This is a genomic window from Staphylococcus sp. Z5-21 (assembly GCF_056529615.1).
Window position 1 is genome coordinate 2306291 of sequence record NZ_CP096462.1, and the last position, 57671, is coordinate 2363961.

Annotated in this window: 42 protein-coding genes, 9 tRNA genes, 7 rRNA genes and 1 other annotated feature (1 of these 59 cut by a window edge); of the genes, 4 read left to right on the forward strand and 54 right to left on the reverse strand. The window is 38.0% G+C overall.

Annotation, left to right across the window (positions count from 1 at the left end):
* Nucleotides 1-563 carry the 5' portion of a GNAT family N-acetyltransferase gene (locus M1D64_RS11565; RefSeq protein ID WP_069821688.1) on the reverse strand. The gene continues 4 nt to the left of window position 1, outside the view, so the window shows 563 of its 567 coding nt (coding positions 1-563); it begins with the start codon at nucleotides 561-563; its stop codon lies off the left edge, out of view.
* Between the two features lie 270 nt (nucleotides 564-833).
* Here M1D64_RS11565 and M1D64_RS11570 point away from each other — a divergent pair, with 270 nt between their 5' ends.
* Entirely contained in the window at nucleotides 834-1286 is a 453-nt protein-coding gene (locus M1D64_RS11570; RefSeq protein ID WP_002484149.1) for a hypothetical protein, read from the forward strand.
* A gap of 73 nt (nucleotides 1287-1359) precedes the next feature.
* On the opposite strand, the gene M1D64_RS11575 is transcribed toward M1D64_RS11570, so the two are convergent.
* Both M1D64_RS11575 and M1D64_RS11580 read right to left on the reverse strand, forming a co-directional pair.
* The gene (locus tag M1D64_RS11575; RefSeq protein ID WP_002484150.1) at nucleotides 1360-1848 is read right to left on the reverse strand and encodes a kinase; all 489 of its coding nucleotides are present in this window, start codon (nucleotides 1846-1848) and stop codon (nucleotides 1360-1362) included.
* A gap of 127 nt (nucleotides 1849-1975) precedes the next feature.
* Entirely contained in the window at nucleotides 1976-3166 is a 1191-nt protein-coding gene (locus tag M1D64_RS11580; protein WP_075339834.1) for a glycine C-acetyltransferase, read from the reverse strand.
* Between the two features lie 192 nt (nucleotides 3167-3358).
* Here M1D64_RS11580 and M1D64_RS11585 point away from each other — a divergent pair, with 192 nt between their 5' ends.
* The gene (locus M1D64_RS11585) at nucleotides 3359-4537 is read left to right on the forward strand and encodes a M20 family metallopeptidase (protein WP_480977569.1); all 1179 of its coding nucleotides are present in this window, start codon (nucleotides 3359-3361) and stop codon (nucleotides 4535-4537) included.
* 383 nt (nucleotides 4538-4920) lie between these two features.
* On the opposite strand, the gene tuf is transcribed toward M1D64_RS11585, so the two are convergent.
* From tuf to M1D64_RS11725, 28 genes are all read right to left on the reverse strand, one after another.
* The gene (tuf, locus tag M1D64_RS11590; protein WP_002484153.1) at nucleotides 4921-6108 is read right to left on the reverse strand and encodes an elongation factor Tu; all 1188 of its coding nucleotides are present in this window, start codon (nucleotides 6106-6108) and stop codon (nucleotides 4921-4923) included.
* A 218-nt stretch (nucleotides 6109-6326) separates the two neighbouring features.
* The gene (gene fusA / locus M1D64_RS11595; protein WP_002484154.1) at nucleotides 6327-8417 is read right to left on the reverse strand and encodes an elongation factor G; all 2091 of its coding nucleotides are present in this window, start codon (nucleotides 8415-8417) and stop codon (nucleotides 6327-6329) included.
* Nucleotides 8418-8536: 119 nt separating this feature from the next.
* On the reverse strand, nucleotides 8537-9007 hold the full coding sequence (gene rpsG / locus M1D64_RS11600) for a 30S ribosomal protein S7 (protein WP_002484155.1): 471 nt from the start codon (nucleotides 9005-9007) through the stop codon (nucleotides 8537-8539).
* Between the two features lie 70 nt (nucleotides 9008-9077).
* Nucleotides 9078-9491 (reverse strand): 30S ribosomal protein S12, encoded by a 414-nt coding sequence (gene rpsL / locus M1D64_RS11605; RefSeq protein WP_002484156.1) that lies wholly within the window; start codon nucleotides 9489-9491, stop codon nucleotides 9078-9080.
* Nucleotides 9492-9585: 94 nt separating this feature from the next.
* Nucleotides 9586-9840 (reverse strand): ribosomal L7Ae/L30e/S12e/Gadd45 family protein, encoded by a 255-nt coding sequence (locus M1D64_RS11610; protein ID WP_129335061.1) that lies wholly within the window; start codon nucleotides 9838-9840, stop codon nucleotides 9586-9588.
* Nucleotides 9841-9997: 157 nt separating this feature from the next.
* The gene (gene rpoC / locus M1D64_RS11615) at nucleotides 9998-13594 is read right to left on the reverse strand and encodes a DNA-directed RNA polymerase subunit beta' (RefSeq protein ID WP_002484158.1); all 3597 of its coding nucleotides are present in this window, start codon (nucleotides 13592-13594) and stop codon (nucleotides 9998-10000) included.
* Nucleotides 13595-13760: 166 nt separating this feature from the next.
* Complete coding sequence (gene rpoB / locus M1D64_RS11620; RefSeq protein ID WP_002484159.1) at nucleotides 13761-17312, reverse strand: DNA-directed RNA polymerase subunit beta; 3552 nt, start codon at nucleotides 17310-17312, stop codon at nucleotides 13761-13763.
* 198 nt (nucleotides 17313-17510) lie between these two features.
* Nucleotides 17511-18119: a class I SAM-dependent methyltransferase gene (locus M1D64_RS11625; RefSeq protein WP_011303840.1), complete on the reverse strand. Its 609-nt coding sequence runs from the start codon at nucleotides 18117-18119 to the stop codon at nucleotides 17511-17513.
* A 225-nt stretch (nucleotides 18120-18344) separates the two neighbouring features.
* Nucleotides 18345-18713, reverse strand: coding sequence for a 50S ribosomal protein L7/L12 (rplL, locus tag M1D64_RS11630; protein WP_002484162.1), 369 nt, complete (start codon nucleotides 18711-18713; stop codon nucleotides 18345-18347).
* A gap of 41 nt (nucleotides 18714-18754) precedes the next feature.
* Entirely contained in the window at nucleotides 18755-19264 is a 510-nt protein-coding gene (rplJ, locus tag M1D64_RS11635) for a 50S ribosomal protein L10 (RefSeq protein WP_002484163.1), read from the reverse strand.
* Nucleotides 19265-19342: 78 nt separating this feature from the next.
* Nucleotides 19343-19490 (reverse strand) — a sequence feature (ribosomal protein L10 leader region).
* A gap of 83 nt (nucleotides 19491-19573) precedes the next feature.
* Nucleotides 19574-20269, reverse strand: a complete 696-nt coding sequence (gene rplA / locus M1D64_RS11640) for a 50S ribosomal protein L1 (RefSeq protein WP_002484164.1) — start codon at nucleotides 20267-20269, stop codon at nucleotides 19574-19576.
* A 231-nt stretch (nucleotides 20270-20500) separates the two neighbouring features.
* Nucleotides 20501-20923: a 50S ribosomal protein L11 gene (gene rplK / locus M1D64_RS11645; protein ID WP_002484165.1), complete on the reverse strand. Its 423-nt coding sequence runs from the start codon at nucleotides 20921-20923 to the stop codon at nucleotides 20501-20503.
* 454 nt (nucleotides 20924-21377) lie between these two features.
* Nucleotides 21378-21926: a transcription termination/antitermination protein NusG gene (gene nusG / locus M1D64_RS11650; RefSeq protein ID WP_011303841.1), complete on the reverse strand. Its 549-nt coding sequence runs from the start codon at nucleotides 21924-21926 to the stop codon at nucleotides 21378-21380.
* 14 nt (nucleotides 21927-21940) lie between these two features.
* Complete coding sequence (gene secE, locus M1D64_RS11655; protein WP_002484168.1) at nucleotides 21941-22120, reverse strand: preprotein translocase subunit SecE; 180 nt, start codon at nucleotides 22118-22120, stop codon at nucleotides 21941-21943.
* Nucleotides 22121-22248: 128 nt separating this feature from the next.
* Entirely contained in the window at nucleotides 22249-22392 is a 144-nt protein-coding gene (gene rpmG, locus M1D64_RS11660; protein ID WP_037539105.1) for a 50S ribosomal protein L33, read from the reverse strand.
* Between the two features lie 130 nt (nucleotides 22393-22522).
* The gene (locus M1D64_RS11665; protein ID WP_002484169.1) at nucleotides 22523-23098 is read right to left on the reverse strand and encodes an RNA polymerase sigma factor; all 576 of its coding nucleotides are present in this window, start codon (nucleotides 23096-23098) and stop codon (nucleotides 22523-22525) included.
* 74 nt (nucleotides 23099-23172) lie between these two features.
* The gene (locus tag M1D64_RS11670; RefSeq protein WP_011303845.1) at nucleotides 23173-23694 is read right to left on the reverse strand and encodes an NYN domain-containing protein; all 522 of its coding nucleotides are present in this window, start codon (nucleotides 23692-23694) and stop codon (nucleotides 23173-23175) included.
* Nucleotides 23691-24440, reverse strand: coding sequence for a 23S rRNA (guanosine(2251)-2'-O)-methyltransferase RlmB (rlmB, locus tag M1D64_RS11675; protein ID WP_002484171.1), 750 nt, complete (start codon nucleotides 24438-24440; stop codon nucleotides 23691-23693). The genes M1D64_RS11670 and rlmB overlap by 4 nt, the downstream gene beginning before the upstream one ends.
* A 7-nt stretch (nucleotides 24441-24447) precedes the next feature.
* Nucleotides 24448-24834: a Mini-ribonuclease 3 gene (locus M1D64_RS11680; RefSeq protein ID WP_011303846.1), complete on the reverse strand. Its 387-nt coding sequence runs from the start codon at nucleotides 24832-24834 to the stop codon at nucleotides 24448-24450.
* A gap of 1 nt (nucleotide 24835) precedes the next feature.
* Nucleotides 24836-26236, reverse strand: a complete 1401-nt coding sequence (gene cysS, locus M1D64_RS11685; RefSeq protein WP_002484173.1) for a cysteine--tRNA ligase — start codon at nucleotides 26234-26236, stop codon at nucleotides 24836-24838.
* Nucleotides 26220-26861: a serine O-acetyltransferase gene (gene cysE, locus M1D64_RS11690; RefSeq protein ID WP_041079568.1), complete on the reverse strand. Its 642-nt coding sequence runs from the start codon at nucleotides 26859-26861 to the stop codon at nucleotides 26220-26222. The genes cysS and cysE overlap by 17 nt, the downstream gene beginning before the upstream one ends.
* Nucleotides 26862-27207: 346 nt before the next feature.
* Nucleotides 27208-28662 carry a glutamate--tRNA ligase gene (gene gltX / locus M1D64_RS11695; RefSeq protein WP_002484175.1) on the reverse strand — a complete coding sequence of 485 codons (1455 nt, stop codon included), beginning with the start codon at nucleotides 28660-28662 and terminating at the stop codon, nucleotides 27208-27210.
* A 417-nt stretch (nucleotides 28663-29079) separates the two neighbouring features.
* Nucleotides 29080-30138: a PIN/TRAM domain-containing protein gene (locus M1D64_RS11700; protein ID WP_069821684.1), complete on the reverse strand. Its 1059-nt coding sequence runs from the start codon at nucleotides 30136-30138 to the stop codon at nucleotides 29080-29082.
* Between the two features lie 61 nt (nucleotides 30139-30199).
* Nucleotides 30200-31570, reverse strand: a complete 1371-nt coding sequence (gene radA / locus M1D64_RS11705; protein ID WP_480977488.1) for a DNA repair protein RadA — start codon at nucleotides 31568-31570, stop codon at nucleotides 30200-30202.
* A 348-nt stretch (nucleotides 31571-31918) separates the two neighbouring features.
* Nucleotides 31919-34381, reverse strand: a complete 2463-nt coding sequence (locus tag M1D64_RS11710; protein ID WP_002484178.1) for an ATP-dependent Clp protease ATP-binding subunit — start codon at nucleotides 34379-34381, stop codon at nucleotides 31919-31921.
* Nucleotides 34382-34392: 11 nt separating this feature from the next.
* Entirely contained in the window at nucleotides 34393-35403 is a 1011-nt protein-coding gene (locus M1D64_RS11715; protein ID WP_002484179.1) for a protein arginine kinase, read from the reverse strand.
* Complete coding sequence (locus M1D64_RS11720) at nucleotides 35396-35947, reverse strand: UvrB/UvrC motif-containing protein (RefSeq protein WP_011303853.1); 552 nt, start codon at nucleotides 35945-35947, stop codon at nucleotides 35396-35398. The genes M1D64_RS11715 and M1D64_RS11720 overlap by 8 nt, the downstream gene beginning before the upstream one ends.
* A 16-nt stretch (nucleotides 35948-35963) precedes the next feature.
* Nucleotides 35964-36425 (reverse strand): CtsR family transcriptional regulator, encoded by a 462-nt coding sequence (locus M1D64_RS11725; protein ID WP_002484181.1) that lies wholly within the window; start codon nucleotides 36423-36425, stop codon nucleotides 35964-35966.
* A 156-nt stretch (nucleotides 36426-36581) separates the two neighbouring features.
* Here M1D64_RS11725 and M1D64_RS11730 point away from each other — a divergent pair, with 156 nt between their 5' ends.
* Nucleotides 36582-37796: a NupC/NupG family nucleoside CNT transporter gene (locus tag M1D64_RS11730; protein WP_037539112.1), complete on the forward strand. Its 1215-nt coding sequence runs from the start codon at nucleotides 36582-36584 to the stop codon at nucleotides 37794-37796.
* 62 nt (nucleotides 37797-37858) lie between these two features.
* On the opposite strand, the gene pdxT is transcribed toward M1D64_RS11730, so the two are convergent.
* Both pdxT and pdxS read right to left on the reverse strand, forming a co-directional pair.
* Nucleotides 37859-38434: a pyridoxal 5'-phosphate synthase glutaminase subunit PdxT gene (gene pdxT / locus M1D64_RS11735; RefSeq protein ID WP_011303856.1), complete on the reverse strand. Its 576-nt coding sequence runs from the start codon at nucleotides 38432-38434 to the stop codon at nucleotides 37859-37861.
* 1 nt (nucleotide 38435) lies between these two features.
* Complete coding sequence (pdxS, locus tag M1D64_RS11740; RefSeq protein ID WP_011303857.1) at nucleotides 38436-39323, reverse strand: pyridoxal 5'-phosphate synthase lyase subunit PdxS; 888 nt, start codon at nucleotides 39321-39323, stop codon at nucleotides 38436-38438.
* A 100-nt stretch (nucleotides 39324-39423) separates the two neighbouring features.
* Here pdxS and pdxR point away from each other — a divergent pair, with 100 nt between their 5' ends.
* Complete coding sequence (gene pdxR, locus M1D64_RS11745; protein WP_041079567.1) at nucleotides 39424-40803, forward strand: MocR-like pyridoxine biosynthesis transcription factor PdxR; 1380 nt, start codon at nucleotides 39424-39426, stop codon at nucleotides 40801-40803.
* Nucleotides 40804-41076: 273 nt separating this feature from the next.
* Here pdxR and rrf (M1D64_RS11750) read toward each other — a convergent pair.
* The 21 genes from rrf (M1D64_RS11750) to cysK form a co-directional block, all read right to left on the reverse strand.
* Nucleotides 41077-41191: ribosomal RNA gene (rrf, locus tag M1D64_RS11750) — 5S ribosomal RNA — on the reverse strand.
* A 78-nt stretch (nucleotides 41192-41269) separates the two neighbouring features.
* Nucleotides 41270-44192 (reverse strand): 23S ribosomal RNA (locus M1D64_RS11755).
* 188 nt (nucleotides 44193-44380) lie between these two features.
* A tRNA-Ile gene (locus M1D64_RS11760) sits at nucleotides 44381-44457 on the reverse strand.
* A 99-nt stretch (nucleotides 44458-44556) separates the two neighbouring features.
* Nucleotides 44557-46109: ribosomal RNA gene (locus tag M1D64_RS11765) — 16S ribosomal RNA — on the reverse strand.
* A gap of 245 nt (nucleotides 46110-46354) precedes the next feature.
* Nucleotides 46355-46469, reverse strand: a 5S ribosomal RNA gene (gene rrf, locus M1D64_RS11770).
* A gap of 78 nt (nucleotides 46470-46547) precedes the next feature.
* Nucleotides 46548-49471: ribosomal RNA gene (locus M1D64_RS11775) — 23S ribosomal RNA — on the reverse strand.
* Between the two features lie 284 nt (nucleotides 49472-49755).
* Nucleotides 49756-51308, reverse strand: a 16S ribosomal RNA gene (locus tag M1D64_RS11780).
* Between the two features lie 150 nt (nucleotides 51309-51458).
* Nucleotides 51459-51534: transfer RNA gene (locus tag M1D64_RS11785), tRNA-Ala, on the reverse strand.
* 19 nt (nucleotides 51535-51553) lie between these two features.
* Nucleotides 51554-51627: transfer RNA gene (locus M1D64_RS11790), tRNA-Pro, on the reverse strand.
* A 27-nt stretch (nucleotides 51628-51654) separates the two neighbouring features.
* Nucleotides 51655-51731: transfer RNA gene (locus tag M1D64_RS11795), tRNA-Arg, on the reverse strand.
* A gap of 13 nt (nucleotides 51732-51744) precedes the next feature.
* Nucleotides 51745-51833 (reverse strand) — tRNA-Leu (locus M1D64_RS11800).
* Between the two features lie 8 nt (nucleotides 51834-51841).
* A tRNA-Gly gene (locus M1D64_RS11805) sits at nucleotides 51842-51916 on the reverse strand.
* Between the two features lie 14 nt (nucleotides 51917-51930).
* A tRNA-Lys gene (locus M1D64_RS11810) sits at nucleotides 51931-52003 on the reverse strand.
* Nucleotides 52004-52009: 6 nt separating this feature from the next.
* Nucleotides 52010-52085 (reverse strand) — tRNA-Thr (locus tag M1D64_RS11815).
* A gap of 13 nt (nucleotides 52086-52098) precedes the next feature.
* Nucleotides 52099-52174: transfer RNA gene (locus tag M1D64_RS11820), tRNA-Val, on the reverse strand.
* Between the two features lie 24 nt (nucleotides 52175-52198).
* Nucleotides 52199-52313, reverse strand: a 5S ribosomal RNA gene (gene rrf, locus M1D64_RS11825).
* Together the 16S, 23S and 5S rRNA genes with 9 tRNA genes alongside form the textbook arrangement of a ribosomal RNA operon.
* A 488-nt stretch (nucleotides 52314-52801) precedes the next feature.
* Complete coding sequence (gene lysS, locus M1D64_RS11830; RefSeq protein ID WP_002484186.1) at nucleotides 52802-54289, reverse strand: lysine--tRNA ligase; 1488 nt, start codon at nucleotides 54287-54289, stop codon at nucleotides 52802-52804.
* A gap of 522 nt (nucleotides 54290-54811) precedes the next feature.
* Nucleotides 54812-55291 carry a 2-amino-4-hydroxy-6-hydroxymethyldihydropteridine diphosphokinase gene (gene folK, locus M1D64_RS11835; protein ID WP_002484187.1) on the reverse strand — a complete coding sequence of 160 codons (480 nt, stop codon included), beginning with the start codon at nucleotides 55289-55291 and terminating at the stop codon, nucleotides 54812-54814.
* Nucleotides 55288-55656, reverse strand: coding sequence for a dihydroneopterin aldolase (gene folB / locus M1D64_RS11840; protein ID WP_011303861.1), 369 nt, complete (start codon nucleotides 55654-55656; stop codon nucleotides 55288-55290). The genes folK and folB overlap by 4 nt, the downstream gene beginning before the upstream one ends.
* Nucleotides 55634-56437, reverse strand: coding sequence for a dihydropteroate synthase (folP, locus tag M1D64_RS11845; RefSeq protein ID WP_011303862.1), 804 nt, complete (start codon nucleotides 56435-56437; stop codon nucleotides 55634-55636). The genes folB and folP overlap by 23 nt, the downstream gene beginning before the upstream one ends.
* Before the next feature lie 221 nt (nucleotides 56438-56658).
* Nucleotides 56659-57591 carry a cysteine synthase A gene (gene cysK, locus M1D64_RS11850; RefSeq protein ID WP_002484190.1) on the reverse strand — a complete coding sequence of 311 codons (933 nt, stop codon included), beginning with the start codon at nucleotides 57589-57591 and terminating at the stop codon, nucleotides 56659-56661.
* Between the last annotated feature and the right edge of the window lie 80 nt (nucleotides 57592-57671).

Below are 57671 nucleotides of genomic sequence, written 5' to 3' on the forward strand. Positions count from 1 at the left end.
AAATGATTATCATGTGTGTTGATATAATACACATAATGATCTGTCCATTGTTCATTTTCAAAAATAAAACCTTTGCGCACACATTCGAATTGAAAGCCTAACTTTTCAATCAATTGGATAGATGGATTATTATCCAAATTAATATGTGCTTCAATTCTATGAAAATGTAATGTGTCGCGTGTTTGTTTTACTAATTCAGTTAAAGCTTCGTAAGCAAATCCTTGATGCCAATATTGATTATGAATAAAGTAGCCAATTTCTGCCCATTGGAATTGATCTCTACTTAAGTTCTTAATATTGAGCATACCTATATGTTGATGTGCTTTATCAAAAATACCAAATATATATAAATCATCCGCTTCAATCGCTTGTTGCTGTCTAGTCACCATTGCCGCGAACCAAGGTTCTGTAGCATCTGACATATCTACTTGACCTTTGTCATGCCTATATTGTGATGGCTTTCTATTTACAAACCCACTTAACCATGATTCGTAATCATTTTCTTCCAACGGTCTAATGATAAGACGTTGTGTACTGAAATGCAACCCCAAATTTTTATGCATTTAAAATCCCCTTATCATGTTCACTCGCACACTTTATCTATTACATAATGAATAGCTTTGTGTTTTATTGTTATCACAACATCACTGATGTATGCAATAACATGCTTATACCTATTTAATACCTTTTTATGATGCTTTAAAACTTTATTTAACGGGTATACATATAAATGTAAGCGTTACTAATAAAATACGAGTATATTATACAATACCAACTATTAAATAAATCAAATATAAGCCAACAGAGATTTTGTATCTTAGGAGGTGTTTTTTATGAATAACAATAATACTTCAAAAATTTTCTTTACCTTTTTCGGTATCTTATCATGGTTATCCACCGTCATTCTATTTATTTTACCGACGCTATCACCTTATCAAGACTATATTAAAACACAAGGTGGTATGTCGACCGGTTGGGTTGTGGTGTTACTCGCATTTATTACACTATTTTATATCGCCATCTTGATTATGGATATTTATAGTCCCTTAACGACACAAGTCATACAATTTGTATTGTTAACTGTCGTAATCGTTTGTGCCATACCGTCCATTACTGCTTTTGTGCTTGCATCATTTGTCGTAGATATAAGTATTATTGAAATCTTTATACCTATTGTACTTATTATTTTAGCAAGTATGTTACACATCTTATGGTTTGCTATACCATTTATGCAAAATAAAGAAAATCGTGAAGCTGCGCAAAAGTCTAAAAATCCTTTCAAATAATAATAACTACTAGTCTGTGAATATGTATTGATACCGTATCACAGGCTAGTTTAATTATGTTCAAATTTTTATATTAAATGATATCTTCTAGAATCTTCCTTATTATTTCATTTTCAGACATTTCTTGGTATAGATACGTTTCTTGGTTTACCTTTAATATGTCATTTTCAACAAACCAACGCATCATTGCTTCTTCACCAAAATCTGTTTCATCTTTCAAATGGTGTCTTCTTACTGTTTCATGAAATGGTAGTTTGAAATAATAAGCGTATGCGTCTACGTTAATTTGATTCATTAAGCGCTCAATCATTGAACCGTATTTAGCACTATTTAAAATACCTTCTAAAATAACATAATCGCAATGTGCGATGCCATAATTCACAATGTCTTCTATAAGTTGAATGGCTAAATTATTAGGTTGGTCAGGTACATTCAACATATTGCGACGTATGTCATCTTGCCCTACTAACATCACACCTGTGCCTAATGTATGTTGCAATTTCTGTGCGATCGTCGTCTTTCCACTGCCAGAGTTACCTCTAATGATGATTAACTTTGTCATATTTATCACACTCCATACAATAATGTGTTGTCATTATATAGTAAAAACGCTTGGAGACATATCATCTCCAAACGTTTTAAACTTAATTTTGTACTATATTCACTCTGCTATACATGAACGGTTATATTTATTTAATTGTACCTAGTTCTTTACCAACTTTTTCAAATGCTGCTAATGCTTGATCTAACATTTCTTTCGTATGTGCAGCTGTAGGCATATTACGCACTCGACCTGTACCTTTAGGAACAGTTGGGAATACGATGGATTTTACATATACGCCTTCTTCTTTCAAACGACGACTAAAGGCTTGTGTTTCTTTTTCATCACCAATAATAACAGGTGTGATTGGAGATTCTGAATTACCTATATCAAAGCCTAATTTTTTCAAACCATCTTTAAGATAATTGCCATTTTCCCAAAGTTTATCATGTAATTCTGTAGAAGCCATTAGTTTTTTAACTGCTTCTGTGATGGCTTTCGTATCTCCAGGTGCTAAAGAAGTTGAGAATAAGAAAGGTCTTGATTGTGCTTTTAACCAGTCGATTAATGATTGCGTACCTGCTACATAACCGCCAACGACACCAATCGCTTTTGATAATGTACCAATTTGGAAATCAATCTTGTCTTGTAAGCCAAAATGTTTAACCGTACCAGCACCTTTACCCATGACACCAGAACCATGTGCATCATCAACATATGTGATTAAGCCAAATTCTTCAGCAATTTCTACGATTTCTGGTAGTTTAGCAACATCACCATCCATACTGAAAACACCATCAGTAATGTACATTACTTTATTGTATTGTTCTGATTCAACGGCTTCTTTTGCTTTAGCGCGTAAATCTTCCATATCTGAATGGTTTACACGAATAATCTTCGCTTTAGATAAACGACAACCATCAATAATAGATGCATGATTTAATTCATCAGAAAGAATTGCATCATTTTTATTCATAACTGCTGAAATGGCAGCCATATTACAGTTGAATCCAGATTGATATGCAATTGCTGCTTCAGTACCTTTAAATTCAGCAAGTGTTTTCTCTAATTCATCATGTACATCTAACGTCCCATTGATTGAACGCACAGCACCGGCTCCTACACCATGTGTATCAATTGCATCTTTTGCTGCTTGTTTCAAATCTTCGTTTGTTGCTAGTCCTAAATAATTGTTTGAAGATAAGTTAACATAATTTTTCCCATTGATAGTAATTTCAGGTCCATTGGCGCCTTCAATTGTATCTATCTCATTATATAAACCATTATCTTTTAAATATTGAATATTTTCATCTAAAAAGCCATGTAGTGATTGAACCACTGCAAGTCCCCCTTTGAGTTATCTTAGTTTTCAAGTTAATCATAACCTATTTTTTAAATTGTGGAAAGTAGAATAATGATATATTAGAAAGCGTTTTCTACAATTTAATAGCATTGTTAATTATTTGTACCTACAGTTGCTACAAGTAAAATGATATAATGGATGAAAATGCTGAAGGAAGAAGGGTTGAAGTTGTTTGATTGGTTTCAACTAGCACAACAAAAAGAAAGTAGGATGGCGCAAGTACGTCGTTATCTACACCAATATCCTGAATTATCATTTGAAGAACATCACACACATGACTTTATCATGAATCAATTAAGTCAATTATCTTGCGAGATACGTACACCAGTTGGTAGAAATGGTATTGTTGCAACATTCAAAGGACAGGGTGATGGCCCTACAGTTGCCTTACGTGCCGACTTCGATGCCTTACCAATAGATGAATTAACAGACGTATCATATAAATCTAAAAATCCAGGTGCCATGCATGCATGTGGCCATGACGGTCATACAGCAATCTTACTTGGTGTGGCAGAAATTATTGAGAATCATTTATCCTCACTAAATGGCGATGTTGTATTAATCTTTCAATATGGTGAAGAAATTATGCCAGGCGGCTCACAAGAAATGATTGATGATGGTTGTCTCAGCAACGTAGACAAAATTTATGGTAATCATTTATGGACAGGTTATCCAACAGGTATGATTTATTCACGTCCTGGTGCTATGATGGCATCTCCCGATGAATTTAATATCACCATTCAAGGTAAAGGCGGCCATGGTGCTAAACCTCATGAAACGATTGATCCAGTAGTTATTATGGCAGAATTCATTATGAGTGCTCAGAAGATTGTCTCACGAACAATTGATCCAGTTAAACAAGCTGTAATAAGCTTTGGTATGGTTCAAGCAGGTTCAGCCGACAATATTATTCCTGACTCTGCTTTCTGTAAAGGCACCGTTCGTACCTTTGATACAGAAGTCCAAAGTCATATTATCACTAAAATGGACAAATTATTGCAAGGTCTTGCTCTAGCAAATGATATTACTTATACATTGGATTATGTTAAAGGCTACCTACCTGTACACAATCATCCAAATAATTATGAAATTGTTAAACAAGCTGCAAATGAGATGAATTTACGTTTCTATGAATCTGAGTTAATGATGATTGGTGAAGATTTCTCACACTATTTAAAAGTTCGCCCTGGCGCATTCTTTTTAACTGGTTGTGGTAATCCAGAAAAAGAAACTACACACCCACATCATAGCCCGAACTTCAATATTGATGAAAAGGCAATGAAATATGCAGCATGCGAATTCCTAAAAATCCTTGAACTCGAAAACGTAATTGTTAAAGCACCTTAGTCATTGCATGACTTAGGTGCTTTTATGCATGAGCTTTAGCTCAAGTAAACCTTACTAGCCTTAGTCATTGCATGACTTTATAGTCTTACTTTTCAGCTGTACTGAATTAGTAAGACTTATGCATTCGCATAAGCGAATGTATTCCATTATATAAAGATAAATCAAAACAGGCGATGTCACTATTAAGTGACGTCGCCTGTTTTTACATTAACTACCAACTAATGCATTAAGACCCTTAATTCTGAAACTGAATTGATTTTGTTTACATTAGCTAGCAGCTAATGCACTAAGACCCCCTAATTCAGAAACTGAATAAGGGGGTCTATGAAAAAAGAGACTCCCTAAGGAGCCTCTTAAAAATCTATCAAAGATAGAAAATTATATTATTCGTTGATTACAGTAACAACGCCTGATCCAACAGTACGTCCACCTTCACGGATAGAGAAACGAGTACCGTCTTCAATAGCGATTGGAGAAATTAATTCAACATCCATTTCAACGTTATCACCAGGCATAACCATTTCAGTACCTTCTGGTAAGTTAACAACACCAGTTACGTCAGTAGTACGGAAATAGAATTGTGGACGGTAGTTAGTGAAGAATGGTGTATGACGACCACCTTCATCTTTAGATAAAACGTAAACATCCGCTTTGAATTTTGTATGTGGTGTAATAGTACCAGGAGCAGCTAAAACTTGACCACGTTGTACGTCATCACGTGAAACACCACGTAATAATGCACCAATGTTGTCACCAGCTTCAGCGTAGTCTAATAATTTACGGAACATTTCTACACCAGTAACAGTTGTTTTGCTTGATTCTTCTTGCATACCGATGATTTCGATTTCTTCACCGACTTTGATTTGACCACGTTCAACACGGCCTGTAGCAACAGTACCACGACCAGTGATTGAGAATACGTCCTCAACTGGCATCATGAATGGTTTGTCAGAATCACGTTCTGGTGTTGGAATGAAGTCATCAACAGCTTGCATTAAGTCTAAGATTTTTTGCTCATAGTCAGCGTCGCCTTCTAAAGCTTTTAATGCAGAACCAGAGATTACAGGTACATCGTCACCTGGGAAGTCATATTCGCTTAATAAGTCACGAACTTCCATTTCTACTAATTCTAATAATTCTTCATCGTCAACCATGTCAACTTTGTTTAAGAATACAACTAATGCTGGAACACCAACGTTACGTGATAAAAGAATGTGTTCACGAGTTTGTGGCATTGGGCCATCAGCAGCAGATACTACTAAGATAGCTCCGTCCATTTGTGCAGCACCAGTGATCATGTTTTTAACATAGTCAGCGTGACCTGGGCAGTCAACGTGAGCATAGTGACGTTTGTCAGTAGTATACTCGATGTGTGAAGTATTGATTGTAATACCACGTTCTTTTTCTTCTGGAGCGTTGTCAATCATGTCATATGATTGTGCTACAGAGTCACCATTTTTTGCTAATACAGTTGCGATAGCAGCTGTTAAAGTAGTTTTACCATGGTCAACGTGACCAATAGTACCAATATTGGCATGTTCTTTTGAGCGGTCAAATTTTTCTTTAGCCATTATAAAATCTCTCCTATTCGTTAGAAAATAAATTTTTAAAATTATCTCTCATGACAGTTTCTCACCATCATGAGAAGATTGTTTTATTTTTTGGTATAAAGGACCATACAGTACCTTTATAACGCATTTTTCCCAAAAAATCAATTAATAAAACTACAAGCCACATAATTAAGCTTTACATGTATTGTACAGACAGTTGTCCCACAAAACAAGTTTAATTATTCAGCTTTATTACCACTGTTTTTCTTGATAATGTCTTCAGCAATTGATTTTGGAACTTCAGCATAGTGATCAAAGTACATAGTGTAAGTACCACGACCTTGAGTGTTTGAACGTAATGATGTTGCATAACCGAACATTTCTGAAAGTGGTACATAAGCATTTACAACTTGTGCATTACCACGAGGTTCCATACCATCAACACGTCCACGACGAGATGTTACGTCACCCATGATGTCACCCATGTACTCTTCAGGCATTTCGATTGTTACTTTCATCATTGGTTCTAAGATAACTGGATCACATTTTTTAGCAGCTTCTTTAAGTGCTAATGATGCAGCGACTTTGAAGGCCATTTCTGATGAATCGACATCATGGTATGAACCATCAAATAATCTAGCTTTAATATCGATTAAAGGATATCCAGCTAATACACCGTTTTCCATTGAATCTTTAAGACCTGCTTCAACTGATGGAATGTATTCACGTGGAATTACACCACCAACGATAGCGTTTTCGAATTCGAAACCGGCACCTGTTTCATTAGGTGAGAATTCAATTTTAACGTCACCATATTGACCACGACCACCTGATTGACGAGCGAATTTACCTTGAACTTCAGCTGATGATTTAAATGTTTCACGGTATGAAACCATTGGCGCACCAACGTTACATTCAACGTTAAATTCTTTCTTCATACGGTCTACTAAGATATCTAAGTGAAGCTCACCCATACCACCAATGATAACTTGTCCAGTTTCATCGTCTGTGTGTGCATGGAATGTAGGATCTTCTTCTTGTAACTTAACTAAAGCAGTAGTCATTTTGTCTTGGTCCGCTTTAGATTTTGGTTCAACTGATAAGTGAATAACAGGCTCTGGGAAATCCATAGATTCCAAGATGATGTCATTTTTCTCACCACATAAAGTATCACCAGTACCAGTATCTTTAAGGCCTACCGCAGCAGCGATATCTCCTGAATATACTGTGTTTAACTCTTGACGAGAGTTAGCGTGCATTTGTAGTAAACGACCTACACGTTCACGTTTGTTCTTCGTAGAGTTTTTAACATATGAACCTGATGATAATGTACCTGAATAAACACGGAAGAATGTTAATTTACCAACATAAGGGTCAGTCATTACTTTGAACGCTAAAGCAGCGAACTCAGCATTGTCATCAGCTTTTGCGATAACTTCTTCATCTGGATTATCAGCACGGTGACCAATAATTGGTTTAACATCTAATGGTGAAGGTAAATAATCAATTACTGCATTAAGCATCAATTGAACACCTTTGTTTTTGAATGCTGTACCAACAAGAACTGGGTAGAATTCTACATCAGTAGTTGCTTTACGGATAGCAGCTTTCAATTCAGGGATTGAAATTTCTTCATCACCAAGATATTTTTCCATTAATTCGTCGTCAGTTTCAGCAACTGCTTCAACTAATGCTGCACGAGCTTCTTCAGCTCTTTCTTTATGATCTTCAGGAATTTCAATTTCTTCAATTTCAGTTCCTAAGTCATTTGTGTATTTGAAACATGTCATTTCAACTAAGTCGATGATTGCTTCAAATTCATCTTCAGCACCGATAGGTAACTGAATTGGTTGCGCGTTAGCTTGTAAACGGTCATGAATTGTGCTTACTGAGTATTCAAAGTTAGCACCTAATTTGTCCATTTTGTTAACGAAAACAATACGAGGTACACCATAAGTTGTTGCCTGACGCCAAACTGTTTCAGTTTGAGGTTCAACACCTGATTGTGCATCTAATACTGTTACTGCGCCATCAAGTACACGTAATGAACGTTCAACTTCAACAGTGAAGTCTACGTGTCCAGGTGTATCGATGATGTTTACACGGTGGTTATCCCATTCTGCTGTCGTTGCAGCTGATGTGATAGTGATACCGCGGTCTTGCTCTTGTTCCATCCAGTCCATTTGTGAAGCACCTTCGTGTGTTTCACCAATTTTATGGATACGTCCAGTATAGTAAAGAATACGTTCAGTCGTAGTTGTTTTACCAGCATCGATGTGAGCCATGATACCGATATTACGAGTTCTATCTAAACTAAAATCTCTAGCCATGTATTTTTCTCCTTCCAGTATAACTGCGAATAAATACTTTAAATATGGCGATGCCCTAAACACGCACCGGTGATAGTAAACTATCTTTGTGGAACATGCTCAGGGAAAAAGCTACTATCCTACCAACGATAGTGAGCGAATGCTTTGTTAGCTTCAGCCATTTTATGTGTGTCTTCACGTTTCTTAACTGCTCCACCAGTGTTGTTAGCAGCATCTAAGATTTCGTTAGCTAAACGTTCTTCCATAGTTTTTTCACCACGAAGACGCGAATAGTTAACTAACCAACGAAGACCTAATGTAGTACGACGCTCTGGACGAACTTCTACTGGTACTTGATAGTTAGAACCACCTACACGGCGAGCTTTAACTTCTAATACTGGCATGATGTTATCGATAGCTTCTTCGAAAACTTCAACTGCTTCACGACCACTACGTTCTTTAACTAAGTCGAATGCAGAATAAAGAATTCTTTGTGCTGTTCCACGTTTACCATCTAACATAATTTTGTTGATCAATTTTGTAACTAATTTAGAGTTGTGAATTGGATCTGGTAATACGTCTCTTTTTGGTACTGATCCTTTACGAGGCATAATGTAAATCCTCCCTTCCTATTATAGTATAATTTTAAATTTTATAGCGAAAATTTACGCAATCTTAAACTTATTTTTTAGGTTTTTTAGTTCCGTATAATGAACGGCCTTGTCTACGTCCATCAACACCTGAAGTATCAAGTGCACCACGTACGATATGGTAACGTACACCAGGTAAGTCTTTTACACGTCCACCACGTACAAGTACAACACTGTGTTCTTGTAAGTTATGTCCGATACCAGGGATATACGCATTGATTTCAATGTTGTTAGACAAACGAACACGCGCATATTTACGTAACGCTGAGTTAGGTTTTTTAGGTGTCATAGTACCGACACGAGTACAAACCCCACGTTTTTGTGGTGAATTTAAATCAGTAAATTTTTTCTTTTTACTGTTAAAATTTCTGTTTAATGCTGGTGAATCAGATTTTTTTGATTTACTTTGTCTTGGTTTGCGTACCAATTGATTAATAGTTGGCATGATTAGTTCCTCCTTTCCTCATTTATAATCCCACACATCCAGGTGGTTCATTTTAAGGGTAAATAAAATTTAGTAAGAATCATTCTTACTAATCTCATTTTAATAATGCAACAATAGCTACATTAACGTTTATACCTACATATTTCCCTAAAGCTTGTTTGCTTTCGAAAAATGAAAGAGGTATGTGATTGTGATTGATTTGGCTCAACACGCGAGTCATAAGATGAACTTCTACGTCTTCAGCGATAATCAATGATGTAACTTGATCTTTATTCAAAGCTTTGAGCGTTTGTTTAAGACCAATAACAAAATGTTGTTTGTTAAAGCGTGCAACTTTTTCATTAGACATATAAATATCCTCCAAAGTTCTGCTTGCATCAACCTTAATAATAATAACATTTTCATTACTGCTGAGTCAACTTTAAATCCAATAATTTTGCAAAAATAATTAAAAAACAAAGTGATCGAAAATCGCATTCCGACCACCTTGTTTATTTAACTCAAAATTATATTTCAGTAGTTTGCACTTCTTCTACAATTTCAGTTTCTGGTGCAGCTTTATCGTATTCAACATCTCTATAACGTCTCATACCTGTACCAGCTGGAATTAATTTACCGATAATAACATTCTCTTTAAGACCGAGTAAGTTATCACGTTTACCTTTAATTGCAGCATCAGTAAGTACACGTGTTGTTTCTTGGAATGAAGCCGCTGATAAGAAGCTTTCAGTTTCAAGAGACGCTTTCGTAATACCTAGTAATACTGGTTTAGCTGTTGCAGGACGTTTACGTTCTTTAAATGCTTCACGGTTGGCATCAGTAAAGTTATGAATATCTACTAATGAACCTGGAAGTAACTTAGTATCTCCAGCTTCAATGATACGTACTTTACGTAACATTTGTCTAACCATAACCTCAACGTGTTTATCATCGATTTCAACACCTTGCATACGGTAAACTTTTTGAACTTCTTTTAGTAAATAACTTTCTGTTGCATTTAAACCTGATACAGATAAATAGTTCTTAGGCTCAATTGAACCTTCTGTTAGAACTTCACCACGTTCAACACTTTGTCCAACTTCTACTTTCAATCTTGAAGTACCAGAAGCTAGATAAGATTTCGTTTCATTAGCGCCTTTAATTACAATTTCTTGTTGGCGATCTTTCGCTAATTTGATGTCATCAACAACACCTTCGATTTCAGTAATCACGGCTTGACCTTTAGGATTACGTGCTTCGAAGATCTCTTGGATACGAGGAAGACCTTGTGTGATATCGCTACCTGCTACACCACCTGTATGGAATGTACGCATTGTAAGCTGTGTACCTGGTTCACCAATTGATTGGGCAGCAATTGTACCAACTGCTTCACCAACTTCAACTTTTTCACCAGTTGCAAGGTTTTTACCGTAACATTTTTCACATACACCATGACGTGTGTTACATGTAAATGCTGAACGGATATACATTTCCTCAATACCAGCATCAGTAATTTTCTTAGCGATTTCTGCAGTTACTAATTCGTCAGGATTAACAATTACTTCATTTGTTTCTGGATGACGAATTGTTTCTTTAGAATAACGACCTTCAATACGTTCGATGAATGGTTCAATCATTTCAGTACCTTCTTTGATATCTGAAACAAGTAAACCACGGTCAGTACCACAATCTTCCTCACGTACAATAACATCTTGAGCAACGTCAACAAGTCGACGAGTAAGATAACCAGAATCGGCTGTTTTAAGTGCTGTATCGGCAAGACCTTTACGCGCACCGTGAGTAGAGATGAAGTATTCTAACACTGTTAAACCTTCACGGAATGAAGACGTGATTGGCAATTCGATAATTTCACCAGAAGGCGCAGCCATAAGTCCACGCATACCTGCTAACTGTGTAAAGTTAGACGCGTTACCACGGGCACCAGAGTCACTCATCATAAAGATAGGGTTTGTTTCTTCTAGTGAGCCCATCAATTCGTTTTGAATTTGATCTTTGGCATCTGTCCAAATTTCGATTACTGCGTTGTAACGTTCAAAATCAGTGATTAAACCACGATTAAATTGTTTCGTTACTTTTTCAACGAGTTTTTCATGTTCATCTAAGATATCTTGTTTGTCTGGTAGTACCACAATATCAGATACACCAACAGTGATACCTGCTTTAGATGAGAACTTGAATCCTAAGTCTTTCATTCTATCTAACATCATTGACGTATCAGTGATGCTGAAACGGTTGAACACTTCTGCAATAACATTTCCTAGGAAATTCTTATTGAAAGGTTTGATTAACGGTTGTTCATCAAAGTAAGCTTTCAAGCCTTCTTCACCAATTTCAGTTGGTGCAATGAAATATTTCTCAGGTGTTTTATTTTCCAAGTTCGTTTGTGTTGGTTCATTGATATATGCAAATGAATCAGGAATGATTTCATTAAATATTACTTTACCAACAGACGTTAGTAAGATTTTTTTGTTTTGTTCTTCAGTGAAAGTAGGATTATTGAATGATGCTGCGTGTACACCAATTCTTGTATGCAAGTGAACGTAGCCATTTGCATAAGCTTTTAGTACTTCGTTCGTATCATTATAAATCGTACCTGTATTCACTGCTTCTTTACGCTCTAATGTAAGGTAATAGTTACCTAATACCATATCTTGTGATGGTGTAACAACTGGTTTACCATCTTTAGGGTTCAAGATGTTTTGCGCTGCTAACATTAACATACGCGCTTCAGCTTGAGCTTCTTTAGATAATGGTACGTGAACAGCCATTTGGTCACCATCAAAGTCGGCATTATAAGCTGTTGTAGCAAGTGGATGTAGACGGATCGCACGACCTTCAACAAGTGTAGGTTCAAATGCTTGGATACCTAATCTGTGAAGTGTAGGTGCACGGTTTAAAAGAACTGGGTGTTCTTTAATAACATCTTCTAATACATCCCATACTTCATCATCCATGCGCTCAATTTTACTTTTCGCGTTTTTGATGTTTGTCGCAATTTCACGTTGAACTAATTCTTTCATAATGAAAGGTTTGAACAATTCAAGTGCCATTTCTTTAGGTAGTCCACATTGATACATTTTCAAGCTAGGTCCAACTGCAATAACTGAACGACCTGAATAGTCAACACGTTTACCTAATAAGTTTTGACGGAAACGACCTTGTTTACCTTTTAACATGTGTGAAAGTGATTTTAATGGACGGTTACCTGGACCAGTTACTGGACGGCCACGACGACCATTATCAATAAGTGCGTCAACAGCCTCTTGTAACATACGTTTTTCATTTTGTACGATGATGCCAGGAGCACCTAAGTCTAATAAACGTTTCAAACGGTTGTTACGGTTGATAACACGGCGGTATAAATCATTTAAATCACTTGTCGCAAAACGTCCACCATCTAATTGAACCATTGGTCTGATTTCTGGTGGGATAATTGGAAGTACGTCTAAGATCATCCATGCTGGGTTGTTACCAGAATGTCTGAATGATTCAACAACTTCTAAACGTTTAATTGCACGAGTAAGTCTTTGACCAGTAGCTGATTCTAACTCATCACGTAAGTGCTTGAGTTCAGCATCTAAATCAATTTCTTCAAGTAATTCTTTGATACCTTCAGCACCCATTTTAGCTGTGAATTTACCAGGGAATTTATCATAGTATTCTCTGAATTCAGCTTCAGATAATAATGTCTTTTTCTCTAATCCAGTTGGTCCTGGATTAACAACAACGTATGAAGCAAAGTAAATAACTTCTTCTAACGCTCTTGGTGACATGTCTAATAATAGACCCATACGGCTTGGAATACCTTTGAAATACCAAATGTGTGATACAGGTGCAGCTAATTCAATGTGCCCCATTCTTTCACGGCGCACTTTAGATTTAGTTACTTCTACGCCACATCTATCACAAACCATACCTTTGTAACGTACGCGTTTGTATTTACCACAACTACATTCCCAGTCTTTTGTAGGTCCAAATATTCTTTCACAGAATAGACCATCTTTTTCTGGTTTTAAAGTACGATAGTTTATTGTTTCTGGCTTTTTAACCTCACCAAAAGACCATGAACGGATTTTTTCAGGTGAAGCAAGTCCTATTTTCATATAATGGAAATTATTTACATCAATCAAGGAGCCTACCTCCTTCAATTTAGATTAGCTGTGCAAATTGATTGATTGCTCTATATCAATAATGAAATGCCCGCTTAGAGTGTGCACTAATTAAGCACACAGCTCTTCACGGCATATTCATTTATAAACTTAAATGCAATTAGTCTGTAACTTCTTTTTGTGATTGTGGAGCATCTTTTTGTTGAAGATCCACTTTACGTTCAACGACATCTTCTTCTTCATTATCTTGCATGTCAATTTCATTGTCATGCTCGTCCATAATTTTAACATCTAGTCCTAAACTTTGTAATTCTTTCATCAATACTCGGAATGATTCAGGAACACCTGGTTTAGTAATATTTTCACCTTTAACAATAGATTCATATGTTTTCACACGACCTACTGTATCATCGGATTTGTAAGTTAAAATTTCTTGAAGTGTATATGCAGCACCGTAAGCTTCAAGTGCCCATACTTCCATTTCACCGAAACGTTGCCCACCAAATTGTGCTTTACCACCAAGTGGTTGTTGCGTTACAAGTGAATATGGTCCAGTTGAACGTGCGTGTAGTTTGTCATCAACCATGTGTGCAAGTTTCAGCATGTACATAACGCCGACTGAAATTCTGTTATCGAATGGTTCACCCGTACGTCCATCGTATAATACTGTCTTACCATCACGAGCCATACCAGCTTCTTCAATTGTTGACCAAACATCTTCATCACTCGCACCATCAAATACTGGTGATGCAACGTGAATACCTAAGTTTTTAGCAGCCATACCTAAGTGTAGCTCTAATACTTGTCCGATATTCATACGTGAAGGAACACCAAGTGGGTTCAACATGATATCGATTGGTGTGCCGTCTGGAAGATATGGCATATCTTCTTCAGGAACAAGTTTAGAAATAACACCTTTGTTACCATGACGACCACACATTTTATCTCCTACGTGAATTTTACGTTTTTGAACGATATAAACACGCACTAATTGGTTAACACCTGGAGATAATGTATCGTCTCCTTCTTCACGGTTAAAGACTTTAACATCTAGAACAATACCACCTGCACCATGAGGTACGCGTAACGATGTATCGCGAACTTCACGTGCTTTTTCACCAAAGATAGCGTGTAGCAAACGTTCTTCTGCAGTTAATTCTGTTACACCTTTAGGCGTTACTTTACCTACTAAAATGTCACCATCATTAACTTCAGCGCCGACGTATACAATACCACGGTCATCTAAGTTTTTAAGTGCACTGTCAGAAACGTTAGGAATATCGCGAGTGATTTCTTCAGGTCCTAGTTTCGTATCACGCGCCTCTGATTCATACTCTTCAATATGAATAGACGTATATACGTCATCTTTAACTAGGCGTTCACTCATAATAACAGCATCCTCATAGTTGTAACCGTCCCAAGTCATGAAACCAACAACTACGTTTCTACCTAATGCCATTTCACCAAGTTCCATTGAAGGACCATCGGCTAAAATTTCACCTTTAGTTACTACGTCACCAGAAGCAACGATAGGTCTTTGGTTATAACAAGTACCCGTATTTGAACGTTTGAATTTAGCTAATGGATAGCGATCTAATTCGCCTTCGTATTCTTGACCGTCTTCTTCGATAAGTTGACGAACAAGAATTTCATTAGATTCAACGTGCTCAACGCGACCTTTACGTTTTGCAACAATTGCTGCACCAGAGTCACGTGCTGCCACGTGCTCCATACCTGTACCTACAAATGGTGATTCTGGATTCATCAATGGCACTGCTTGACGTTGCATGTTCGCACCCATCAATGCACGGTTAGAGTCATCGTTTTCTAAGAAAGGAATACATGCTGTCGCTGCAGAAACAACTTGTTTAGGTGAGACATCCATATAATCCATTTTTTCTTTGGCCATAACTGTATTATTACCACGGAAACGACAAACAACTTCGTCTGCTGTGAAACGGCCATTTTCGTCTAATGTTGAGTTTGCTTGTGCTACAACATAGCTATCTTCTTCATCAGCTGTTAAATAGTCAATTTGATCCGTGATTGAATTCGTTTCAAGATCCACTTTACGGTAAGGTGTTTCAATAAAGCCGAATTCATTTACACGCGCATAACTAGATAACGAGTTAATAAGTCCGATGTTTGGACCCTCTGGCGTTTCAATTGGACACATACGGCCATAGTGAGAATAGTGAACGTCACGTACTTCCATTTGAGCACGTTCACGCGTTAAACCACCAGGTCCTAGAGCTGATAAACGACGTTTATGCGTTAACTCAGCTAACGGATTCGCTTGGTCCATGAATTGTGATAATTGTGAACTACCAAAGAATTCTTTGATAGATGCAATCACTGGACGAATATTGATTAATTGTTGTGGCGTTACAGAATCAGTGTCTTGGATAGACATTCTTTCACGTACAACACGTTCCATTCTTGATAAACCAATACGGAATTGGTTTTGTAACAATTCACCTACTGAACGTAGACGACGGTTACCAAGGTGGTCAATATCATCTGTGAAGCCAATACCACTTAATAAGTTAAAGAAGTAAGACATTGATGCAATAATATCTGCTGGTGTAATACATTTCACTTCTGAATCAGGGAATGCATTACCAATCACTGTCGTTGTACGTCCTTCTTCATCGTTAGGAACATAAACTTTAATAGATTGAATTTCAACAGGTTCATCAATCACTGTACCTTCTAACTCAAAGACTTCACTGTTAGCATTTGCTTCCAGTACATCCATGATTTCATCGAGATTACGACGATCAAGCACAGTACCTTCTTCAGCAACAATTTCACCTGTTTCAGTATTAACAATAGGTTCTGCTAATTTTTGATTAAACAAGCGGTGTTTTAAATGAAGTTTTTTGTTTGCTTTGTAACGACCTACGCTTGCTAAGTCATAACGTTTCGGATCGAAGAAACGAGAATATAAAAGACTCTTAGCATTTTCTACTGTAGGTGGTTCACCAGGGCGTAAACGCTCATAGATTTCTAATAGCGCTTGATCTGTTGTTTCTGTACCATCTTTTTCTAAAGTATTACGTAAGTACTCATTGTCACCTAAAAGATCAACGATTTCTTGATCTGTAGAGAAACCTAAAGCACGTAATAATACTGTTAATGGTAATTTTCTAGTTCTATCAATACGTACGTAAACAACATCTTTTGCATCTGTTTCATATTCTAACCAAGCACCACGGTTTGGAATAATTGTAGCATCGAAGTTGATACGACCATTTTTATCTAGTTTTTCATTGAAGTATACGGATGGTGAACGAACTAATTGTGAAACGATAACACGTTCAGCACCGTTAATTACGAATGTACCTGTATCTGTCATTAATGGGAAATCACCCATAAACACTTCTTGTTCTTTTACTTCGCCAGTTTCCTTGATAATCAAACGCACTTTAACACGTAGAGGTGCAGAATACGTTGTATCACGGTTTTTAGATTCTTCTAAATCATATTTCGGTTCTCCAAGTCTGTAATCTACAAACTCTAAAGATAGATTGCCTGTGAAATCTTCAATCGGAGAAATGTCTCTAAACATTTCTAATAAACCTTCTTCTAAGAACCAATCGTAAGACTTAGTTTGAATCTCAATTAAATTCGGTAATTCTAATACCTCTGAAATTCTCGCATAGTTTCTACGTTTACGATGTCTTCCATATTGGACAAATTGACCTGCCAAACAGATTCACCCCTCAAAAATTGCGTGTTTACTTTTACTAAATCACCCAATATAATTAGACAAAAAGAAAACGGTAGCATACTCATGACACCATTTTCTATTTCACTTTATATACATTGTTAATTTATACGTAAAAGTACACACTTATTGAACATAATTTTTTACATTCTATTACTATATCAGAATACAGCTATTTAATCAACCTTTTACACTTCTTAAAATGTAGTAGCCTTTGCTCTTTTCTAATACTTCCACGTTATCGAATGTTTCTTGCATTTTTTTCTTTGCTGACGGCATACCTTGCTTTTTCTGAATTACTACATACAAGGCGCCACCTTGTTTCAATTTATTAAAAGCATCTTCTAAAATACTGTGAACGACTTGCTTCCCTGCTCTAATCGGCGGATTAGTCAGTACAAAATCATAAGTGTTATCTTCTACTTGTGATAAACCATTACTTTCAATAATCTCAGCATTGTCTATACGGTTTCTTTTTTTATTTTTTCTTGATAATGATAGTGCTCTTTGGTTAATATCAACCATTGTCACTTCGTGATGTGGGGAAACTTTTGCAATCATTAAACCGATAGGGCCATAGCCACAACCAACGTCTATAATTTTCTTCGTGGGACCAGGGGGATATGCTTTCAAAAATGTTGTCACTAATAAATCAGAGCCGAAGTCTATTTTCCCTTTAGAAAATACACCTGAATCTGTTATTAGTTCTAAATCATGGTTATCGTAGGAGTACGTAAAAAGCAACTCATCACTTTCTACTTCAGGATTTTCATCATAGTAATGATTCATGACTACACCTCTTTAATCTAATTCTTCTTAGATTAATACTATACCCGTTTGATTGGATATTGATCAAATAAGATAAAACCCCGTTATATGGATAACGGGGTTTTCATTTCTCAAAGATATCAGCCTATCTATAGCGCACTCAATCCCAACGTACCGAAGTAGTTGCTGCATTAAGCAACGCAGATAAGCCTCAATATATAATTATGAATTGTTAGCAAGCTAGAATTATTTTAATTCTACTGTAGCGCCAACTTCTTCTAATGCTTCTTTAAGTTTTTCAGCTTCTTCTTTAGGTAAAGCTTCTTTGATTACTTTAGGAGCTCCGTCAACTAATTCTTTAGCATCTTTTAATCCTAAGCCAGTAGCTTCTTTAACAGCTTTAACGACTTTGATTTTAGATGATCCAGCTGAAGTTAATTCAACATCGAAATCAGTTTTTTCAGCTTCAGCGTCTCCGCCTGCTGCTGCGCCTGCTGCTGCTACTGGAGCTGCTGCAGTTACACCAAATTCTTCTTCAATTGCTTTTACTAAGTCATTTAATTCTAAAACTGACATTTCTTTAATTGCTTCAATGATTTGTTCTTGATTAGCCATTTTTAATATTCCTCCATTAATTTTAATTAGTTTATGCGCAATTATTCAGCGCTTTCTTCTTTTGATTCTTTGTCTTCTCCAACAGCTTTAACTGCATAAGCGAAGTTGCGTACTGGAGCTTGTAATACTGATAAAAGCATAGAAACAAGACCGTCGTGTGATGGTAATGTACCAACAGTGTTAACTTCTTCAGCAGAAATAACATTGCCTTCCATAACACCTGTTTTAATTTCTAATGCTTGATGTTCTTTTGCAAATCCTGCGATAACTTTTGCTGGAGCAACAACATCTTCTGTTGAAGTAGCAACTGCAGTAGGACCTACTAAGAATTCATCTAAACCGTCAATACCAGCTTGTTGAGCTGCACGACGAACCATAGTGTTTTTCAATACTTTGTATTCAACACCAGCTTCACGTAATTGTGAACGTAATTCAGTTACTTCAGCAACGCTTAGACCACGATAGTCAACGATAACTGTAGATACTGAGTTTTTAAGTTGTTCAGCAATAATATCAACTTCTTGTTTTTTTGCATCGATGATTGCAGACATTTAGACACCTCCATAGATTTTAGTTTGGTGCTTTTAATTTTGAAGTTCTGTTGATTGACGTTCGTCAGTTCCTCAGATTATCCAATAAAAAAAGCACTTTCTACCCACGGCAAAAAGTGCTTGAAAGATCTAAAATCTTCACGTTCAAGTCAATTTTAGCCTCGGTAGGATCAAATTTTAAGTTATTACTAACTCCTACTGTCTTAGGTAAAATAATACATTAACCAATATAACTAAATTAATGTACAATGTCAATATTTTTTTAAAGACTGAAAGTAAACCTTTCAGCCTTTTTCATTTATTTATAGATTATAGTTTGAAGCTTGAAGTATCAACTTTAACTCCAGGACCCATTGTTGTAGTTACAGCAACAGATTTGAAGTACGTACCTTTAGCTGAAGCAGGTTTTGCTTTAGTTAATACGTCTTGTAAAGTTTTGAAGTTTTCAACAAGTTTGTCAGTATCAAATGATGTTTTACCAATTGATGCATGAACAATACCTGATTTCTCAGCACGGTATTCTACTTTACCAGCTTTGATTTCTTCAACAGCTTTTTTAACGTCCATAGTTACTGTTCCAGTTTTAGGGTTAGGCATTAAACCTTTAGGTCCTAATACGCGACCAAGTTTACCAACTTCGCCCATCATGTCTGGTGTAGCTACTACTACGTCAAAGTCAAACCAACCTTGTTGGATTTTTTCTACATATTCGCCTTCGCCAACGAAATCAGCACCTGCTGCTTCAGCTTCTGCTGCTTTGTCTCCTTTTGCGAACACCAATACACGTTGTGATTTACCAGTACCATTTGGAAGCACTACTGCTCCACGGATTTGTTGATCATTTTTACGAGTATCAATACCTAAACGGAATGCTACTTCAACTGATGCATCAAAGTTAGCGATGTTTGTTTCTTTAGCTAGTTCAACAGCTTCTTCAACATTATAGTGTTTTAAGCGATCGATTTTGCTAGCTGCTTCTTGATATCTTTTGCTTTTTTTAGCCATTTCATGTTCCTCCTTTAGTGGTTTTAGCGGAATTTCCTCCCACATTTACTTGCTTTCACAAGTTAAGAGCAGATAACAGTGAGGTCAAAATTGTATTTTATCTTAGGAATTAACATTCCTTAATAAATGACATTTCTCCTCATATTACGACAATATTGAACGCTGTCATCATGTTTGTCATTTCTGTCATCTGCTTCTATCGTCAATCTATGTTTTCATTACTAATTTATATTATTGAACTGTGATACCCATACTACGAGCAGTACCTTCGATAATACGCATAGCTGCTTCTTCGTCTGCAGCATTTAAATCTTGCATTTTTTGGTTTGCAATTTCACGTACTTGATCTTTAGTTACTGTAGCAACTTTTGTTTTGTTAGGTTCGCCTGAACCTTTTTCAACGCCTGCTGCTTTTTTAAGTAGTACTGGCGCCGGTGGAGTTTTTGTAATAAATGTAAATGAACGGTCTTCATAAACACTGATTTCTACCGGAATAATTAAACCTGCGTCTTCTTGTGTACGTGCGTTGAATTCCTTACAGAATCCCATAATATTCACACCTGCTTGACCTAATGCTGGACCAACTGGTGGTGCTGGATTTGCTTTACCTGCAGGAATTTGTAATTTAACAACTTTTTCTACTTTTTTAGCCACGATGTGCACCTCCTTGATATCGTGATGTGGTCACAGGACTCAGTTTTGTCCTCCCACTCTTCTACATTTCGTGACGAAATGAACGCTCTATGAGCGCGACCACAGTATTATAACATTAACCCATTACATAAAGCAATGGTAATTTGTAAAATTTTGGGAACGGAACATAAATCTAATATCACTACAATAAAGCCCGTATCCCACATGAGCAAGATGACTAGTGTTAACAAGCTCTAATTTCAAAGGCTTTTTAATCTAGCCAACAACCGCCTCCCAAACTATTAGCAAAGACCAAAAATGCTATAGCTTTTAGCTTCTGTTAATACGTGAGGCCAAACTCATTTTTTCTTCTAAATTAATTCTGTAATCAGCTGTACATAATGTATATAAAGTCATACTTCTAACTTTTGCAAGTTATGTATGACCTCTACCAGTAGCAACGTCCTGATATGCCTTACAGTTTTTCAACTTGATCAAATTCTACTTCTACTGGCGTTTCCCTACCAAACATGTCTACAAGAACAGTAAGTTTGAATTTATCCGCTTCAATTTCTTGAACTTCACCAACTTGATTTGCAAATGGACCTGATTTAATTCTTACTTGTTCACCTAAGTCAATTTGAACATCGATTGTTTTTTCTTTCATGCCCATTTGTTTAAGGATGAAGCGTGCTTCTTCAGGAAGTAATGGATTTGGTTTTGATCCAGCACCAGCTGAACCAACAAATCCTGTTACACCAGGTGTATTTCTTACGATATACCACGATTCGTCAGTCATTACTAACTCGACTAGCACGTATCCTGGGAATGTTTTTTTAGTTAATGTTTTGGCTTTGCCATCTTTAACTTGTGTTTCTTCTTCTTCTGGTATAACAACTCTGAATATTTGTTCAGTCATATTCATAGATTCAACACGTTTTTCTAAATTCTTTTTCACTTTATTCTCATAACCAGAATAAGTATGCACAGCATACCAACGCTTTGCGCCAACTTCTTCAGACATGTCGTCACTCCTATCTATTTAATTAACTCTATAATTCTACCAATTCCTAAGTCTAAGGCATAGAAGAATACTAAGAAAAATACTACTGTAGCTACAACAATGACTGTGTATTTAAATAATTCTTCTTTCGTTGGCCAACTTGTCTTTTCCATTTCTGACTTTACGCCTTGGAAGAAATTCTCTTTTTTAGCCATTTATAAGACCTCCGTATATTTCGTTATTCCTTATTTGCTTATTCCATGCAACAAATCAAGCAAATACAATACTCTCAACTTAAATGGAAGGGCATATTCACTCAATTGTAAATTTAATATGTCGTTTGTTATTTCGATTCTTTATGCAACGTATGTGCATTACATCTCGGACAATATTTCTTCAATTCCAGTCTAGATGCAAGATTACTCTGTTTGGGAACGTTATAATTTCGATTACCACACACTTCACAATTCAATGGTATTTTTTTCATTCGTCTTCCCCTTACTCATTATAATACCAATCTACTATACATAATTTCTAAGTCAATTGTCAATCGGCAATAGCGTCTTTGTACGTGATATGCTATATATTCAGACCGTTACAATTAAATAAAACACGCGCTATTTCTCATTTTCTAAATAGCGTCTTAATTTCATTTTACAACGATGTATCGCATTGTAAACCACTTTGATTTGTATATTTAGTGTTTCAGCAATTTCTTTCGGCTTAAAGTCATTTAGTAAACAGATTACGATACTTTTTTCTAAGACCGTCAGTTTCATTAATCCTTGTTGTAATTGACTTCCTATCTCTAAAGCTAATATATGTTTATCAAGTGGGTGTTCTGTTTTACTATTTTGATAATTGACTATAAATTCATTGACCAGCATTTCTTGTCGTTGGTTGCCATAGCATTTTTTACGGATATAATCATTTTTTACATTTTTAATCACACGATTTATATAATGCTCAATAGGTGTGTCATCAGTGAAATCAAATTTTTTAAATGCACAGTATAATCTTACGAGCACATCTTGACACAAATCTTCTTGGTCGTTTGGATGTATAGCAAAATGATATAAACGTCTACGAATCATTGGGCTTAAGACTTTAAAAATTTCAGGCACATCGATTGGTTTGGTTCTCTTTTCTCCATTAATTAAAGTGTTAGTTGGAATGCGGTTATTTCTTGTCATTACTGTTATCCTTTCCTTGAAGTAAAGAAAGATTACAGCAGTTGGACTGAAAAAATCAAACTCCGCTATAATAATTAATGATTATCGCCGCGTCTTAATTTTTCAAATTCTTCAAGAATTTCATTTGAAAGTTCGATACGCGTTCTGGGTTTCTGTTCATTAAATCCATCTAGCTTTTTCGATACAGAAATTTCATTTTCTCTTAAATCTCTCCACATTTCTCTTGAAGACACACGATATGCACCTGCACCAAAAATAGCATGTTGCTCACTCATATCGCTCGTAACCACTGTAATATGTCTTGTATGTTTGTCATATAAGTCATATACATAACGTTCAATGTAGCTATCTGCAGTTTCTTTTTCTTTTGTAAAAATCGTTTTAACACCATGATACATATATTCTGTAGGCGCTCCGGATTGTTCATAAGCATCGAATACGCAGACAACTTCATCCGCAATGACTGCGTTATAGTTCGCTATAGCAATGAGCAATTGTTCACGTGCTTCTTCAAGGTTATCTTGTGCAATACGACTTAATTCTTGCGATTGTCCAATCATATTATATCCATCAATGATTAAATAACGATCTTTCATGCTTTATCTCCGATATAATTACGTTTGCGGAAAACTTCATACATCATTAAACTTGCTGCTACTGATGCATTTAGACTGTTAACATGACCTACCATTGGAATATTGATATAGAAATCGCATTTTTCTTTAACTAAACGGCTCATACCTTGACCTTCACTACCTATCACAATACCTAGTGGCATGCCAGCATCCATTTCTCTATAGTCCGTTGAATTTTCAGCTTCAGTACCAACAATCCAATAGCCGTTATCCTTTAGCGTTTCAATCGTGTTAGCCAAATTAGTCACCCTCATTACTGGTATATGCTGAATAGCGCCCGTCGATGCTTTGGCAACCGTTTGTGTTAAAGCAACTGAACGTCTCTTAGGAATTATGACACCATCAACACCTGAAGCATCTGCGGTTCTTAAGATTGATCCTAGGTTATGTGGGTCTTCTAAACCATCTAAAATTAATACTGTTGATAATTTATCTTGTGCTTTTTGTTGCGCAACAAATGCATCAAAGTCCGCATATTCATATGGAGCAATGTAAGCAGCAACACCCTGGTGAGGTGAATCTGACAATCCATCTATTTTAGATTTCGGTACAGATTGAACTATAATTTTATTACTATTCGCTAATTTTAAAATTTCGTTGATTTGGCCTTTTTTGATAGTATCTTGAATCAGAATTTTATTAATAGTATGTCCTGAGACAATAGCTTCTTTTACTGCATGTCGACCAACAATTACAATCTCTTCCATAGTATCACTACCTTTCGTCTACGATTTGTACAATTTGTTCTAATAGTGCCGCTAAACGTGCATCTTCTTTTTCTAAATATAAATAACCAATGATTGCCTCTAGCCCAGAACTTTTTCTATATGTTTGAATATCTGTATTTTTTGCTTTGGTATAACTTTTAGCGTTTCTACCTCGACGCACGATATCTAATTCTTCTTCTGAAAACCATTCATTTTCCATTAATGACTCTAGCGTCAGCGCTTGACTCTTAGCTGAAACGTAGCGTTTAGCTTCTTGATGTAAACGATTAGGCTTTGCTTTTAATTTTAAAACGATATATGCTCTCACGTGTTGATCTAAGACAGCGTCACCCATGTAAGCAAGTGTCAATGGATTTAATAATTTATTATTCATATTAGCCACGTTTAAATCTCACACCTTGAGGCGTGTCTTCTAATATAATATTTTGTTCTTTTAGTTGATCACGTATTTCATCTGCTCGAGCGAAATCTTTATCTTTTCTTGCATTGTTTCTTTCTTCAATCAGCGCTTCGACTTCTTCATCTAGTAGTTCATCACTATCTTTGCCTTTCAAAGGCACTCCTAGTACATCACTAAAGATTTGATAAACTTCTTTAAAACGTCCAAGTACTTTCGTAGACGTTGTGTTTTCTAGCACGTATTTATTTGCTAATTTAGCCAAATCATACCAAGCAGTAATAGCATTCGCTGTATTAAAATCATCATTCATAACGGTTTCAAATTGCTCTAAAATTTTATCTATTTCAGCAATATAATCACTTTGCGCTTCAATATCTGTAGCAATTGCTTCACGTTCTTCAATCGCTTGATAGCTGTTACGCACACGTTCCAAACCGCTTTTAGCCGCTTCGACAAGTTCCATATTATAATTAATAGGGCTTCTATAATGTACACTAATCATGAAAAAGCGTAATACATCTGGATCAATTTGTTTGATAATGTCGTGTACTAAAACAAAGTTCCCTAATGATTTACTCATTTTTTCATTATCTATATTGATGAAACCATTATGCATCCAGTAGTTCGCAAACGGCGCGTGGTTATGCGCCTCTGATTGCGCAATTTCATTTTCATGGTGTGGGAACTGTAAATCTGTACCACCCGCATGAATATCAATTGTGGCACCCAATTCATGATAAGCCATTACTGAACATTCAATATGCCAGCCAGGTCTACCTTCACCAAATGGGCTTTCCCAACTGATTTCACCTGGTTTAGCTTGCTTCCATAACGTAAAATCTAATGCATCTTCCTTCTGTTCACCCTGTTCAATACGTGCGCCTACTTTTAAATCATTTAAAGATTGATGGCTTAATTTACCGTAATCTTGGAATTTTCGTGTTCTAAAATAAACATCGCCGCCACTTTCATAAGCATAACCTTCATCAACGAGGTCTTTTATAAAGTTAATGATGTCATCCATATGATTCATAACACGTGGATTAGACGTTGCTTTTTTTACATTTAACGCACCTACATCTTCGTAGAATGCATCAATGTAGCGATCAGCAATCGTTTCAACTGATTCGTCCAATTCTTTTGAGCGTTTAATTAATTTGTCATCTACATCTGTAAAATTTGAAACAAATACGACTTCATAGCCTTGATATTCAAAATATCTTCTTACTACATCGTAATTGATAGCTGGTCGTGCATTTCCGATATGAATATAATTATATACAGTTGGTCCACAAACATACATTTTAACTTTACCAGGTTCAATTGGTTCAAACGTCTCTTTTTGACGCGTTAATGTATTATATAATGTAATCATCTTGTATCTCTCCATTTCTTGTTTTCTCAAGTTGTTTTTCAAGTTCTTTTAATTGCTCGTAGATTGGGTCAGGTAAATTACGGTGATCAAATGTTTTGCCAATACGTCTGCCGTCTTGTTTTACAATGTGTCCTGGAATACCGACTACAGTTGAATAACTAGGTACAGTATTAAGTACGACTGAGTTCGCACCGATATTCACATTTGAATTAATTGTAATATTACCAAGTACTTTTGCTCCCGCAGCAATAAGTACATTATCCCCTATATCTGGATGGCGTTTTCCTTTTTCTTTACCCGTACCGCCTAATGTAACGCCTTGATAAATCGTTACATTATCTCCAATTCGACAAGTTTCTCCAATCACTACGCCCATGCCATGGTCAATGAATAAACGTCTACCGATTTGGGCGCCTGGGTGAATTTCAATACCTGTAAAAAAGCGTGTAATTTGTGAAATTAATCTCGCTAAGACATATTTTTTCTTTTTATATAGTTCATGTGCAATCAAATGACTCCAGACCGCATGCACGCCTGCATATGAAGTAACAACTTCTAAAGTTGTACGTGCTGCAGGATCTTGTTCAAACACCATATTTACATCGTCTTTTATTCTTTTCAACATCTTAAACAAGGTTGCTACCTCCTTATAAAAAAGCACCCCTAACTTTATTGTTAGAGGTGCTTTTGCACGGTTCCACTCTCATTTTATATAAGCAATTGCCTAAATCAAACTTTGTAATGATTGATATCAAGTCTATTCCTTATAATTCTCATTTAAGTTATTCACTTTATTTGCACAAAGGTGCATTCTGTAATTTAAGTGATGTGCTCACAGCTACCGCACACTCTCTTGACACCGTCCATCACATACTAATCCTTTGCTGATTTCAATGTTAATCATAGGTTGTTTATTGTAATTTTTCAAGTGTTATCTATTTAACACAACCTTTACAATACTCAACGCTTATTTATACATATTTTTTCAAACGTGATAATACTTTATCTTTACCTAATACTTCAATTGTATTTGGTAATTCTGGGCCATGCATTTGACCAGTAACAGCAACACGGATAGGCATAAATAATTGTTTACCTTTGATACCCGTTTCTTTTTGAACTTCTTTAATCGTTTTTTTAATTTCAGCAGCTTCAAATGGTTCAAGTGCTTCTAATTTACTATATAAATGGTTCATCAATTCTGGTACTTGCTCACCTGCAATAACTTCTTGCTCATCGTCACCTAATGTTTGTTCATCACGGAAGAATAATTCCGATAACGGTACAATTTCTCCAGCATAGCTCATTTCTTTTTGATAAAGTGAAACAAGTTTACGTCCCCAATCTAGGTCCGCTTCACTTGGATTTTCCGGTAACAATTCAGCTTTAATTAAGTGAGGTAAAGCTAATTCAAATACTGTTTCAGTATCTTTTTGTTTCATATATTGATTATTAACCCATGCAAGTTTCTGTTTATCGAAAAATGCTGGCGATTTAGATAGGCGTTTTTCATCAAAGATTTTAATAAAGTCTTCTTTAGAATAAATTTCATCTTCGCCTTCTGGTGACCAACCTAACAATGTAATAAAGTTAAATAATGCTTCAGGTAAATATCCTAAATCACGATATTGCTCGATAAACTGTAGGATTTGACCGTCACGTTTACTTAATTTTTTACGTTCTTCGTTTACGATAAGTGACATATGTGCAAATCTTGGTGCTTCCCAACCAAATGTTTCATAAATCATTAATTGTTTTGGTGTGTTTGAAATATGGTCATCACCACGAATAACATCTGAAATTTCCATGTAATGGTCATCGATAGCTACCGCAAAGTTATACGTTGGGATACCATCTTTTTTAACAATGACCCAGTCACCCATGTTATTTGAATCAAATGAAATTTCACCTTTAACCATATCATCAAATGAATATGTCGTATCTTTAGGTACACGGAAACGAATTGAAGGTTTGCGACCTTCCGCTTCAAATTGTTGACGTTCTTCTTCAGTTAAATGTGCATGTTTACCACCATAACGCGGCATTTCACCACGTTCGATTTGCTGTTGACGCTCTTCTTCTAATTCGTCTTCAGTCATATAACATTTGTAAGCTTTGTCTTCATCCAATAATTGTTGAATCAGCGGATTATAAATTTCTGCACGTTCAGACTGACGATACGGTCCATAACCTTTATCTTTATCAACAGATTCATCCCATTCGATACCTAACCATTTTAAGTTATCAAATTGTGATGATTCTCCATCAACTAAATTACGCTTACTATCCGTATCTTCAATACGAATTACAAAATCACCATCATAATGTTTAGCAAATAAATAGTTAAATAATGCAGTTCTTGCATTACCGATATGCAAATATCCAGTTGGACTTGGTGCGTATCTCACTCTTACACGATCACTCATTATGTTCACTCCCGTTTTATCATATTAATTATTTTCAACATACGTTATTAATGTAAAATGCGTTTCACAAACGCAATAAATAAGCCGAACGCATATCTTTTATCTACTTATCATTTATAAAAAAATACCGCTCAACCATTAATAAGTTTATTATTTATCGCTTATTAATCATACCATAGCTTATTATTTTTTAAAGTATCTCTTACCAAAGTCTGCTCCAAGCATCACACAATAATTGATTATGTGACATTCCTTTTTTAGAAATACAATTTCGCTATCTATTGTAGCACTTTAACCGCTAATATGATATTGCTGTGCTTAAATTAACCATGACTTTGTCTATATTTTTAAATATAAAAAAGGCTCCACACGAAACTGTAACAACATTTGCTACAGTTTCACATGAAACCCTACATTTTAATTTAATTTTTTCGCAAAAATAATTCTACCCGATGAAGTTTGTAATAAGCTAATCACTTCTAAATCGATATGTTCGCCAATGTGTTTTTTAGCGTTATCCACAACAACCATCGTTCCATCGTCTAAATAACCAACTGCTTGCCCAGACTCTTTACCCATTTTTGTAAGTAATAGACTGAATCGGTCACCTTGATGTACAGAGGGCTTGATTGCTTCAGATAAATCATTCACATTAAGTGCTTGGATTCCTTGCACATGACATACTTTATTTAAATTAAAATCTGTCGTTATAATGTGCGCTCTATAATGTTGCGCTAATTTAATTAACAATGCATCAATATCGCTATGCGTTTTCGTCGGATGAATAATTCTAGTCGGATGATTTGTATCATATAAAGAGTTTAATATATCTAAACCACGTTGACCTTTCTCACGTTTCACACTATCATTGGCGTCCGCAACGACTTGAAGTTCGTTGATTACACCTTGAGGAATTAATATTTCACCATCAATAAATCCACATTCAATAATGTCTAAAATTCGGCCATCTATAATTGCACTTGTATCTATAATCTTTGGCACTGCGTTTCGTGCATTGATAGACATAGAACGCGCCATATTTTCTGGTAAAAATAGCAACATTTCGTCACGTTTTCGCAAACCAAATTGGAAGCCGAAATAACCTAAAATAATTGTAATAATGATTGGTACAAAATGATTGATGATGTTGTTGCCGATAATTTGGAATATAAAAGATATCATAACTGAAATCAGTAAGCCTATCATTAGTCCAATTGTAGCAAATAAAATTTCTACTGCGCTTTGACGCATAATTGTTCGTTCTAATTCTTTTAAAGCAAGTGTTGCTTTTTTAATAAACCAACCAAATATTAAAAAGAAAATTATAATACCTAGTAGTCCATTAAAATACGTATTAGTTAATAATGATATATTACCTAGCCCTATATCATCAAAGATTTCTGGCAAAAGGTATACACCTATACTTGCACCTAAAATGATATAGCACAAGATAACAATAAGTCTTATCATGTTCACAAGTTAACGCTCCTTTCTTCCGACAATTATTCAACCTTATATTATTAAAGCATAATTATTTTTAATGTTTTGTTAATGCGTATTTTAAAGCTTCATGAACACTTTTAACCCCAATTACTTTTATACCTTCAGGAAATTGCCATCCCCCAATATTGGACTCAGGGATAATCACACGTTTGAACCCTAATTTTTCAGCTTCTTGGACACGTTGTTCTATTCGAGAAACACGTCTGACTTCTCCAGTAAGACCTACCTCACCGATGAAACAGTCCAAGCCGTCCACCGTTAAATCTTTAAAGCTTGAAGCCGTCGCAATAATGATACCTAAATCTACTGCTGGCTCAGTAAGTCTCACACCACCCGCAACTTTGATATAAGCATCTTGCTGCTGAAGGAGATAATTTTCTTTCTTTTCTAATACGGCCATGAGCAAACTCAATCGATTATGATCTATGCCCGTTGCCATACGTCTCGGATTATTAAAAGTTGTCGGTGTCACTAATGCTTGTACTTCAATCAATAAAGGTCTCGTACCTTCCATGGTAGAAACAATCGTGGAACCTGGTACATTGGCTGAACGTTCTTCAAGAAACATTTCCGAAGGGTTTTTAACGCCTTTCAAACCTGTTTGCTTCATCTCAAAGATACCCATTTCATTTGTAGAACCAAAACGGTTTTTCACAGCTCTTAAAATACGATATGCGTGGTGTTCATCACCTTCGAAGTAAAGCACTGTGTCCACCATATGTTCAAGTAAACGCGGCCCAGCGATTTGACCTTCTTTTGTTACATGTCCGACAATAAACGTCGCAATATTCATCTGTTTAGCTATATTCATTAAGCTCTGCGTACTTTCTCTAACTTGTGACACCGAGCCTGGTGCCGAGCTGATTTCAGGGTGGAATATTGTTTGTATAGAATCCACAACAAGTAAATCTGGTTTAATTTGTTTAACCGTTTCATGGATTACTTCTAAATCTGTTTCGGCAAATACATTTAATTCACTAGAATCTTCATCTAATCTTTTCGCTCTTAATTTCGTTTGACTCAATGATTCTTCACCAGTGATATATAATACGTTTTTAGATTGGGATAATGATGCACAAATTTGTAATAGTAATGTCGATTTCCCAATACCAGGATCACCACCAATTAAGACAAGTGAACCATTAACAATACCTCCACCTAGTACGCGGTTAAATTCGTTTGAATTTGTTTTAACCCTAGGTGTTGTTTCATGTTTAATTTCATTTAATTTTTGTACTTTAGATACATTGTCTCGACTGCGTACGCCATGTTTTGGACTGGCTGCCTTTTGTTCGACAATTTCTTCCATTTGATTCCAACCACCACAGTTTGGGCATTTCCCCATCCATTTCAGTGACTGATAACCACATGCCATACATTCAAAAATCACTTTCTTTTTAGCCAAAACAGCACCTCCACCTTTCATTGAACAAATCTATTTTAAACCTCTGACTATTTAAAAACAAATTTTATTCTCAGCAATAATCATTCTCTCAATTAATATGTATATTTCTTAAATTAAAATTATGTATCATTTCAACGTTTCTCATATTGATATAAGCTATTTTTATAAAATACCACGTCTAACGTTTAAGTACCAATCATATTATAGCTTGAATTTACAAATAATAGTATGAATGCATCATGTTGTAAGTTAGTTTCCAATGATAATTTGATAATTTAACCCTTTATACAAAAAAAGGACCTAGGACATGCGATGATGTCCTAGGTCCTAACATTAACTTTATTGATATTATGATTCAGATGTTTCTTTATCTTTAGCTGAATCTTGTCTTTCCGTAATATCATATTTGAATTCTTTACCATCGTGATCAATTTTAACTTCTTTACCTTCAATTTGGTTACCGTCTAAAATCAATTCACTCAAGTTATCTTCAACTGTTTTTTGAATAGCACGAATAAGTGGTCTTGCACCATACTCTGGATCGTAACCTTCTTCGGCAATTTTCTCTTTAGCCGCTTCTGTAACCGATATATTAATATCTTGTTCAGAAAGTCGATTAGTAAGTTTGTTAACCATCATTGTCACAATTTGTTTCAACTCATCTTTAGAAAGTTTGTGGAATACAATGATATCATCAACACGGTTTAAGAACTCTGGACGGAAAGCATTTTTCAATTCTTTCATCATTGTCTTGCGAATTGATTCATAATCTTGACCTTCTGTAGCGCCACCAAAACCAGCAAAACGTTGATCTTGTAATTCTTGCGCGCCAACATTTGATGTCATAATTATTACCGTATTACGGAAGTCAACACGACGACCTTTGGTATCTGTTAGATGACCATCGTCTAACACTTGTAGCAAGATGTTAAATACATCTGGATGTGCTTTTTCGATTTCATCAAATAAAATAACAGAATAAGGTTTACGTCTTACTTTTTCAGTTAATTGTCCACCATCGTCATGTCCTACATAGCCTGGAGGAGCACCAACTAAACGGCTGACAGCATGTTTTTCCATGAACTCACTCATGTCAACGCGGATCATAGCATCGTCTTCACCGAACATAGACTCTGCTAACGCACGTGCTAACTCAGTCTTACCTACACCCGTAGGTCCTAAGAAAATAAAGCTACCGATTGGACGTTTAGGATCTTTCAATCCAGCTCTTGCACGTCTCACTGCTTTACTAATGGATGTCACTGCGTCTTTTTGTCCAATCACTCTATTGTGTAGTGTATCCTCTAAGTTAAGCAGACGATCTGATTCTGTTTCATTAATCTTAGTCAATGGAATACCTGTCCAACCAGCGATCACTTCACCGATATCTTCTTCAGATAATGATGTGTTATCACCGTTTTGAGTATTCTTCCAATTCGTATTAGCTTCTTCATATTGTTTTTCTAATTTAGTTTGTTTATCACGAAGATTTGCGGCATTTTCGAATTCTTGAGCATGTACTGCAGCATCTTTTTCATTTTTGACTTGTTCAATTTGTTGTTCAATTTCTTTTAAGTTTGGTGGTGTTGTATGACTTTTCAGTCTTACTTTTGAACTAGCTTCATCAATTAAATCAATCGCTTTATCTGGTAAGAAACGGTCTGAAACATAGCGATGACTCAATTTAGCAGCTGATACCAATGCTTCATCAGAAATATTGATACGGTGATGTGCTTCATAGCGATCACGTAAACCTTTTAAGATTTCAATAGTGTCTTCTACTGTAGGTTCATCTACTTGAACAGGTTGGAAACGACGTTCAAGTGCTGCATCTTTTTCAATATTATTACGATATTCATCCAATGTTGTCGCACCGATACATTGTAGCTCGCCACGTGCTAAGGCTGGTTTAAGAATATTTGAAGCATCAATCGCACCTTCTGCGCCACCAGCACCAACTAGTGTGTGTAATTCATCAATGAATAATATCACATTACCTGCTTGGTGTATTTCTTCCATAACTTTTTTCAAACGTTCTTCAAATTCACCACGATATTTCGTTCCAGCCACTACTGTTCCCATATCTAATGACATTACACGTTTTCCTTTTAATGTTTCAGGTACTTCATTATTAACAATTGCTAGTGCTAAACCTTCCGCAATTGCTGTTTTACCAACACCTGGTTCACCAATTAATACAGGGTTGTTCTTAGTACGACGACTTAACACTTCAATGACTCTTGTTATTTCTTTATCTCTGCCAATCACTGGATCTAACGTACCGTCTTTAGCGATAACAGTTAAGTCACGTGCAAGACTATCCAATGTTGGTGTGTTATTTGATTTGTTTGCTTGTGCATTTTTGTTGCTCATTTCAGGGCTACCTAACGCTTTAACAACTTGTGCACGTGCTTTTGTTATATTTAAATCTAAGTTTGCAAATACGCGTGCTGCGACACCTTCATTTTCTCTGATTAGACCAAGCAAAATATGCTCTGTTCCAACAAAGTTATGATGTAATTTTCTTGCTTCATCCATTGATAATTCTATAACTTTTTTCGCACGAGGTGTGTAGTGCAATGCACCCATTTGTTCTTGACCATGGCCAATTAATTTTTCTACTTCTTCAACAACTTTTTCTTCAGTAATCTCAAAAGTTTCTAAAACTTTGGCAGCAATACCTTCAGGTTCTTTCATTAAACCTAAAAGTAGATGTTCTGTTCCTATATTTGAATGGTTTAAACGAATTGCTTCTTCTTGAGCATGTGCTAATACACGTTGTGCTCTTTCTGTAAGTCTTCCAAATAGCATAGCGCAACCTCCTAATTTATATGTTCTCTTAATATATCTGCTCTTTTTTCATTAACAGTTCTATCATCTTCATCATCTAATAAAAATGGTGATTGTATCGCAACCATCAGTTCATTAAACTTGAAGTCTTCTAATTCAATGTATTCTAAATCAATACCCAGTTTGACCTCACTTAATCTTAGTGAAGCTTCCTCCATAGATATCAGTCTACTATATTTTAATATACCTAACGAACGATACACTCTATCTAATGTTTCAGTATAGTTATGTCGGTTTAAGCGTTCACGAATCTGCATTTCTTCATTAATAATTTGTTGAACGACTTCTGATAAACTTTCAATGATGTCTTCTTCAGTTTTTCCTAATGTAAGTTGATTTGAAATTTGATAGATATAACCATAAACTTGCGAACCTTCTCCATAAATGCCCCTAATTGTAAAACCGAAACGATTGATTGTTTGTGCAATTCGATTCATTCGTTTCATAATCGTTAGGCCTGGTAAATGCAACATAACACTTGCTCGCATGCCTGTACCAATGTTTGTTGGACAAGTTGTTAAATAGCCTAAAGTTTCATCAAAACTTACATCTAATTCACTGTCTAGTTTATCGTCAATCTCTGAAGCTTTTTCATATAATGAAGATAAAGATAAATCATTTCCCATCGCTTGAATACGCAAATGGTCTTCTTCATTTACCATAATGCTTAACGATTCATCCTCGTTCAGTAGCACTGCCGATGCAGGTTGTCTGATTAATTCTGGACTAATAAGATGTTTCGCGACAAGTTTATATTTACTTTGCTGATCCATTGCGTCTAATCGTTGGACAGCTAAATCGGGAAGCGCATCTTGTACTTCATTAATAATTTTAAAACCATCTTGTTCAGACGGAAACATGAGTGGGTGCACATGGTTTTCAAGATTTCGTGCTAAACGAATCCTTGATGACATAACGATGGGACTTTCTTCTCTATCTCTCATCCATTCACTCATATATGCACTAATATCATTTTTACTCATCATGTTTCACCTCGCTGTCCTCTTTTAATGCCTTGATTTCATCACGAACAACGGCAGCTTCTTCAAAATTTTGCTCTTCTATCAATTGATTTAGATAAGAAGATTTTTCCTCAATTTGTTTTTTTAAAGCCAATTTTCTATGTGAAGATCTCGGTGTTTTTCCAATGTGCTCAATTTGACCACCTTGTACGCGTCGTACAATATCGACTATGTCATCTTTAAATGTCGCATAGCAGTCTGCACAACCAAATTTACCAACATGTGCAATATCTTTTAATGTCATATGGCAAGTTGGACAGCGTTTCTCTTCTTTAAAAGCAATTTCATCAAAATCGATACCATGTTTAGCAGCTAGATGTTGCAAGATTTGTTTGACTACAAACGCACCTTCGATATCATCTTGGGCTTGGATTTGTTGATTTTGTGTCCAAGGATTACCGCCTTGTGCACACGTGGAACATACCCATTTTTCATTTATACCATCTTGCCCTTTCACTGCCAATTTCACTTCTGCTTCATTCAAATGACAATTTTCGCATAGCACGACGCAACACCTCGCTTTAATAATAATTTATAACATGTAACAATCTTTTAATTATATTTGCTCGGATAATATCTCTAGATAGTATATCCATCTTCAATGTTTCTCTATCTATTACAGCGTATATCATTTTTGCTTCTCGCTCATTAATATATGATTTATCTAACAAACCATCCACAATGTAATATGCCTGTTGCTGTGAAATAGATGGCCCTACTAATTGAAGTAAGTGATTAATGTAACCTGTTTCGTCTCTATTTTCAATTTTAGTGATTCGAATGTAACCACCGCCACCTCTTTTACTTTCAATTTCATAGCCATGTTCATTTGTGAAACGTGTTTTGATTACATAATTAAGCTGAGAAGGCACACAGTCAAAGCGCTGCGCAATATTGGTTCGTTGAATTTCAACAACGTCTTCATTGGTGTCTTCAAATAATTTTTTAATGTATTGTTCTATGATGTCGGACATGTTGTGCATGATTATCACCTCTTTTGACCTTCTTTGACTATATTATATGACCAACTTTGACCTTTTTCAACCAATATGTTTTAAAATTTTTAAATTAAACATGTAAGTGCTATCAATTTTATTGTATTATAGAAGTTAAGAAAATTTAAAAGGGATGAATAACTTATGCATATAATTATCGGTTTAATTGGGATAGTAGTGTTTCTTGCATTAGCGTTTCTATTTAGCTCAGATAGAAAAAACATCCGATGGCAATATATCGGACTATTGTTAGTCATACAACTTGTATTCGCATTTATTTTACTTAAAACGAAATTCGGTATCACAGTCATTGGCGGCATATCAGATGGCTTTAACTATTTATTAGCAAAAGCAGCAGAAGGTGTAAACTTTGTCTTTGGTGGTTTTGAATTTGTAGATCCAAAGAACCCTCCATTCTTCTTTAATGTATTATTACCAATCGTATTTATTTCTGCATTAATTGGTATTTTACAATATACGAAAATCCTACCATGGATTATTAATGTACTTGGTTTAGCTATTTCTAAAATAAATGGTATGGGTCGTTTAGAATCTTACAATGCTGTTGCGGCAGCCATTTTAGGACAATCTGAAGTGTTTATTTCATTAAAGAAAGAATTAGCTCATATACCTAAACAACGCCTTTATACTTTGACGGCTTCAGCGATGTCTACAGTATCAGCTTCCATTATTGGTGCCTATTTCACCTTAATCGAGCCACGTTACGTTGTTACGGCAGTCGTATTGAACTTATTTGGCGGTTTCATTATCGCTTCTATCATTAATCCTTATAAAGTAGATGCCAAAGAGGATAAACTAATCGTTCAAGAAAGTGAAGCAGTGAAGCAATCTTTCTTCGAAATGTTAGGCGAGTATATTTTAGACGGTTTTAAAGTAGCAGTTATTGTAGGAGCAATGTTAATTGGTTACATAGCAATTATCGCGTTACTTAACGGTCTTGTCAGTGCAATATTCACTGGTATTTCTGGAGGTAGCATTACTTGGGACTTCCAAACACTTATCGGTTTCGTATTTGCACCATTTGCCTTCTTAGTTGGTGTTCCTTGGAACGATGCTGTACAAGCTGGTTCTATTATGGCGACAAAATTATTATCTAACGAGTTCGTTGCCATGCAAAGCTTAAGCCAAGTGAAAGATATGAGTGAACATGCGAAAGGTGTTATTTCAGTCTTCGTCGTTTCATTTGCGAACTTCAGTTCAATCGGTATCATCTCAGGCGCTATCAAATCATTGAACAATGAAAAAGGTGACATGGTTGCACGTTTCGGATTAAAACTATTATTCGGTGCAACTTTAGTTTCATTTATTTCAGCAGCTATTGCAGGATTCTTTATCTAATTTAAACATAAAAGCAGTCATGTATATTTAAAATACATGACTGCTTTTTACTATATTTATTTTTAAACTTTTTCAGTAAGTGTCGGTTTGACAATTGCTTCAATAAAATACTGTGTCACTCTATAATCATCTGTCAATTCAGGATGGAATGATACACCTAAATAACGTCCTTCTTGAACGGCAACAATTTTATCACCAACTGTACTAAGTACATCAACATCACCATGTGTCGCTTCAATATGAGGTGCTCTGATAAATACGCCTTCGATATCTTCCGCAATGCCTTTTACATCTAATTCACTTTCAAAACTATCTACTTGTCGTCCAAATGAATTTCTTTGAACTGTGATATCGAGTTTATCTAAGTAGCCATCTTCCCCAGAAATCTGTTTAGCCATTACAATAAGACCTGCACATGTGCCAAACATTGGTAATGTTGATTGCTGTAAGGCTTCTTTGAAACCATATAAATTCATTAATCTACGCAATGTTGTGGATTCTCCACCAGGTAAGATCAGACCATCAATCTCTTCTAATTGCTCAATTCGCTTAATTGCAACGCCTTCGTGACCGCTTAATTCTATGTGATGTATATGCTCTCTGACTGCACCTTGAAGTGCTAATACACCAATTTTCATATTACCAACCACGCTCTTGCATACGTTCTTCTAAAGACAGGTCATTGATATCTAAACCTTTCATCGCTATACCTAGCTCTTTTGCTAAACGACCAATTAATTCATAATCTTGATAATGTGTTGTTGCTTGAACAATGGCTTTTGCAAATTTTTCTGGATCTTCAGATTTAAAAATACCTGATCCTACAAACACACCATCTGCGCCTAATTCCATCATTAAAGCGGCATCTTGAGGTGTCGCAACACCACCTGCTGCAAAATTAACTACTGGTAATTTACCATTTTCTTTAATATTTTTTAATACTTCATATGGCGCACCAATATTTTTAGCTTCTGTCATAATCTCATCGTCATTCATAACAGTTAAACGACTTACTTCAGAATTAACTTGTCTCATATGTCTTACTGCTTCCACAATATTACCAGTACCAGGTTCACCTTTCGTACGTAACATCGCTGCACCCTCACCAATACGACGAGCTGCTTCACCTAAATTACGACATCCACAGACAAATGGTACTGTAAATGTATCTTTTCTTAAATGATATTCTTCATCAGCAGGTGTTAATACTTCAGACTCATCGATATAATCTACACCCATAGACTCAAGTACACGTGCCTCCGTAATATGACCGATACGTCCTTTCGCCATGACTGGTATTGAAACAGCATTCATTACTTCCTCTACAATTTTTGGATTAGCCATACGCGCTACGCCACCTGCTGCTCTAATGTCAGATGGTACACGTTCTAACGCCATGACAGCAACCGCTCCTGCTTCTTCCGCAATTTTAGCTTGCTCTGCATTTACAACGTCCATAATGACGCCGCCTTTTTGCATTTCTGCCATGCCTCTTTTAACTCTCTCTGATCCAGTAACTTTAGACATATCTGTATTACCCCTTTACTTAGTTGATTAAATTCATTTTAAGAGATAAACTGGTATTTAAAAAGGTACAATTTCAAAATAATTTAAGGGGTCAGATTTTATGGAAAAACGACATCTATATATAGAATTATATGAAAACTTGAAGCAACAAATTATAGAAGGACAATATCAATCTGGTGATAAATTTCCTTCTAAACGTGCCCTTGGCCAACATTTATCCGTAAGTAATACAACAATCGAGCACGCGTATCAATTTTTATTAGATGAAGGCTATATATATTCCAAACCACGTTCTGGTTATTTCGTTTCAGATATTGAAACATTACCTATCATTAAAAGAAATCATAGTCAGTTAAATGGACCATCTTTAGACATGATTTCTAACAATCGTCATAATGACCAATCATATCAATATGCTTTTAATCTATCTGAAATTGATGCCGAATACTTTCCCATGCTGCAATTTAGAAAGTATGCACGTGATGTCTTTGAAGATGATCAACTCGGTTTACTACAACACACAAATCCCAAAGGAGAGTGGTCATTGCGTCAAGAAATCGCTCATTACCTTTTTAACAGTCGTGGTGTTACTTGTCATCCAGAGCAAATTATCATTGGTTCCTCAACAGAACAGCTTATTAATTTGCTCACAGATATGTTAAGTAAAGAACAGTTTATTATTGAAAACCCAAGTTACCCACCAATCAAACAAGTACTCGATAAGAAGCAAATCCCTTATCTTCAGACACCTGTTAATAAAACAGGGATTGACTTAAACTATTTTAGCCAAACCAATAATAATATTGCCTATGTCACACCGTCTCACCAGTTCCCTACAGGCTACGTAATGAATTTAAAAAAAAGAACCCAACTTATAAATTGGGCACATCAAAATGAATATAGATATATTATTGAAGATGACTACGATTCCGAATTTCGTTACTTCGGAAAACCAATACCTGCGTTACAGAGTTTAGATACCAAAGACAAAGTGATCTATATAAGTACATTTTCTAAATCCCTTTTCCCAAGTTGTAGAATAGCTTATTTAGTTTTACCAAAAAAATTGTTAGCACAATATGAACATTTAAAAAACAAAGAAGGTAACACCGTACCTGCACATTTACAAAAAATAGTAGCTAATTTTATGGAATCAGGTAGTTTCGAAAGGCATCTTAACAAAATGAGAAAAGTATATAGCAGAAAACTAAAATTCATTCTAGAAAAACTAAAACCGTATGAAGATCAATTACAAATAGATGGTGCACTTGCTGGCATGCACTTCACTTTAACTGTAAAAAACGGCTATTCAATGGATCAGTGCCTTAAAAACGCTGCAAACAACCAATTGAAAATTCTACCTTTTTATCACTATGATAAAAACCAAACATCTGTGAAATTTATTTTAGGTTTTGGAGGGATACCCTTTTCAAAATTAAATGATCATACCAACGCATTAATAAATAGTCTATGTCTATAATATGATTATTAATTTTTTATTGCTCAAATTTCCCTAACATTTTTTTACCATTTCGATAAAGTGTTACTTTTCAATTTATTGAAATTAGTAACACTTATGCAAGTGCTTTAGCACTTGTTTATTCGAAATTAACTTGTAGCTCGCTTCGTCTTTTGCTCAGTTCGTCAGCTTCAAACGCTTTCTCATAATAGCTTATTTTAGCTTTTTCAGTTCTTCGAACTGGAAGTTAAGCTTTTTTAACATAAAAAAAGAGACCCGCTTGGGTCTCTGATTGCCTGGCAACGTCCTACTCTTGCGGAACGTAAGTCCGACTACCATTGGCGCTAAGGAGCTTAACTTCTGTGTTCGGCATGGGAACAGGTGTGACCTCCTTGCCATTGTCACCAGACAATGAAATGTATGAAATTATACATTCAAAACTAGATAGTAAGTAAAATATGATTCAACCAAACAAAACATTTAAAATTTGATTAAGTCTTCGATCGATTAGTATTCGTCAGCTGCACATATCGCTATGCTTCCACCTCGAACCTATTAACCTCATCATCTTTGAGGGATCTTATAACCGAAGTTGGGAAATCTCATCTTGAGGGGGGCTTCATGCTTAGATGCTTTCAGCACTTATCCCGTCCATACATAGCTACCCAGCGATGCCGTTGGCACGACAACTGGTACACCAGAGGTATGTCCATCCCGGTCCTCTCGTACTAAGGACAGCTCCTCTCAAATTTCCTACGCCCACGACGGATAGGGACCGAACTGTCTCACGACGTTCTGAACCCAGCTCGCGTACCGCTTTAATGGGCGAACAGCCCAACCCTTGGGACCGACTACAGCCCCAGGATGCGATGAGCCGACATCGAGGTGCCAAACCTCCCCGTCGATGTGAACTCTTGGGGGAGATAAGCCTGTTATCCCCGGGGTAGCTTTTATCCGTTGAGCGATGGCCCTTCCATGCGGAACCACCGGATCACTAAGTCCGTCTTTCGACCCTGCTCGACTTGTAAGTCTCGCAGTCAAGCTTCCTTATGCCTTTACACTCTATGAATGATTTCCAACCATTCTGAGGAAACCTTTGAGCGCCTCCGTTACTCTTTAGGAGGCGACCGCCCCAGTCAAACTGCCCATCTGACACTGTCTCCCACCATGATAAATGGTGCGGGTTAGAAATCCAACACAGCGAGGGTAGTATCCCACCAACGCCTCCACGTAAGCTAGCGCTCACGTATCTCAGGCTCCTACCTATCCTGTACAAGCTGTGCCGAATTTCAATATCAGACTACAGTAAAGCTCCACGGGGTCTTTCCGTCCTGTCGCGGGTAACCTGCATCTTCACAGGTACTATGATTTCACCGAGTCTCTCGTTGAGACAGTGCCCAAATCGTTACGCCTTTCGTGCGGGTCGGAACTTACCCGACAAGGAATTTCGCTACCTTAGGACCGTTATAGTTACGGCCGCCGTTTACTGGGGCTTCGATTCGTAGCTTCGCAGAAGCTAACCACTCCTCTTAACCTTCCAGCACCGGGCAGGCGTCAGCCCCTATACATCACCTTACGGTTTAGCAGAGACCTGTGTTTTTGATAAACAGTCGCTTGGGCCTATTCACTGCGGCTCTCCTGGGCGTTAACCCTAAAGAGCACCCCTTCTCCCGAAGTTACGGGGTCATTTTGCCGAGTTCCTTAACGAGAGTTCGCTCGCTCACCTTAGAATTCTCATCTTGACTACCTGTGTCGGTTTGCGGTACGGGCACCACAATTCTAGCTAGAGGCTTTTCTTGGCAGTGTGAAATCAACGACTCGAGGAAACAATTTCCTCTCCCCATCACAGCTCAATCTTAAGAGTGCCGGATTTGCCTAACACTCAATCTCACTGCTTGGACGTACAATCCAATCGTACGCTTCGCCTATCCTACTGCGTCCCCCCATCGCTTAAAACGAATAATGGTGGTACAGGAATATCAACCTGTTATCCATCGCCTACGCCTATCGGCCTCAGCTTAGGACCCGACTAACCCAGAGCGGACGAGCCTTCCTCTGGAAACCTTAGTCAATCGGTGGACGGGATTCTCACCCGTCTTTCGCTACTCACACCGGCATTCTCACTTCTAAGCGCTCCACATGTCCTTGCGATCATGCTTCAACGCCCTTAGAACGCTCTCCTACCATTGTCCTTACGGACAATCCACAGCTTCGGTAATATGTTTAGCCCCGGTACATTTTCGGCGCAGTGTCACTCGACTAGTGAGCTATTACGCACTCTTTAAATGATGGCTGCTTCTAAGCCAACATCCTAGTTGTCTGGGCAACGCCACATCCTTTTCCACTTAACATATATTTTGGGACCTTAGCTGGTGGTCTGGGCTGTTTCCCTTTCGAACACGGACCTTATCACCCGCGTTCTGACTCCCAAGTTAAATTGATTGGCATTCGGAGTTTGTCTGAATTCGGTAACCCGATAAGGGCCCCTCGTCCAAACAGTGCTCTACCTCCAATAATCATCACTTGAGGCTAGCCCTAAAGCTATTTCGGAGAGAACCAGCTATCTCCAGGTTCGATTGGAATTTCTCCGCTACCCACAACTCATCCGCTCACTTTTCAACGTAAGTCGGTTCGGTCCTCCATTCAGTGTTACCTGAACTTCAACCTGGTCATGGGTAGATCACCTGGTTTCGGGTCTACGACCAAATACTCAACGCCCTATTCAGACTCGCTTTCGCTACGGCTCCACATTCACTGCTTAACCTTGCATCAAATCGTAACTCGCCGGTTCATTCTACAAAAGGCACGCCATCACCCATTAACGGGCTCTGACTACTTGTAAGCACACGGTTTCAAGTTCTATTTCACTCCCCTTCCGGGGTACTTTTCACCTTTCCCTCACGGTACTGGTTCACTATCGGTCACTAGAGAGTATTTAGCCTTGGGAGATGGTCCTCCCAGATTCCGACGGAATTTCTCGTGTTCCGTCGTACTCAGGATCCACTCAAGAGTGAACAAACTTTCGACTACAGGATTATTACCTTCTTTGATTCATCTTTCCAGATGATTCGTCTAGTCTGTTCTTTTGTAACTCCGTATAGAGTGTCCTACAACCCCAACAAGCAAGCTCATTGGTTTGGGCTCTTCCCGTTTCGCTCGCCGCTACTCAGGGAATCGATTTTTCTTTCTCTTCCTGCGGGTACTAAGATGTTTCAGTTCTCCGCGTCTGCCTTCAGATATGCTATGTATTTACATATCGATAACACGACATAACTCGTGCTGGGTTTCCCCATTCGGAAATCTCTGGATCAAAGCTTACTTACAGCTCCCCAAAGCATATCGTCGTTAGTAACGTCCTTCGTCGGCTTCTAGTGCCAAGGCATCCACCGTGCGCCCTTAATAACTTAATCTTTTTTGACTTTCAACACGAACAAGTCGGTTGAAAACCCAAAATGTTATTAATCTGTGAGTGTTCTTTCGAACACTAGCGATTATTTCTTTTTGAATTCAAAGCTTGTTAAAAAACTCTAATTCACTCGGTTTTGCTTGGTAAAATCATAAATTTTACTTACTTATCTAGTTTTCAATGTACAAAAAATGGTGGGCCTAAGTGGACTCGAACCACCGACCTCACGCTTATCAGGCGTGCGCTCTAACCAGCTGAGCTATAGGCCCATTTATTTTTGAATACTCCAATGAGCATTCAAAACTGAATACAATATGTCAATGTTATTCCTGCATCTTCGTAAGAAGATGTTCCGAATATATCCTTAGAAAGGAGGTGATCCAGCCGCACCTTCCGATACGGCTACCTTGTTACGACTTCACCCCAATCATTTGTCCCACCTTCGACGGCTAGCTCCATAAATGGTTACTCCACCGGCTTCGGGTGTTACAAACTCTCGTGGTGTGACGGGCGGTGTGTACAAGACCCGGGAACGTATTCACCGTAGCATGCTGATCTACGATTACTAGCGATTCCAGCTTCATGTAGTCGAGTTGCAGACTACAATCCGAACTGAGAACAACTTTATGGGATTTGCATGACCTCGCGGTTTAGCTGCCCTTTGTATTGTCCATTGTAGCACGTGTGTAGCCCAAATCATAAGGGGCATGATGATTTGACGTCATCCCCACCTTCCTCCGGTTTGTCACCGGCAGTCAACCTAGAGTGCCCAACTTAATGATGGCAACTAAGCTTAAGGGTTGCGCTCGTTGCGGGACTTAACCCAACATCTCACGACACGAGCTGACGACAACCATGCACCACCTGTCACTTTGTCCCCCGAAGGGGAAGGCTCTATCTCTAGAGTTTTCAAAGGATGTCAAGATTTGGTAAGGTTCTTCGCGTTGCTTCGAATTAAACCACATGCTCCACCGCTTGTGCGGGTCCCCGTCAATTCCTTTGAGTTTCAACCTTGCGGTCGTACTCCCCAGGCGGAGTGCTTAATGCGTTAGCTGCAGCACTAAGGGGCGGAAACCCCCTAACACTTAGCACTCATCGTTTACGGCGTGGACTACCAGGGTATCTAATCCTGTTTGATCCCCACGCTTTCGCACATCAGCGTCAGTTACAGACCAGAAAGTCGCCTTCGCCACTGGTGTTCCTCCATATCTCTGCGCATTTCACCGCTACACATGGAATTCCACTTTCCTCTTCTGCACTCAAGTTTCCCAGTTTCCAATGACCCTCCACGGTTGAGCCGTGGGCTTTCACATCAGACTTAAGAAACCGCCTACGCGCGCTTTACGCCCAATAATTCCGGATAACGCTTGCCACCTACGTATTACCGCGGCTGCTGGCACGTAGTTAGCCGTGGCTTTCTGATTAGGTACCGTCAAGACATGCACAGTTACTTACACGTTTGTTCTTCCCTAATAACAGAGTTTTACGAGCCGAAACCCTTCATCACTCACGCGGCGTTGCTCCGTCAGGCTTTCGCCCATTGCGGAAGATTCCCTACTGCTGCCTCCCGTAGGAGTCTGGACCGTGTCTCAGTTCCAGTGTGGCCGATCACCCTCTCAGGTCGGCTACGTATCGTCGCCTTGGTAAGCCGTTACCTTACCAACTAGCTAATACGGCGCGGGTCCATCTATAAGTGATAGCAAAACCATCTTTCACTTTAGAACCATGCGGTTCCAAATGTTATCCGGTATTAGCTTCGGTTTCCCGAAGTTATCCCAGTCTTATAGGTAGGTTACCCACGTGTTACTCACCCGTCCGCCGCTAACGTCAAAGGAGCAAGCTCCTTATCTGTTCGCTCGACTTGCATGTATTAGGCACGCCGCCAGCGTTCATCCTGAGCCAGGATCAAACTCTCCATAAATGAATTATGATGTTTGATTAGCTCATAAAATACTAATTTGTGTTATCTCTAACACTTGTTTTGAACCAACAATTTAATGTTGCGTTCGGAATTAACGTTGACATATTGCAATTCAGTTTTCAATGTTCATTTCTTCAATCACAAGAAACAATTTTACTTGTTTTGACTTATAAAGTCAAGAACTTTTTCAAATTTATTTTGTTAAAACTTCCATAAAAAAACGACCCAAAGGTCAAAATGGAATTGCCTGGCAACGTCCTACTCTTGCGGAACGTAAGTCCGACTACCATCGGCGCTAAGGAGCTTAACTTCTGTGTTCGGCATGGGAACAGGTGTGACCTCCTTGCCATTGTCACCAGACAATGAAATGTATGAAATTATACATTCAAAACTAGATAGTAAGTAAAATATGATTCAACCAAACAAAACATTTAAAATTTGATTAAGTCTTCGATCGATTAGTATTCGTCAGCTGCACATATCGCTATGCTTCCACCTCGAACCTATTAACCTCATCATCTTTGAGGGATCTTATAACCGAAGTTGGGAAATCTCATCTTGAGGGGGGCTTCATGCTTAGATGCTTTCAGCACTTATCCCGTCCATACATAGCTACCCAGCGATGCCGTTGGCACGACAACTGGTACACCAGAGGTATGTCCATCCCGGTCCTCTCGTACTAAGGACAGCTCCTCTCAAATTTCCTACGCCCACGACGGATAGGGACCGAACTGTCTCACGACGTTCTGAACCCAGCTCGCGTACCGCTTTAATGGGCGAACAGCCCAACCCTTGGGACCGACTACAGCCCCAGGATGCGATGAGCCGACATCGAGGTGCCAAACCTCCCCGTCGATGTGAACTCTTGGGGGAGATAAGCCTGTTATCCCCGGGGTAGCTTTTATCCGTTGAGCGATGGCCCTTCCATGCGGAACCACCGGATCACTAAGTCCGTCTTTCGACCCTGCTCGACTTGTAAGTCTCGCAGTCAAGCTTCCTTATGCCTTTACACTCTATGAATGATTTCCAACCATTCTGAGGAAACCTTTGAGCGCCTCCGTTACTCTTTAGGAGGCGACCGCCCCAGTCAAACTGCCCATCTGACACTGTCTCCCACCATGATAAATGGTGCGGGTTAGAAATCCAACACAGCGAGGGTAGTATCCCACCAACGCCTCCACGTAAGCTAGCGCTCACGTATCTCAGGCTCCTACCTATCCTGTACAAGCTGTGCCGAATTTCAATATCAGACTACAGTAAAGCTCCACGGGGTCTTTCCGTCCTGTCGCGGGTAACCTGCATCTTCACAGGTACTATGATTTCACCGAGTCTCTCGTTGAGACAGTGCCCAAATCGTTACGCCTTTCGTGCGGGTCGGAACTTACCCGACAAGGAATTTCGCTACCTTAGGACCGTTATAGTTACGGCCGCCGTTTACTGGGGCTTCGATTCGTAGCTTCGCAGAAGCTAACCACTCCTCTTAACCTTCCAGCACCGGGCAGGCGTCAGCCCCTATACATCACCTTACGGTTTAGCAGAGACCTGTGTTTTTGATAAACAGTCGCTTGGGCCTATTCACTGCGGCTCTCCTGGGCGTTAACCCTAAAGAGCACCCCTTCTCCCGAAGTTACGGGGTCATTTTGCCGAGTTCCTTAACGAGAGTTCGCTCGCTCACCTTAGAATTCTCATCTTGACTACCTGTGTCGGTTTGCGGTACGGGCACCACAATTCTAGCTAGAGGCTTTTCTTGGCAGTGTGAAATCAACGACTCGAGGAAACAATTTCCTCTCCCCATCACAGCTCAATCTTAAGAGTGCCGGATTTGCCTAACACTCAATCTCACTGCTTGGACGTACAATCCAATCGTACGCTTCGCCTATCCTACTGCGTCCCCCCCATCGCTTAAAACGAATAATGGTGGTACAGGAATATCAACCTGTTATCCATCGCCTACGCCTATCGGCCTCAGCTTAGGACCCGACTAACCCAGAGCGGACGAGCCTTCCTCTGGAAACCTTAGTCAATCGGTGGACGGGATTCTCACCCGTCTTTCGCTACTCACACCGGCATTCTCACTTCTAAGCGCTCCACATGTCCTTGCGATCATGCTTCAACGCCCTTAGAACGCTCTCCTACCATTGTCCTTACGGACAATCCACAGCTTCGGTAATATGTTTAGCCCCGGTACATTTTCGGCGCAGTGTCACTCGACTAGTGAGCTATTACGCACTCTTTAAATGATGGCTGCTTCTAAGCCAACATCCTAGTTGTCTGGGCAACGCCACATCCTTTTCCACTTAACATATATTTTGGGACCTTAGCTGGTGGTCTGGGCTGTTTCCCTTTCGAACACGGACCTTATCACCCGCGTTCTGACTCCCAAGTTAAATTGATTGGCATTCGGAGTTTGTCTGAATTCGGTAACCCGATAAGGGCCCCTCGTCCAAACAGTGCTCTACCTCCAATAATCATCACTTGAGGCTAGCCCTAAAGCTATTTCGGAGAGAACCAGCTATCTCCAGGTTCGATTGGAATTTCTCCGCTACCCACAACTCATCCGCTCACTTTTCAACGTAAGTCGGTTCGGTCCTCCATTCAGTGTTACCTGAACTTCAACCTGGTCATGGGTAGATCACCTGGTTTCGGGTCTACGACCAAATACTCAACGCCCTATTCAGACTCGCTTTCGCTACGGCTCCACATTCACTGCTTAACCTTGCATCAAATCGTAACTCGCCGGTTCATTCTACAAAAGGCACGCCATCACCCATTAACGGGCTCTGACTACTTGTAAGCACACGGTTTCAAGTTCTATTTCACTCCCCTTCCGGGGTACTTTTCACCTTTCCCTCACGGTACTGGTTCACTATCGGTCACTAGAGAGTATTTAGCCTTGGGAGATGGTCCTCCCAGATTCCGACGGAATTTCTCGTGTTCCGTCGTACTCAGGATCCACTCAAGAGTGAACAAACTTTCGACTACAGGATTATTACCTTCTTTGATTCATCTTTCCAGATGATTCGTCTAGTCTGTTCTTTTGTAACTCCGTATAGAGTGTCCTACAACCCCAACAAGCAAGCTCATTGGTTTGGGCTCTTCCCGTTTCGCTCGCCGCTACTCAGGGAATCGATTTTTCTTTCTCTTCCTGCGGGTACTAAGATGTTTCAGTTCTCCGCGTCTGCCTTCAGATATGCTATGTATTTACATATCGATAACACGACATAACTCGTGCTGGGTTTCCCCATTCGGAAATCTCTGGATCAAAGCTTACTTACAGCTCCCCAAAGCATATCGTCGTTAGTAACGTCCTTCGTCGGCTTCTAGTGCCAAGGCATCCACCGTGCGCCCTTAATAACTTAATCTTTTTTGACTTTCAACACGAACAAGTCGGTTGAAAACCCAAAATGTTATTAATCTGTGAGTGTTCTTTCGAACACTAGCGATTATTTCTTTTTGAATTCAAAGCTTGTTAAAAAACTCTAATTCACTCGGTTTTGCTTGGTAAAATCATAAATTTTACTTACTTATCTAGTTTTCAATGTACAAAATAATGCAATGAATACTCCAATGAGTATTCAAAACTGAATACAATATGTCAATGTTATTCCTGCATCTTCGTAAGAAGATGTTCCGAATATATCCTTAGAAAGGAGGTGATCCAGCCGCACCTTCCGATACGGCTACCTTGTTACGACTTCACCCCAATCATTTGTCCCACCTTCGACGGCTAGCTCCATAAATGGTTACTCCACCGGCTTCGGGTGTTACAAACTCTCGTGGTGTGACGGGCGGTGTGTACAAGACCCGGGAACGTATTCACCGTAGCATGCTGATCTACGATTACTAGCGATTCCAGCTTCATGTAGTCGAGTTGCAGACTACAATCCGAACTGAGAACAACTTTATGGGATTTGCATGACCTCGCGGTTTAGCTGCCCTTTGTATTGTCCATTGTAGCACGTGTGTAGCCCAAATCATAAGGGGCATGATGATTTGACGTCATCCCCACCTTCCTCCGGTTTGTCACCGGCAGTCAACCTAGAGTGCCCAACTTAATGATGGCAACTAAGCTTAAGGGTTGCGCTCGTTGCGGGACTTAACCCAACATCTCACGACACGAGCTGACGACAACCATGCACCACCTGTCACTTTGTCCCCCGAAGGGGAAGGCTCTATCTCTAGAGTTTTCAAAGGATGTCAAGATTTGGTAAGGTTCTTCGCGTTGCTTCGAATTAAACCACATGCTCCACCGCTTGTGCGGGTCCCCGTCAATTCCTTTGAGTTTCAACCTTGCGGTCGTACTCCCCAGGCGGAGTGCTTAATGCGTTAGCTGCAGCACTAAGGGGCGGAAACCCCCTAACACTTAGCACTCATCGTTTACGGCGTGGACTACCAGGGTATCTAATCCTGTTTGATCCCCACGCTTTCGCACATCAGCGTCAGTTACAGACCAGAAAGTCGCCTTCGCCACTGGTGTTCCTCCATATCTCTGCGCATTTCACCGCTACACATGGAATTCCACTTTCCTCTTCTGCACTCAAGTTTCCCAGTTTCCAATGACCCTCCACGGTTGAGCCGTGGGCTTTCACATCAGACTTAAGAAACCGCCTACGCGCGCTTTACGCCCAATAATTCCGGATAACGCTTGCCACCTACGTATTACCGCGGCTGCTGGCACGTAGTTAGCCGTGGCTTTCTGATTAGGTACCGTCAAGACATGCACAGTTACTTACACGTTTGTTCTTCCCTAATAACAGAGTTTTACGAGCCGAAACCCTTCATCACTCACGCGGCGTTGCTCCGTCAGGCTTTCGCCCATTGCGGAAGATTCCCTACTGCTGCCTCCCGTAGGAGTCTGGACCGTGTCTCAGTTCCAGTGTGGCCGATCACCCTCTCAGGTCGGCTACGTATCGTCGCCTTGGTAAGCCGTTACCTTACCAACTAGCTAATACGGCGCGGGTCCATCTATAAGTGATAGCAAAACCATCTTTCACTTTAGAACCATGCGGTTCCAAATGTTATCCGGTATTAGCTTCGGTTTCCCGAAGTTATCCCAGTCTTATAGGTAGGTTACCCACGTGTTACTCACCCGTCCGCCGCTAACGTCAAAGGAGCAAGCTCCTTATCTGTTCGCTCGACTTGCATGTATTAGGCACGCCGCCAGCGTTCATCCTGAGCCAGGATCAAACTCTCCATAAATGAATTATGATGTTTGATTAGCTCATAAAATACTAATTTGTGTTATCTCTAACACTTGTTTTGAACCAACAATTTAATGTTGCGTTCGGAATTAACGTTGACATATTGCAATTCAGTTTTCAATGTTCATTTCTTCAATAATAATCAATATGGTGGAGACTAGCGGGATCGAACCGCTGACCTCCTGCGTGCAAAGCAGGCGCTCTCCCATCTGAGCTAAGCCCCCATACTATTTTCAAAAAGAGTCGGGAAGACAGGATTCGAACCTGCGACCCCTTGGTCCCAAACCAAGTGCTCTACCAAGCTGAGCTACTTCCCGTATATATAATTAACATGCATTTTAAAATGGTGCGCCCGACAGGGGTCGAACCTGTAACCTCTTGATTCGTAGTCAAGTACTCTATCCAGTTGAGCTACGGGCGCTATATTAAAATGATGGTGCCGAGGACCGGAATCGAACCGGTACGATAATCACTTATCGCAGGATTTTAAGTCCTGTGCGTCTGCCAGTTCCGCCACCCCGGCAAAAATAATGGAGCAGAAGACGGGATTCGAACCCGCGACCCCGACCTTGGCAAGGTCGTATTCTACCGCTGAACTACTTCTGCAAAATGAAACTGGATGAGCCATAGTGGGCTCGAACCACTGACCCTCTGATTAAAAGTCAGATGCTCTACCAACTGAGCTAATGGCTCATGAAATGGTGCCGGCCAGAGGACTTGAACCCCCAACCTACTGATTACAAGTCAGTTGCTCTACCAGTTGAGCTAGGCCGGCTATTCATTTGAAATGGTGGAGGATGACGGGTTCGAACCGCCGACCCTCTGCTTGTAAGGCAGATGCTCTCCCAGCTGAGCTAATCCTCCACATAAAATCAATTCGATTACTAAGCCTGGCAACGTCCTACTCTTGCGGAACGTAAGTCCGACTACCATCGGCGCTAAAGAGCTTAACTTCTGTGTTCGGCATGGGAACAGGTGTGACCTCTTTGCTATTGCCACCAGACAAAATAACTTACTCAATTAATGATACATTGTTTAACGATTATTTGCAATAGTCAATTTTACACTATCTTTAAATTTTCTTTACAAGATCTTCACTTGAATATTTGTTATGTAATAACTCGTTTTTGACGACTTTTATATATTACAACGTTTTAACATTTAAGTCAATAGCTTTTCAAACATTTACTTAAATTATTTTGTTGCATTTGTTAAGCCGTATCTCGTTTCTTTAACTCGACTTGAACTATCTTACCATATAGAAACTGACTTTTCCATCCTTTTTTCAGTTTATTTTTATATTTTTATAGCAGAATCTTACTTAAATGTATCTTATTACTTTAAAGAATTAAATTCATGTACTGATTTTCTTCTAAGTTATATTATATTCGCGATAAACACGCCTTGTAAATAGCATAAAAAAAGATCAATCTTCACACATCAATTACATGATGTATAAAGATTGATCCAGTTCTATTATATTTATCGCTATTATTTTTGTCTCATATAAGGGAACAGTAATACGTCTCTAATAGAGGCAGAATCTGTAAGTAACATAACCAATCTGTCAATTCCGATTCCTAATCCACCTGTAGGAGGCATACCATATTCTAACGCCTCGATAAAGTCTTCATCCATTTCATGCGCTTCATCGTTGCCTTGTTCTTTTTCTACTAATTGCGCTTCAAATCTTGCTCTTTGATCGATTGGATCATTTAATTCAGTAAATGCATTACCGTGTTCTCTTCCAACAATAAACAACTCAAAGCGATCTGTAAATCTTGGATCTTCCGCATTTTTCTTAGCTAATGGAGAGATTTCAATTGGGTGACCATATATAAATGTTGGTTGAATGAGTGTTTCTTCAACTTTTTGTTCAAAGAACTCATTTAATATATGACCATATTTCATATTATCTGTAATTTCTATGCCGTGTTCTTTAGCAGCTATTTTCGCATCTTCGTCACTTTGAATGTTGAAGAAGTCGACACCCGTTTCTTCTTTAACGGCATCGGCCATATGGATTCGTTTCCATTTAGATTCTAAATCTATTGTTTCTTCTCCATACGTTACTTTCGCAGTACCTAATACTTTTTCAGATATATGTCTAATCATATTTTCTGTAATATCCATAATATCATGATAATCAGCGTAAGCTTCATATAATTCAATCATAGTAAATTCCGGATTATGTCTTGTAGACACACCTTCATTTCTAAATACACGACCTATTTCATAAACTTTTTCTAATCCACCAACAATTAAACGTTTCAAATGTAATTCAATCGCAATTCTCATATATAAGGTAGCGTCTAACGCATTATGATGTGTAACGAAAGGACGTGCAGCTGCTCCACCTGCGATTTGGTGCATCATAGGTGTTTCTACTTCTAAAAATCCTTGTTGATTTAAATAGTTACGCATCTCTTGCAATATTTTACTACGTTTAATGAATGTTTGTGTACTATCTTGGTTAGTAATTAAGTCTAAATAACGCTGACGATAACGTTGTTCTATATCTTGTAAGCCATGGAACTTATCTGGGAGTGGACGTAAGGCTTTTGTTAATAAAGTGAATGACTGTGCTTTAACTGATAGTTCACCAGTGTTAGTTTTAAACATTACGCCTTCCACGCCTACTATATCTCCAAGATCTGCAGAATTCCAAATAGCAAATTGATCTTCACCTACTTGGTCTTTTCTTACATAAATCTGTATTTGACCACTTAAATCTTGAACGTGTGCAAAGCCCGCTTTACCTTTTCCGCGTTTCGTCATTAAACGTCCAGCAATACTTACATGACTTTCTTCTTCTTTTTCATGTAATTCTTCTTTGCTAAATTGATCCCAGTCTTCATGTAATGGGGTTGCCATTGAAGTACGATCAAATTTTTGACCAAATGGATCTATTCCTAAATCATATAGTTCTTGTAATTTTTGGCGACGGACCTGCATTTGGTCATTCATTTCTTCTGACATAACTTTCTCTCCTTTATGCTTCTTGTTCTACTTTCACTTTCTATTGCTTGGACTTCTAATTGAAATATTTAAATAAAAATGATCATTTATTACCGAATTTCAACTTAACAAAACATTTTCTGCTTTGTTTATTCTTAGAAGTGAGTATCCTTAAGGATAGCTAAACACATTCATATGTACTTCTCACATTCCAACTTTCTCACTCTTCAATTCTACTAGACGATGCAAACGGAATAAAGTTATTTAAACTTTTTTCTGGATTTTATTGATTCACTTATAAATACTTAATTTCAAATAGATAATCGTGCAACTGACACGCGGCCAGTGATTAAATACTGATAGTTACATATGCAGTTCTTCATAAAAAGCACTAAGTTATACACGTCAATGGGTGCATGCATATATTTTATATGCCTAAATCGCTCGACATGTACTCACACGACTGACAGTAACTCATTAAATTCAATCCATATAATGTACGTGCACATAACCGCTTCAAAAATACGCATTTACGCACATTTATTAAAATTCATATTTTCTAACTGACTCATCTGGTATCACTAAATGCCCTATTTCCTTATTTGAATTAGGTTCAATGACATTCGTTGCAATGTCATTCAATGGAATAAGTACAAACGAACGTTCCAACATACGTGGATGTGGCACTATTAACTCAGATTCATTAATAATTTGATCTCCATATAATAAGATATCAACATCTAAGGTTCTTGGCCCCCAACGTATATCTCTCACTCGATGTAGTTGTTGCTCAGTATCCAAACAGGCTTTCAATAATTCGTTAGGCTCCAATGTGGTTTGAACTTCAATACATTGATTCAAAAATTGCGGTTGATCTACATAACCTACTGGGTCCGTCTCATAAATCGGTGACTTCTGTGTAACTGTAATGCCCTCTTTATCATTTAAAATCGATATGGCCGCTTCAAGCTGAGTCAACCGCTCCCCAACATTACTTCCTAAACCTAAATATGCGTATGTCATGCGCGACTCTCCCTCACTATTTCTACACCTACACCATCATAATGACCTGGTATGGGTGGATTCTCTTTAGTGATTCTGACTTTCGTTTCCACTACACGATTATAGTGTGAATTTATACGTTTTGCAATACGTTCCGCTAGATGCTCCAATAAATTTACCGGCTCACCTTCCATAATTGCTTTAACATCTTCAAATACTTCACCATAGTGTACCGTATCCTTAACATCATCTGACTGACCTGCTGTGCTCAAATCAACATTCATCGTAATATCAACGATAAATATTTGGCCAATTTCATTTTCAGCTGGTAGCGCACCATGATAACTATAAAATCTCATACCATTAAGAAATATTGTGTCGCTCATTATCATTCTCCTTTAAATAATCCATGCTTTGTCCTAAACGAACATTCAGCGCGACATTATGTACTCTAACCGCTTTTACGCCTTCCATTATACCATAGGCTGTAGTAGCAGCTGTTGCTTCATCTCGTTCAACAGGTGTGGTCTCTTGCTCAATCATTTCTTTAATAAATCTTTTTCTACTTGTTGCCAACAGTACTGGGTAACCTGTAGCTACAAGTTCGTCTAATCGTGCCATGACTTCTTTTTCTTCCTCTCTAGTTTTTGCAAACCCAATACCTGGATCGAGCCAAACTTTATGTTGAGGAATGCCAGCCATTTCAGCTTTATTTGCTTGTTTAAGCAAGTACACTAACATTTCATCAACAACTGGTTCTGATCTTTGACCATCGCCATTGTGCATTAACACAATTTCTCCCTCGTATTTTGCAACAATATCAAATATACGTGCATCATTTAGTCCAGCCCATTGATCATTTATCATCGTTGCACCTAATTTCATCGCTGCTTCTGCTACTTCACTTCTATATGTATCGATTGATAGTTGAACGTCTAAGTGACTCAATGCCTTCACTACCGGTAATACACGGTCCAATTCCTCTTCTACAGTAATTTCTTCGAATCCTGGTCTTGTAGATATACCACCAACATCTATAATATCCACACCCTCTTCTACCATTTCCTCTGCCCTTTTCACTGCACGATCGACTGTATTATATTTACCGCCGTCTGAAAATGAATCCGGTGTAACGTTTAATATGCCCATAATTTTTGTATGTGTCATAATCATTTTGCTTCCTTTCACTTATAAAATGATTTTATCTTTAAGTTGTTATCTTATTTCTATAATAACGTTATTTGCTATATTTTTCAGTAATCAGCGCTTAATCCATACATATACCAACCTAAAATTTAACATTATCCTTGAACATATTAAAAGGCACTGCAAAACAAAAAGCCGGTGCACATTTATATGTGCCCGGCTCAATTTCACGTTATATTGGATTAGTCATCAAATGCGAATAAAGGAGTAGAAAGGTAACGTTCACCATTACTTGGTAATACAGTCACTACTGTTTTACCTTTTCCTAATTGTTTCGCTTTTTCAATAGCCGCATAAATAGCAGCACCTGAAGAAATACCACATAAGATACCTTCTTCTTTAGCAACTTTACGCGCCATGTCCATTGCAGTTTCATTACCTACTTGAACTACTTCGTCATAGATATTTTCATCTAAAGTGTCTGGAATAAATCCTGCACCTAAACCTTGTAGTTTATGTGGACCAGGTTCGCCACCACTTAATACAGGTGAATCTTCTGGTTCAATCGCAACTAAGTTAATGTCTGGGTAGTTTTCTTTCAATACTTTACCAGCACCACTTAATGTACCACCAGTACCAACACCAGCTAAGAATGAATCAATTGTTTTACCTTCAAATTGCTGAACTAATTCTGGACCTGTTGTTAATTCGTGAACACGAGGATTAGCAGGGTTCTCAAATTGTTGAGGTTCATAATAACCATGTTCTTCTTTTAATTCTTTTGCTTTTTTAATCGCGCCTTTCATAGCTTCTGAACCAGGCGTTAATACTAATTCTGCGCCATATGCTTTTAATAAATTACGACGCTCTTGACTCATTGTTTCAGGCATAGTGAAAACGGCTTTATAACCTTTAGCAGCACAAACAAATGCTAAACCAATACCAGTGTTACCACTTGTTGGTTCAACAATCGTATCACCTGGTTTGATTTTGCCTGCTTTTTCAGCTTCTTCAATCATCGCTAATGCAATACGATCTTTTACAGAACCACCTGGATTTTGATATTCAAGTTTAACATATACGTCTGCAATGTCTTCGTCTACTACCTTATTTAATTTAACTACTGGTGTGTTACCAATTACTTCTACAATGTTATCTACTGGTTTATTTGTCATAAGTATTGCTCCTTTTCGTTAAAAAGTTTAAAACCTACTTTTTCAATCGGATATACATTCTATTTTATCAGATTTTTCTG

Coding starts and splice junctions, on each gene's coding strand:
- M1D64_RS11570 (WP_002484149.1), top strand. CDS start 834: ATGAATAACAATAATACTTCAAAAATTTTCTTTACCTTTTTCGGTATC.
- M1D64_RS11575 (WP_002484150.1), bottom strand. CDS start 1,848: ATGACAAAGTTAATCATCATTAGAGGTAACTCTGGCAGTGGAAAGACG.
- tuf (WP_002484153.1), bottom strand. CDS start 6,108: ATGGCTAAAGAAAAATTTGACCGCTCAAAAGAACATGCCAATATTGGT.
- fusA (WP_002484154.1), bottom strand. CDS start 8,417: ATGGCTAGAGATTTTAGTTTAGATAGAACTCGTAATATCGGTATCATG.
- rpsG (WP_002484155.1), bottom strand. CDS start 9,007: ATGCCTCGTAAAGGATCAGTACCAAAAAGAGACGTATTACCAGATCCA.
- rpsL (WP_002484156.1), bottom strand. CDS start 9,491: ATGCCAACTATTAATCAATTGGTACGCAAACCAAGACAAAGTAAATCA.
- M1D64_RS11610 (WP_129335061.1), bottom strand. CDS start 9,840: ATGTCTAATGAAAAAGTTGCACGCTTTAACAAACAACATTTTGTTATT.
- rpoC (WP_002484158.1), bottom strand. CDS start 13,594: ATGAAAATAGGACTTGCTTCACCTGAAAAAATCCGTTCATGGTCTTTT.
- M1D64_RS11625 (WP_011303840.1), bottom strand. CDS start 18,119: ATGAATCATTACTATGATGAAAATCCTGAAGTAGAAAGTGATGAGTTG.
- rplL (WP_002484162.1), bottom strand. CDS start 18,713: ATGGCTAATCAAGAACAAATCATTGAAGCAATTAAAGAAATGTCAGTT.
- rplJ (WP_002484163.1), bottom strand. CDS start 19,264: ATGTCTGCAATCATCGATGCAAAAAAACAAGAAGTTGATATTATTGCT.
- rplA (WP_002484164.1), bottom strand. CDS start 20,269: ATGGCTAAAAAAAGCAAAAGATATCAAGAAGCAGCTAGCAAAATCGAT.
- nusG (WP_011303841.1), bottom strand. CDS start 21,926: ATGTCTGAAGAAGTTGGCGCAAAGCGTTGGTATGCTGTGCATACTTAT.
- secE (WP_002484168.1), bottom strand. CDS start 22,120: ATGGCTAAAAAAGAGAATTTCTTCCAAGGCGTAAAGTCAGAAATGGAA.
- rpmG (WP_037539105.1), bottom strand. CDS start 22,392: ATGAAAAAAATACCATTGAATTGTGAAGTGTGTGGTAATCGAAATTAT.
- M1D64_RS11665 (WP_002484169.1), bottom strand. CDS start 23,098: ATGACAAGAAATAACCGCATTCCAACTAACACTTTAATTAATGGAGAA.
- M1D64_RS11670 (WP_011303845.1), bottom strand. CDS start 23,694: ATGAAAGATCGTTATTTAATCATTGATGGATATAATATGATTGGACAA.
- rlmB (WP_002484171.1), bottom strand. CDS start 24,440: ATGGAAGAGATTGTAATTGTTGGTCGACATGCAGTAAAAGAAGCTATT.
- M1D64_RS11680 (WP_011303846.1), bottom strand. CDS start 24,834: ATGAATAATAAATTATTAAATCCATTGACACTTGCTTACATGGGTGAC.
- cysS (WP_002484173.1), bottom strand. CDS start 26,236: ATGATTACATTATATAATACATTAACGCGTCAAAAAGAGACGTTTGAA.
- cysE (WP_041079568.1), bottom strand. CDS start 26,861: ATGTTGAAAAGAATAAAAGACGATGTAAATATGGTGTTTGAACAAGAT.
- gltX (WP_002484175.1), bottom strand. CDS start 28,662: ATGAGTGATCGTGTAAGAGTGAGATACGCACCAAGTCCAACTGGATAT.
- M1D64_RS11710 (WP_002484178.1), bottom strand. CDS start 34,381: ATGCTATTTGGAAGACTTACAGAAAGAGCACAACGTGTATTAGCACAT.
- M1D64_RS11715 (WP_002484179.1), bottom strand. CDS start 35,403: ATGAGTAAAAATGATATTAGTGCATATATGAGTGAATGGATGAGAGAT.
- M1D64_RS11725 (WP_002484181.1), bottom strand. CDS start 36,425: ATGCACAACATGTCCGACATCATAGAACAATACATTAAAAAATTATTT.
- M1D64_RS11730 (WP_037539112.1), top strand. CDS start 36,582: ATGCATATAATTATCGGTTTAATTGGGATAGTAGTGTTTCTTGCATTA.
- pdxT (WP_011303856.1), bottom strand. CDS start 38,434: ATGAAAATTGGTGTATTAGCACTTCAAGGTGCAGTCAGAGAGCATATA.
- pdxS (WP_011303857.1), bottom strand. CDS start 39,323: ATGTCTAAAGTTACTGGATCAGAGAGAGTTAAAAGAGGCATGGCAGAA.
- pdxR (WP_041079567.1), top strand. CDS start 39,424: ATGGAAAAACGACATCTATATATAGAATTATATGAAAACTTGAAGCAA.
- lysS (WP_002484186.1), bottom strand. CDS start 54,289: ATGTCAGAAGAAATGAATGACCAAATGCAGGTCCGTCGCCAAAAATTA.
- folK (WP_002484187.1), bottom strand. CDS start 55,291: ATGACATACGCATATTTAGGTTTAGGAAGTAATGTTGGGGAGCGGTTG.
- folB (WP_011303861.1), bottom strand. CDS start 55,656: ATGAGCGACACAATATTTCTTAATGGTATGAGATTTTATAGTTATCAT.
- folP (WP_011303862.1), bottom strand. CDS start 56,437: ATGACACATACAAAAATTATGGGCATATTAAACGTTACACCGGATTCA.
- cysK (WP_002484190.1), bottom strand. CDS start 57,591: ATGACAAATAAACCAGTAGATAACATTGTAGAAGTAATTGGTAACACA.